At 37.8% G+C, this 57,470-nt stretch carries 66 protein-coding genes and 3 tRNA genes (1 of these 69 running past the window's edge); 15 read left to right on the top strand and 54 right to left on the bottom strand.

Going from position 1 to position 57,470, the window contains the following annotated elements; all coding sequences use genetic code 11:
• The 5 genes from K5Q14_RS07160 to K5Q14_RS07140 all read left to right on the top strand — a co-directional run.
• Positions 1–520: the 3' portion of a DUF2892 domain-containing protein gene (locus K5Q14_RS07160; protein ID WP_220735124.1), read on the top strand. It extends 5 nt beyond the left edge of the window; the window shows 520 of its 525 coding nt (coding positions 6–525); the start codon falls outside the window, past its left edge; its stop codon occupies positions 518–520.
• Positions 521–632: 112 nt separating this feature from the next.
• Positions 633–1,673 (top strand): DUF6287 domain-containing protein, encoded by a 1,041-nt coding sequence (locus tag K5Q14_RS07155; RefSeq protein WP_220735123.1) that lies wholly within the window; start codon positions 633–635, stop codon positions 1,671–1,673.
• 313 nt (positions 1,674–1,986) lie between these two features.
• Entirely contained in the window at positions 1,987–2,841 is an 855-nt protein-coding gene (locus K5Q14_RS07150) for a serine hydrolase (RefSeq protein WP_220735122.1), read from the top strand.
• Positions 2,842–3,013: 172 nt separating this feature from the next.
• Positions 3,014–3,250 carry a TspO/MBR family protein gene (locus tag K5Q14_RS07145; protein WP_246587603.1) on the top strand — a complete coding sequence of 79 codons (237 nt, stop codon included), beginning with the start codon at positions 3,014–3,016 and terminating at the stop codon, positions 3,248–3,250.
• Between the two features lie 125 nt (positions 3,251–3,375).
• A complete protein-coding gene (locus tag K5Q14_RS07140) occupies positions 3,376–3,786 on the top strand; it encodes a group-specific protein (protein ID WP_220735121.1) in 411 nt (136 codons plus the stop codon).
• 620 nt (positions 3,787–4,406) lie between these two features.
• Here K5Q14_RS07140 and K5Q14_RS07135 read toward each other — a convergent pair.
• Positions 4,407–4,491, bottom strand: a tRNA-Leu gene (locus tag K5Q14_RS07135).
• Positions 4,492–4,810: 319 nt separating this feature from the next.
• Here K5Q14_RS07135 and K5Q14_RS07130 point away from each other — a divergent pair.
• On the top strand, positions 4,811–5,011 hold the full coding sequence (locus K5Q14_RS07130; protein ID WP_013103483.1) for a cold-shock protein: 201 nt from the start codon (positions 4,811–4,813) through the stop codon (positions 5,009–5,011).
• 109 nt (positions 5,012–5,120) lie between these two features.
• Entirely contained in the window at positions 5,121–5,834 is a 714-nt protein-coding gene (gene gpmA, locus K5Q14_RS07125; RefSeq protein ID WP_220735120.1) for a 2,3-diphosphoglycerate-dependent phosphoglycerate mutase, read from the top strand.
• 110 nt (positions 5,835–5,944) lie between these two features.
• Here the strand turns inward: gpmA and K5Q14_RS07120 are convergent.
• Both K5Q14_RS07120 and K5Q14_RS07115 read right to left on the bottom strand, forming a co-directional pair.
• Positions 5,945–6,016 (bottom strand) — tRNA-Gln (locus tag K5Q14_RS07120).
• Positions 6,017–6,055: 39 nt separating this feature from the next.
• Positions 6,056–6,138, bottom strand: a tRNA-Tyr gene (locus K5Q14_RS07115).
• A 237-nt stretch (positions 6,139–6,375) separates the two neighbouring features.
• On the opposite strand from K5Q14_RS07115, the gene K5Q14_RS07110 reads away from it, so the two are divergent.
• Complete coding sequence (locus tag K5Q14_RS07110) at positions 6,376–7,044, top strand: phosphatase PAP2 family protein (protein WP_220735119.1); 669 nt, start codon at positions 6,376–6,378, stop codon at positions 7,042–7,044.
• A gap of 52 nt (positions 7,045–7,096) precedes the next feature.
• On the opposite strand, the gene nrdF is transcribed toward K5Q14_RS07110, so the two are convergent.
• From nrdF to nrdH, 4 genes are all read right to left on the bottom strand, one after another.
• Positions 7,097–8,074 (bottom strand): class 1b ribonucleoside-diphosphate reductase subunit beta, encoded by a 978-nt coding sequence (nrdF, locus tag K5Q14_RS07105; RefSeq protein ID WP_220735118.1) that lies wholly within the window; start codon positions 8,072–8,074, stop codon positions 7,097–7,099.
• A 5-nt stretch (positions 8,075–8,079) separates the two neighbouring features.
• Positions 8,080–8,520, bottom strand: coding sequence for a class Ib ribonucleoside-diphosphate reductase assembly flavoprotein NrdI (locus K5Q14_RS07100; protein ID WP_220735117.1), 441 nt, complete (start codon positions 8,518–8,520; stop codon positions 8,080–8,082).
• Positions 8,521–8,604: 84 nt separating this feature from the next.
• A complete protein-coding gene (gene nrdE / locus K5Q14_RS07095) occupies positions 8,605–10,776 on the bottom strand; it encodes a class 1b ribonucleoside-diphosphate reductase subunit alpha (RefSeq protein ID WP_220735116.1) in 2,172 nt (723 codons plus the stop codon).
• 92 nt (positions 10,777–10,868) lie between these two features.
• Positions 10,869–11,099 carry a glutaredoxin-like protein NrdH gene (nrdH, locus tag K5Q14_RS07090; RefSeq protein WP_220735115.1) on the bottom strand — a complete coding sequence of 77 codons (231 nt, stop codon included), beginning with the start codon at positions 11,097–11,099 and terminating at the stop codon, positions 10,869–10,871.
• A 482-nt stretch (positions 11,100–11,581) separates the two neighbouring features.
• Between nrdH and K5Q14_RS07085 the strand changes: the two genes are divergently transcribed.
• From K5Q14_RS07085 to hflX, 3 genes are all read left to right on the top strand, one after another.
• Entirely contained in the window at positions 11,582–12,985 is a 1,404-nt protein-coding gene (locus K5Q14_RS07085) for a hemolysin family protein (RefSeq protein ID WP_220735114.1), read from the top strand.
• A 176-nt stretch (positions 12,986–13,161) separates the two neighbouring features.
• On the top strand, positions 13,162–13,827 hold the full coding sequence (locus K5Q14_RS07080; protein ID WP_220735113.1) for a histidine phosphatase family protein: 666 nt from the start codon (positions 13,162–13,164) through the stop codon (positions 13,825–13,827).
• A 198-nt stretch (positions 13,828–14,025) separates the two neighbouring features.
• Entirely contained in the window at positions 14,026–15,324 is a 1,299-nt protein-coding gene (gene hflX / locus K5Q14_RS07075; protein WP_220735112.1) for a GTPase HflX, read from the top strand.
• Between the two features lie 101 nt (positions 15,325–15,425).
• Here hflX and K5Q14_RS07070 read toward each other — a convergent pair whose 3' ends face one another.
• Positions 15,426–16,382 carry a Dyp-type peroxidase gene (locus K5Q14_RS07070; RefSeq protein ID WP_220735111.1) on the bottom strand — a complete coding sequence of 319 codons (957 nt, stop codon included), beginning with the start codon at positions 16,380–16,382 and terminating at the stop codon, positions 15,426–15,428.
• 183 nt (positions 16,383–16,565) lie between these two features.
• Here K5Q14_RS07070 and K5Q14_RS07065 point away from each other — a divergent pair, with 183 nt between their 5' ends.
• The gene (locus K5Q14_RS07065) at positions 16,566–17,921 is read left to right on the top strand and encodes an MFS transporter (protein WP_220735110.1); all 1,356 of its coding nucleotides are present in this window, start codon (positions 16,566–16,568) and stop codon (positions 17,919–17,921) included.
• 464 nt (positions 17,922–18,385) lie between these two features.
• On the opposite strand, the gene rpsI is transcribed toward K5Q14_RS07065, so the two are convergent.
• From rpsI to K5Q14_RS07035, 6 genes are all read right to left on the bottom strand, one after another.
• A complete protein-coding gene (rpsI, locus tag K5Q14_RS07060) occupies positions 18,386–18,781 on the bottom strand; it encodes a 30S ribosomal protein S9 (RefSeq protein WP_010389963.1) in 396 nt (131 codons plus the stop codon).
• A gap of 18 nt (positions 18,782–18,799) precedes the next feature.
• Complete coding sequence (rplM, locus tag K5Q14_RS07055; protein WP_220735109.1) at positions 18,800–19,243, bottom strand: 50S ribosomal protein L13; 444 nt, start codon at positions 19,241–19,243, stop codon at positions 18,800–18,802.
• A gap of 235 nt (positions 19,244–19,478) precedes the next feature.
• On the bottom strand, positions 19,479–20,246 hold the full coding sequence (gene truA, locus K5Q14_RS07050; protein ID WP_220735108.1) for a tRNA pseudouridine(38-40) synthase TruA: 768 nt from the start codon (positions 20,244–20,246) through the stop codon (positions 19,479–19,481).
• A 73-nt stretch (positions 20,247–20,319) separates the two neighbouring features.
• Positions 20,320–21,126 (bottom strand): energy-coupling factor transporter transmembrane component T family protein, encoded by an 807-nt coding sequence (locus K5Q14_RS07045; protein ID WP_220735107.1) that lies wholly within the window; start codon positions 21,124–21,126, stop codon positions 20,320–20,322.
• Complete coding sequence (locus K5Q14_RS07040) at positions 21,119–21,976, bottom strand: energy-coupling factor transporter ATPase (RefSeq protein WP_220735106.1); 858 nt, start codon at positions 21,974–21,976, stop codon at positions 21,119–21,121. The genes K5Q14_RS07045 and K5Q14_RS07040 overlap by 8 nt, the downstream gene beginning before the upstream one ends.
• The gene (locus tag K5Q14_RS07035) at positions 21,952–22,773 is read right to left on the bottom strand and encodes an energy-coupling factor transporter ATPase (protein ID WP_220735105.1); all 822 of its coding nucleotides are present in this window, start codon (positions 22,771–22,773) and stop codon (positions 21,952–21,954) included. Before K5Q14_RS07035 ends, K5Q14_RS07040 begins: the two co-directional genes overlap by 25 nt.
• Before the next feature lie 187 nt (positions 22,774–22,960).
• Here K5Q14_RS07035 and K5Q14_RS07030 point away from each other — a divergent pair, with 187 nt between their 5' ends.
• Both K5Q14_RS07030 and K5Q14_RS07025 read left to right on the top strand, forming a co-directional pair.
• Positions 22,961–24,631: an FAD-dependent oxidoreductase gene (locus tag K5Q14_RS07030; RefSeq protein WP_220735104.1), complete on the top strand. Its 1,671-nt coding sequence runs from the start codon at positions 22,961–22,963 to the stop codon at positions 24,629–24,631.
• Positions 24,632–24,725: 94 nt separating this feature from the next.
• Positions 24,726–25,724, top strand: a complete 999-nt coding sequence (locus K5Q14_RS07025; protein WP_220735103.1) for a polyprenyl synthetase family protein — start codon at positions 24,726–24,728, stop codon at positions 25,722–25,724.
• A gap of 75 nt (positions 25,725–25,799) precedes the next feature.
• Here the strand turns inward: K5Q14_RS07025 and rplQ are convergent, their stop codons facing one another.
• The 36 genes from rplQ to rpsL form a co-directional block, all read right to left on the bottom strand.
• The gene (rplQ, locus tag K5Q14_RS07020; RefSeq protein WP_010391469.1) at positions 25,800–26,183 is read right to left on the bottom strand and encodes a 50S ribosomal protein L17; all 384 of its coding nucleotides are present in this window, start codon (positions 26,181–26,183) and stop codon (positions 25,800–25,802) included.
• A 38-nt stretch (positions 26,184–26,221) separates the two neighbouring features.
• Positions 26,222–27,166 carry a DNA-directed RNA polymerase subunit alpha gene (locus K5Q14_RS07015; protein WP_220735102.1) on the bottom strand — a complete coding sequence of 315 codons (945 nt, stop codon included), beginning with the start codon at positions 27,164–27,166 and terminating at the stop codon, positions 26,222–26,224.
• A gap of 46 nt (positions 27,167–27,212) precedes the next feature.
• Positions 27,213–27,599: a 30S ribosomal protein S11 gene (rpsK, locus tag K5Q14_RS07010; protein ID WP_010391465.1), complete on the bottom strand. Its 387-nt coding sequence runs from the start codon at positions 27,597–27,599 to the stop codon at positions 27,213–27,215.
• Between the two features lie 129 nt (positions 27,600–27,728).
• Positions 27,729–28,100 carry a 30S ribosomal protein S13 gene (rpsM, locus tag K5Q14_RS07005; protein ID WP_010687979.1) on the bottom strand — a complete coding sequence of 124 codons (372 nt, stop codon included), beginning with the start codon at positions 28,098–28,100 and terminating at the stop codon, positions 27,729–27,731.
• A 76-nt stretch (positions 28,101–28,176) separates the two neighbouring features.
• Positions 28,177–28,296, bottom strand: coding sequence for a 50S ribosomal protein L36 (gene rpmJ / locus K5Q14_RS07000; RefSeq protein WP_002816013.1), 120 nt, complete (start codon positions 28,294–28,296; stop codon positions 28,177–28,179).
• A 45-nt stretch (positions 28,297–28,341) separates the two neighbouring features.
• Positions 28,342–28,557: a translation initiation factor IF-1 gene (gene infA / locus K5Q14_RS06995; protein ID WP_002816015.1), complete on the bottom strand. Its 216-nt coding sequence runs from the start codon at positions 28,555–28,557 to the stop codon at positions 28,342–28,344.
• 105 nt (positions 28,558–28,662) lie between these two features.
• Positions 28,663–29,226, bottom strand: a complete 564-nt coding sequence (locus K5Q14_RS06990) for an adenylate kinase (RefSeq protein WP_220735101.1) — start codon at positions 29,224–29,226, stop codon at positions 28,663–28,665.
• Positions 29,219–30,553 carry a preprotein translocase subunit SecY gene (gene secY, locus K5Q14_RS06985; RefSeq protein WP_220735100.1) on the bottom strand — a complete coding sequence of 445 codons (1,335 nt, stop codon included), beginning with the start codon at positions 30,551–30,553 and terminating at the stop codon, positions 29,219–29,221. The genes K5Q14_RS06990 and secY overlap by 8 nt, the downstream gene beginning before the upstream one ends.
• Positions 30,553–30,987: a 50S ribosomal protein L15 gene (gene rplO, locus K5Q14_RS06980; RefSeq protein WP_010391457.1), complete on the bottom strand. Its 435-nt coding sequence runs from the start codon at positions 30,985–30,987 to the stop codon at positions 30,553–30,555. Before rplO ends, secY begins: the two co-directional genes overlap by 1 nt.
• A gap of 28 nt (positions 30,988–31,015) precedes the next feature.
• Positions 31,016–31,198, bottom strand: coding sequence for a 50S ribosomal protein L30 (gene rpmD, locus K5Q14_RS06975; protein WP_010391454.1), 183 nt, complete (start codon positions 31,196–31,198; stop codon positions 31,016–31,018).
• A gap of 11 nt (positions 31,199–31,209) precedes the next feature.
• The gene (gene rpsE, locus K5Q14_RS06970; protein ID WP_010391452.1) at positions 31,210–31,716 is read right to left on the bottom strand and encodes a 30S ribosomal protein S5; all 507 of its coding nucleotides are present in this window, start codon (positions 31,714–31,716) and stop codon (positions 31,210–31,212) included.
• 19 nt (positions 31,717–31,735) lie between these two features.
• Positions 31,736–32,089, bottom strand: a complete 354-nt coding sequence (gene rplR / locus K5Q14_RS06965) for a 50S ribosomal protein L18 (protein WP_220735099.1) — start codon at positions 32,087–32,089, stop codon at positions 31,736–31,738.
• Positions 32,090–32,182: 93 nt separating this feature from the next.
• On the bottom strand, positions 32,183–32,719 hold the full coding sequence (rplF, locus tag K5Q14_RS06960; protein ID WP_220735098.1) for a 50S ribosomal protein L6: 537 nt from the start codon (positions 32,717–32,719) through the stop codon (positions 32,183–32,185).
• A gap of 24 nt (positions 32,720–32,743) precedes the next feature.
• Positions 32,744–33,142, bottom strand: a complete 399-nt coding sequence (gene rpsH / locus K5Q14_RS06955) for a 30S ribosomal protein S8 (protein ID WP_220735097.1) — start codon at positions 33,140–33,142, stop codon at positions 32,744–32,746.
• A gap of 142 nt (positions 33,143–33,284) precedes the next feature.
• Positions 33,285–33,827 (bottom strand): 50S ribosomal protein L5, encoded by a 543-nt coding sequence (rplE, locus tag K5Q14_RS06950; RefSeq protein WP_010391489.1) that lies wholly within the window; start codon positions 33,825–33,827, stop codon positions 33,285–33,287.
• A gap of 23 nt (positions 33,828–33,850) precedes the next feature.
• Positions 33,851–34,159, bottom strand: coding sequence for a 50S ribosomal protein L24 (rplX, locus tag K5Q14_RS06945; protein ID WP_220735096.1), 309 nt, complete (start codon positions 34,157–34,159; stop codon positions 33,851–33,853).
• Positions 34,160–34,182: 23 nt separating this feature from the next.
• Positions 34,183–34,551, bottom strand: coding sequence for a 50S ribosomal protein L14 (gene rplN / locus K5Q14_RS06940; RefSeq protein ID WP_010391491.1), 369 nt, complete (start codon positions 34,549–34,551; stop codon positions 34,183–34,185).
• 52 nt (positions 34,552–34,603) lie between these two features.
• Positions 34,604–34,870 (bottom strand): 30S ribosomal protein S17, encoded by a 267-nt coding sequence (gene rpsQ / locus K5Q14_RS06935; protein ID WP_010391492.1) that lies wholly within the window; start codon positions 34,868–34,870, stop codon positions 34,604–34,606.
• Between the two features lie 22 nt (positions 34,871–34,892).
• The gene (gene rpmC, locus K5Q14_RS06930) at positions 34,893–35,099 is read right to left on the bottom strand and encodes a 50S ribosomal protein L29 (protein ID WP_010391493.1); all 207 of its coding nucleotides are present in this window, start codon (positions 35,097–35,099) and stop codon (positions 34,893–34,895) included.
• The gene (gene rplP, locus K5Q14_RS06925; protein ID WP_220735095.1) at positions 35,099–35,512 is read right to left on the bottom strand and encodes a 50S ribosomal protein L16; all 414 of its coding nucleotides are present in this window, start codon (positions 35,510–35,512) and stop codon (positions 35,099–35,101) included. Before rplP ends, rpmC begins: the two co-directional genes overlap by 1 nt.
• Positions 35,513–35,526: 14 nt before the next feature.
• Complete coding sequence (gene rpsC, locus K5Q14_RS06920) at positions 35,527–36,198, bottom strand: 30S ribosomal protein S3 (protein WP_010687971.1); 672 nt, start codon at positions 36,196–36,198, stop codon at positions 35,527–35,529.
• Complete coding sequence (rplV, locus tag K5Q14_RS06915) at positions 36,198–36,554, bottom strand: 50S ribosomal protein L22 (RefSeq protein ID WP_004899456.1); 357 nt, start codon at positions 36,552–36,554, stop codon at positions 36,198–36,200. Before rplV ends, rpsC begins: the two co-directional genes overlap by 1 nt.
• Positions 36,555–36,570: 16 nt before the next feature.
• On the bottom strand, positions 36,571–36,852 hold the full coding sequence (gene rpsS / locus K5Q14_RS06910; protein WP_010391499.1) for a 30S ribosomal protein S19: 282 nt from the start codon (positions 36,850–36,852) through the stop codon (positions 36,571–36,573).
• A gap of 17 nt (positions 36,853–36,869) precedes the next feature.
• Positions 36,870–37,703, bottom strand: a complete 834-nt coding sequence (gene rplB, locus K5Q14_RS06905) for a 50S ribosomal protein L2 (RefSeq protein ID WP_010391500.1) — start codon at positions 37,701–37,703, stop codon at positions 36,870–36,872.
• 23 nt (positions 37,704–37,726) lie between these two features.
• Positions 37,727–38,014 carry a 50S ribosomal protein L23 gene (gene rplW, locus K5Q14_RS06900; protein ID WP_220735094.1) on the bottom strand — a complete coding sequence of 96 codons (288 nt, stop codon included), beginning with the start codon at positions 38,012–38,014 and terminating at the stop codon, positions 37,727–37,729.
• A complete protein-coding gene (gene rplD / locus K5Q14_RS06895; RefSeq protein WP_220735093.1) occupies positions 38,014–38,637 on the bottom strand; it encodes a 50S ribosomal protein L4 in 624 nt (207 codons plus the stop codon). Before rplD ends, rplW begins: the two co-directional genes overlap by 1 nt.
• A 31-nt stretch (positions 38,638–38,668) precedes the next feature.
• A complete protein-coding gene (gene rplC, locus K5Q14_RS06890; RefSeq protein ID WP_220735092.1) occupies positions 38,669–39,352 on the bottom strand; it encodes a 50S ribosomal protein L3 in 684 nt (227 codons plus the stop codon).
• A gap of 78 nt (positions 39,353–39,430) precedes the next feature.
• Positions 39,431–39,739: a 30S ribosomal protein S10 gene (rpsJ, locus tag K5Q14_RS06885; protein ID WP_002816040.1), complete on the bottom strand. Its 309-nt coding sequence runs from the start codon at positions 39,737–39,739 to the stop codon at positions 39,431–39,433.
• A gap of 284 nt (positions 39,740–40,023) precedes the next feature.
• Positions 40,024–41,103: an ABC transporter substrate-binding protein gene (locus tag K5Q14_RS06880; RefSeq protein WP_220735091.1), complete on the bottom strand. Its 1,080-nt coding sequence runs from the start codon at positions 41,101–41,103 to the stop codon at positions 40,024–40,026.
• 1 nt (position 41,104) lies between these two features.
• Positions 41,105–41,932 (bottom strand): ABC transporter permease, encoded by an 828-nt coding sequence (locus tag K5Q14_RS06875; RefSeq protein WP_220735090.1) that lies wholly within the window; start codon positions 41,930–41,932, stop codon positions 41,105–41,107.
• Positions 41,933–41,935: 3 nt separating this feature from the next.
• Positions 41,936–42,757: an ABC transporter permease gene (locus K5Q14_RS06870; protein WP_220735089.1), complete on the bottom strand. Its 822-nt coding sequence runs from the start codon at positions 42,755–42,757 to the stop codon at positions 41,936–41,938.
• Entirely contained in the window at positions 42,744–43,856 is a 1,113-nt protein-coding gene (locus tag K5Q14_RS09925) for an ABC transporter ATP-binding protein (protein ID WP_220735143.1), read from the bottom strand. The genes K5Q14_RS06870 and K5Q14_RS09925 overlap by 14 nt, the downstream gene beginning before the upstream one ends.
• A gap of 79 nt (positions 43,857–43,935) precedes the next feature.
• Positions 43,936–45,126 (bottom strand): CynX/NimT family MFS transporter, encoded by a 1,191-nt coding sequence (locus K5Q14_RS06860; RefSeq protein ID WP_220735088.1) that lies wholly within the window; start codon positions 45,124–45,126, stop codon positions 43,936–43,938.
• Between the two features lie 113 nt (positions 45,127–45,239).
• Positions 45,240–47,351, bottom strand: a complete 2,112-nt coding sequence (fusA, locus tag K5Q14_RS06855) for an elongation factor G (RefSeq protein ID WP_220735087.1) — start codon at positions 47,349–47,351, stop codon at positions 45,240–45,242.
• A 204-nt stretch (positions 47,352–47,555) separates the two neighbouring features.
• Positions 47,556–48,026: a 30S ribosomal protein S7 gene (rpsG, locus tag K5Q14_RS06850; protein ID WP_220735086.1), complete on the bottom strand. Its 471-nt coding sequence runs from the start codon at positions 48,024–48,026 to the stop codon at positions 47,556–47,558.
• Positions 48,027–48,041: 15 nt separating this feature from the next.
• On the bottom strand, positions 48,042–48,455 hold the full coding sequence (gene rpsL, locus K5Q14_RS06845; RefSeq protein WP_010383887.1) for a 30S ribosomal protein S12: 414 nt from the start codon (positions 48,453–48,455) through the stop codon (positions 48,042–48,044).
• Positions 48,456–48,729: 274 nt separating this feature from the next.
• Here rpsL and K5Q14_RS06840 point away from each other — a divergent pair, with 274 nt between their 5' ends.
• Positions 48,730–49,401 (top strand): prepilin peptidase, encoded by a 672-nt coding sequence (locus K5Q14_RS06840; protein ID WP_220735085.1) that lies wholly within the window; start codon positions 48,730–48,732, stop codon positions 49,399–49,401.
• A 17-nt stretch (positions 49,402–49,418) separates the two neighbouring features.
• Here the strand turns inward: K5Q14_RS06840 and K5Q14_RS06835 are convergent, their stop codons facing one another.
• The 4 genes from K5Q14_RS06835 to serS form a co-directional block, all read right to left on the bottom strand.
• Entirely contained in the window at positions 49,419–51,893 is a 2,475-nt protein-coding gene (locus K5Q14_RS06835; protein ID WP_220735084.1) for an ATP-dependent Clp protease ATP-binding subunit, read from the bottom strand.
• A 132-nt stretch (positions 51,894–52,025) separates the two neighbouring features.
• Positions 52,026–53,144, bottom strand: coding sequence for a peptide chain release factor 2 (prfB, locus tag K5Q14_RS06830; protein ID WP_220735083.1), 1,119 nt, complete (start codon positions 53,142–53,144; stop codon positions 52,026–52,028).
• Positions 53,145–53,258: 114 nt separating this feature from the next.
• The gene (secA, locus tag K5Q14_RS06825; protein ID WP_220735082.1) at positions 53,259–55,673 is read right to left on the bottom strand and encodes a preprotein translocase subunit SecA; all 2,415 of its coding nucleotides are present in this window, start codon (positions 55,671–55,673) and stop codon (positions 53,259–53,261) included.
• A 127-nt stretch (positions 55,674–55,800) separates the two neighbouring features.
• The gene (gene serS / locus K5Q14_RS06820; protein ID WP_220735081.1) at positions 55,801–57,111 is read right to left on the bottom strand and encodes a serine--tRNA ligase; all 1,311 of its coding nucleotides are present in this window, start codon (positions 57,109–57,111) and stop codon (positions 55,801–55,803) included.
• Between the last annotated feature and the right edge of the window lie 359 nt (positions 57,112–57,470).

Below are 57,470 nucleotides of genomic sequence, written 5' to 3'. Positions count from 1 at the left end.
TGAATCAATTCAAACTTCTACTAACAAAGACTTTGCTGTAAGTCTTGTTACCCCTTGGATAAAAGGAAATATGTACGTATCACCAGATGGATTTTTAAAGATAAAGATGCAAAACACGATTTTATTCGGAATGATTCCAGCAGGAATGACAAAAGATTCATCACCTTTAGGAAATGTTTCAAACGTTTCTTCGAACAAAGAGTTTAAAATTGGCCGTATATTTTTAGGATTAATAATTGCAATTGGTGGTCTTATGGCACTATCAAGTTCTCCACTAGTAGGTATTGTTCTTGCACTTATTGGTGTAGGCATTTTCGGTAGTGGTATTATCACAGTTTTTGCTTACGAACGAAATGGTGTCGAAAAGCGAGTTTATTTACCATTTTTTGAAGCTAATCACGTTGCCGAGTTCGAAGAACAAGTGTTAGCAGAAATTGCAAAGTTTTACGATGATAGAAACGTTAGAAAACATTCTCAAGAGAATGCTCAAACAATCGTTGATGGCTTGCGTAACAATTAGTAAATTCTAACTTGCCAATAACAACACACTCATACTGCAAAAAAGGCCAAAGAAGACGATTATTAACGTGTCTCTGGCCTTTTTTTACGATTACGTCACAAAGGAAAAAATTATGAACAGAAAACTAACATGGTTAATCTCTGGTGCAGTTGTCTTAAGTTTGGGCGTTGTAGGAGTTTATGCAGCAGTAAATCAAATGCCGACACAGCACAGCAGTAAAAAGGCACAACAGGCAAAAAAGCCGGCAACCCGATCAAAAAGCACCAGCACGTCAAGTGAAACCATTAAATCATCATCCTCAACTGCAACAAAAAATAACATTGGTATGAATTTAACGCAAATCAAGGCGAACAATTTTTCAAGCGTTAGCGGCACATGGTCAAACCCAGCCGGCGATACTTTTGTTTTTAGCAGAACAGGTTTACTGTCTCGTTCAAGTTCTGGACAAACTGTACCAAAAGGAAAAGTGTATCTTGATAAAGCCAAAATCGAAGATAGCATGTTAAAAGCAGAGATAGGCGCTGATCCCTTACCAACAGAGGGTGCATCTATGTCAGTTCCACTTTACTTTATTCCAAAAAATGTGACTTTTAGTGGTTCATCTGACAGTTCGCAAGATAGAATTTATTCTGGTCAACAATTTGGTGAAGAAAATATATACACCCTTCAAAAGGAAGTATCAACAACTGATACAAGCGCAATTAATGCATTATCTAATATCGACAAACAAGCCCTGGCACTCTTAGGTCTACCTTCAGGATTTGTATCTGATTATGGTGACCTAACTGTCGACACAATTTTATCAGGCAAATCAAATGTCACAAGTAATGCATTTGATTCAACACACGTCGATGTAAACAATGGCAAAATTACGGATGTGACCTTTTCAGGCGTCGTCATTTCATTAGATGGTGTCAAAAACATCGTGAAGTTGAATAACGTCCCTAGCAATATTGATAATACAACTTATAAGCAAGGTTACTTCACAATTTCTGGTGATGCAATTACTTACAAAAATCAAGGCACACGCGTATCAGGTGTGGAACAAGACGCTGGTGCTGAAACCGTTGGCACCAAAAGTTTGAGCTCATTATATACACAATATAAGGGCGACCCTAAATTTAAACAAGTTAAAAAACTAATCACAGAATAAGGAAAACCTCGCCTATTTTCATAGACACTGAATGCTTTCTTTAAAAAAGTGACAGATTTATTGTGTTATTGTCATAAGTAGCCTAATCACAGAAATGTATTTAGGCTACTTTATTTTTGTGGCGTTTAATATCTTAAATAAAACTATAAGTTAAAAATAATGAACAAGAGAACAAAGTAACTTGTATGTGTTACAAAGTTATTTAGCTGACGTAAACATGGTGAATATGGTACATTAACGGTACCTGTATTAATCGATTTAGTGAAAACGATTAATACAGCAATCTCAAATCAAGAAACCATGGCCCGTCCTCATGAATATTAGAAAAATTAAAAAAGTACTGATGCTTGACAAACAAAAATTAGCCATCGCCGCTGTCATTATTGTTGTTGCACTTGTGCTAGGTGCCTCTACAAATTACGATCAGCAAACAACTCATAATAATAAAACAACAGCCACTAATTTAAATCGACAATTACAACGTACATGGTCCAAAGTCGATACAGATGATATAAAAAACGCTCAAATTGCAGTTTATGACAAAAAAACAGGTAAAGTATATAAATTTACCCATGGTTCTAAAAACAAGTATCCCACTGCTAGCATCATCAAAGTATTTATTCTCACGTATAAAATGTCTCTCGGTGAACTAACCGACGATGACAAAATATTAGCAACACAAATGATTGAAGACTCAGACAATGACGCCACTACTGAAATGACGGTGTCACTCGGTGGTATTTATCAGTTTCCTAAATTATTCCAAAAACTAGATATGAAAAATTCTAACATTAATCAAACTTGGGGATTGACTCAAACAACAGCAACAGATCAGTTGAAATTATTAAATGAACTGTTTTATCGCCATAAAATAATATCTCAATCAGACAGCAATTATATTATTAACTTAATGAATCATGTGAATGAAGATCAAGATTGGGGTATATCCACTGGCGTTAGCGATGACACCGTAGTAGAACTTAAAAACGGTTGGTTACCGCTTAATGATAACTACCAAAATGCAATTGTTAATAGCATCGGACATGTAAAAAATGATAACGTTAATTATACAATCGCCATACTGTCAAACGGCGGCCATACACAAGACGCTGGCATTGATTACGTGAATGCCTTATCCCGAGCGACATATAAAACACTTTCAAAATAAATAATTTCCATTTGATTTGGCATGTTTGTTACATTGCAATTTGTCATAAACTAAAAACAAACTTTGATATAGAAAACAAAGGCGGTTTAACACGAAAAAATATTCTGTCACAATCAAAGCCATATTATTTATTGCCGTTATTCTAGCTCTTGGCACATTATCATCGTTGCGTGTGTCGTGGATCCGTGGTGTGTCAATAGGCACCATATATGATGGGTTGAATTTACCACCACTAGCGCCACCAAAATGGCTTTTTGGACCTGCATGGGGATTACTTTATATTTTACTAGGTATTTATTGTGCTAATCTAAATTTTGTAACAAACAACCGTCAAGCCTTGTATATTTTCATGTATGCTCAATTAGTATTAAATATATTTTGGACAAGCGCCGCGTCAAATTATTATTAGTGCCCTACTTATTATGATTGCTGTTCGCCACATACTTATCAATTTCAGTGTTCTTTTTAAACTAAACTTTCAGCACAAGAATCAAGGTATTATCTATTGATATAATATTGTTCAAGGAAAATGATATGTCTCAAAATAACAAAACAAAATTTTCTATTGCTGGTTCTTTTAAATATTCAAGATTAATTAATAATTTGGCTGATAGGCTAGAAAACCAATCATGTATGCGCACCTACGATTGGACAGTCAATAAAAAAGCTGATTCTATTGACCGATTACATAGGATTGCTAACGAAGAGTTACAAGGAGTTCAGCAATCAGACTTTCTTGTCTTTATCTTTCCAAGTGGTAAAGGATCTAATATTGAATTTGGTATTGCCACTGCTCTAAAGAAAAGAATATATATTTTAGATGTCAATAATGAAATAGAAAATTTTGATCTGACATCTACTTTCTATTTTCTAGATAACGTCAAATCATTTAAAGGCAACCTAGATGATTTTGCAAAGTTCATTATTGATTGTGAAACAAAGTAATTCAGTCCTATAGAAAGCCACGCTCTATTTAAAGAACTTGGTTTAAATGTTAAGAAAAAGTTAAGACAGTTCCGTCCTATCGTTCCAACGTTGTATAATTTATGTACACCAACAAGGGGTGCAACCCTTGTTAGCTTATGCGCGTCATATTAGTTTAAAAATTCCTTTGATTATCATTCCGATATTCAGGGGATTTTTTATTATCAGATAAACAAACCTAATCAAAATTAGATTTGTACAAATAACTAAGTTATAAGCCGTGAGTTTTAATATCCACGGTGGCAACAACTCTAAAACCCATATAACAACGCTAGACACAAACTTCATTGTATTTCTCCCTAGCTTATGCACGTTTATTTGCCTAGGGGTATACAATTCCATCCGTGCTTTTTCAATGACTATCAGTTAATTACGCTCATAACCATAGCTACTATTATAAAATACTATTGTCTTTTCTCGGATAACTTTGATAAATCTTAACAACCACTCTCCTCCTAAGGGTCGTGGTTTTCTTGTGTCTATTTGTGTGAAATGCTATGAAACACAGGGCAACGTTTTCCATAAGAAAAGGCGCTACATAAGGTTTTTGAAACCCTATGCAACACCATGAAATGTGATTATGCAGCTGGCGGGAGTCGAACCCGCACGCCCTTAACGGGCACAGGATCCTTAATCCTGCGCGTCTGCCAATTCCGCCACGGCTGCATGTTTATCTATATTGACAACTATACAATTTTATCGTTAATAAAGCATCTTGTCAAGTTATACAGTTTAATCAAATACTTGATAACAAACTATCTTATTTGGCATTTTTAACACCAAATAAGTACCCTATTCCTTTATTATTGGTCCATATTTATTATTTTTGATTATTTCGCTTGCTTATTTTCACCAGTATGGTAAACTAGGTCTTGTAATAAAAGTTTTTGATTTTGATTTGTTTTTCTCGGAAGGCGCTCAAGTACCAATTATTTAAGTTACAAAATAAAATTATTGGTGGAGCACACCAAAGGAGAAACATATCATGGAAAAAGGCACAGTAAAGTGGTTTAACGGAGAAAAGGGTTACGGTTTCGTAACTCGTGAAAACGGAGAAGATGTATTTGCACACTTCTCAGCTATCCAAGGTGACGGCTTCAAGACTCTTGAAGAAGGTCAAGCTGTTGAATTCGAAGTTGAAACATCAGACCGCGGTTTGCAAGCTGCTAACATCACAAAGTTGTAAGATTAAGTTCTGATACTTTGAAAACTCGCTTAGGCGAGTTTTTTTGTGTCCTCTTTTCGTGGTATAATATAATTGTTAGATTAAACACAAACTAAGGAGTTTAGAATACATGGCTAAGTTAGTATTAATCCGTCACGGTCAAAGTGAATGGAACGCATTAAATTTGTTCAACGGTTGGGTTGACACAAAGTTATCAGATAAAGGTGTTGCCCAAGCTAAAGAAGCTGGTGAGCTATTAGCGTCTGAAGGCATCCAGTTCGATCAAGCATACACATCAGTTTTGACACGTGCAATTACAACATTGCACCTCGCATTAGAGGAGGCTGGACAATTGTTCATCCCTGAAGCTAAGTCATGGCGTTTGAATGAACGTCATTATGGTGCTTTACAAGGACAAAACAAAGCTGAAGCAGCCGAAAAATGGGGTGACGAACAAGTTCACATCTGGCGTCGTTCATACGACGTATTACCTCCATTGCTGGACAGTTATGACGAAACTGTTGAAGTACAAGGAAAAACTTACCCTGCTTTTGATCGTCGTTATGCCGATGTGCCTGAAGGCGAACTACCTTTAGGTGAAAATTTGAAAATTACTTTGGAACGTGTTTTGCCATTTTGGGAATCTGACATTTCAAAAGATTTAAAAGCTGGCAAAAACGTTGTTATTGCTGCTCATGGCAATTCATTGCGTGCCTTAGCAAAGCATCTTGAACATATTTCAGATGACGACATCTTAAATCTTGAAATTGCAAACGGACAACCTTTGGTGTACGATTTAGACAATAATTTAGAAGTTATTTCTAAGAAAACATTAAGTAAGTAACATAAAAACCCGTTAACTTGAACATTTGATTATGTCCAAGTTAACGGGTTTTTATGTTGTAGTTGACAAAACTAAAAAAGAGCCTTTCAGCTCTTTTCTAATTACCTATATTGCCCCTGCTGGATTCGAACCAGCGCATAGCGGTACCAAAAACCACTGCCTTACCACTTGGCGAAGGGGCAATAGTTAATCTTTTTAGCCGTTAACTATTAAATCGGCTATGGGAGCGGTAGGATTCGAACCTACGAACCCGAAGGAACGGAGTTACAGTCCGTCGCGTTTAGCCAGACTTCGCTACACTCCCATATCTCAAACAACTATATAATCATATCAAATTTCAGCACGGTTGACAACCCCTTTCTTCAAATTCTTATAATGACATCATTTTACTGCGTAATTAACAATCGTTAACAACAAATTTTGAATTTACAATCTAAATAAGTAGAATATTATTTATTTGCTACGCCAATAACCTTGTTTATATCAGTATCTTTCATTATACTAGAGTAAGGTAAAAATCCGCATTTGGAGTCGTACAATTATGATCGTATCTATTACAAACAAACAACGCCGGCAAGCAATTATTAGTTCTATCATTGCTGTTGTCTTAGCCATTTTGATTAAATTTAATGTCATTATACCAGTCATGCTTGATAATAGCATACACAGTTGGGTTGCCAATATACAAACCGGCTATGGTGACGTCGTGATGGCTATCGCCACTTTTCTGGGTAATCCTGTAGTTGATGTTGTTTACATACTTATTTTAGCCGGTGTTCTTATTATTGCTAAATTACACATCCCCGCTATTTGGACCATTGCCACTATTATATCAGGTGATGCCGTGATAGCCATAATAAGAGTTATTGTAGGCCGTACACGGCCAGTAGGCCACCTATTGGCTGACAGTTCGTCTTCGTTTCCAAGCACGCATGTCTTTGGATTGTTTATTGTTATATTCATTATGGCAATTCTAGTAACTCCTAACATAAATTCTACCTACACGCAGGTAATAATTAACTGGATTACCATCACAATAGGACTGATGACCATACTAAGTCGCATTTATTTCAACGCTCATTTTTTCAGCGACACCATTGCAGCAGTTTTGTTCGCCTATAGCTGGGTTGTTCTTTGTGCCTCTCTGTACCCAAAACTAGCGATATTTTTACAACATAACATTGCATTATTTAGACACGATGAAATATAAAAAAACCTCTTAATATCATTAAATAATGATATTAAGAGGTTTTATTTTGTATTCAGTTATTGCTAATATTATAATCGTCTTCTTCCATAGCTTCAACTGCACCAAGTAAATAACCATTACCCACACCAGAGAAAAAATCATGATTAGCCGTTGAGGTTGAAATGCCATTCATAACAACCGGGTTGACATCATCCGCACCATCTGGAAACATTGGCTCTTGCCCTAAGTTCATTAGCGCCTTATTAGCATTATAACGTAGGAATGTTAATACTTGCTCTGTCCATCCTAAATCATCATACAATTCATGTGTATATTTTTCTTCATTTTCGTATAATTCATAAAGTAAATCATACATCCAACTTTGTAATTCATTTTTTTCTTCTGCTGGCAGTTGGTTAAAACCAATTTGAAATTTATAACCAATATATGTCCCATGAACAGATTCGTCACGTATGATTAATTTAATGATTTCTGCAACATTTAACATCTTGTTGTGACCTAGAAAATATAACGGTGTATAAAAGCCAGAATAAAACAAAAATGTTTCCAAAAAGACTGATGCTATCTTCTTTTGCAATGGTGATCCAGTCCGATAAATGCCGTTAATACGATTAGCCTTGTATTGCAAGAATTCATTCGTATCAGCCCAATCAAAAATAGCTTCAATTTCTGTTTTTTCATTCAGCGTTTCAAAGATAGATGAATAGGATTTAGCATGAACAGATTCCATAAACTGAATATTATTCAGCACAGCCTCTTCTTTTTGATTGACAACATCTAATTTTAATTGTGCCATGCCATCTTGCGATTGCAATGTATCCAAAGTTGTTAGTCCACCAAACACCAAATTCATCGTTTTGCGTTCTTGATCTGACATATTACCACGCCATGTTTTCAAATCGTTGGAAATTGGAATACGTGTATCGAGCCAAAATTGTTGTGTCAATTTTTCCCAGGTTGCCTTGTCGAGTTCATCTTCAATTGTATTCCAGTTAATCGCTGTATATGAGTTATCTTTTAAATGTTCCATGGGTTTTATTCTCCAAATAAAGGTTTTATTAAGTGATAGGCTTTTTCTGCATCAAATATGCTACCACGTAGTTCATAAGCAAATATCATTGGTACATTAAACTTGTCGGCATAACGTAACGCTGTTAAATTGAATTGTACATTGAAATTACGATTTCCTGATCCAACAACACCTTTTAAATACTGGCTATTACGTCCAAATGATATGTAATCTCCTAAAGCGTTAGTGAAAATTTCCGTCACTTCAGGACCAGTTCCTGTTCCCCCATTCAAATACGTAGGAACAATAGCGACATAGGGTTCTGTCTCATTTGCATACTCTGTCTCATCACCAATCATACGTGCTTCAAGTATATCACTATTTTTTTCAGCCACTGCTTGTAATTTTTCCACAAAAGATTGTGTATTTCCCTCAGTTGAGGTATATAAAACATTGATTTTCATCATAAATAATTAACGCCCTTCAATCACTGCTATGCTGTATGTACAAATAAATCATCTTACCAATAACTAGACGATTTATTTTTAAAACTAAATTGAGCAGCTCTCACATTCATTCACACCTGATTCTTGGTTATCATCGGTAAATGTACGCACATAATATAATGATTTAATACCTTTGTTAAAGGCATAATGACGTAAAATAGTCAAATCACGCGTCGTCATTTTATCTGTTCGACCCTTTTTCCATTCATACAAATCATTTGACAACGTCGAACGCATAAACAAAGTTAATGCCATCCCTTGATCGATGTGTTCCTGAGCAGCAGCATAGATATCAATCACCTTACGCATATCTACATCATACGCTGAAACATAGTAGGGCATTGTTTCATTATTCAAACCAGGAGCTGGATAATAAACTTTCCCAATCATGCCCTCTTGACGTTCTTCTATTCTATTGACAATTGGCAACAATGTTGCTGTTGTATCATTAACATAAGAAATAGAACCTGTTGGCGCAATAGCATGACGATAGGCATTATACATACCATATTTAGCAACGTCAGCTTTTAATTCTGCCCAATCATGTTTTGTTGGGATATTATGTTTAGCAAACGCTGTAACGACTTTTTGTGTACGTGGCGCCCAATCCTTCTCTAGATACTTACCAAAATAAGAACCATCAGCGTAAGTAGATTTTTCAAATTCGAAAAAGGTTTCATGACGTTCTTTAGCAATTGCCATTGAGGCTTTAATTGAATAATAATTCAATGTCATAAAGAACGTTGTTGTAAAGTCCAACGACTCCTCATCACCATAATACATTTTATTTTGAGCAAAGTATGCAGCTAAGCCCATAGCGCCTAGACCAATGGCGTGTTTCTCAGTGTTTCCTTTGGCAATTGACGGCACAACATCTAAGTTTGATGTATCAGACACATATGTTAACGCACGTACCATTGTATCCACTGATTCACCAAAGTTATTTGTTGCCATCATATTAACAATGTTAATTGACCCCAAGTTGCAGCTCACATCTGAACCCAAACGCGTATATTGCTGGCCATTATCTAATTCCGATGGCGTTTGTACTTGTAAAATTTCCGAACATAAGTTGGATGAAATAATTTTGCCAGCAATCGGGTTTGCACGATTAGCAACATCAATATTAATAACATAGGGATAACCAGATTCTTGTTGTAACTTTGATATTTCTTCTTCCAAAAAACGTGCATCAACATGATATTTAGCAATCTTATCGTTAGCCACCATATTATCATATTCAGCTGTAATATCAATATAATTAAATGGCTTGCCATAGACTTTTTCGACATCTACTGGACTAAATAGGTACATCACGTCATTTTTACGTACTAAATCATAAAATTTATCAGGAATTGTTAATCCCAATGATAATGTTTTAACACGTATTTTTTCATCAGCATTTTCTTTTTTTGTTGACAGAAATGCCATAATATCAGGATGAAAAACTGATAGATAAACGACACCTGCACCTTGTCGTGCGCCAACTTGAGAAGAGAAAGTAAAGGAATCTTCCAATAACTTCATGATTGGCACAATACCACCAGCAGAATTAGCAATTCCCATGACTGGGGCACCAGCTTCTCGCACATTTGACACGTTGATACCGACACCGCCACCCATTTTTGATAATTGCAATGCTGAGTTGACTGTTCGACCAATTGAGTTCATGTCATCAGATGTTTGTATAATAAAGCATGACACTAATTCACCACGACGTGCACGGCCAGCATTCAAAAAGCTCGGTGTGGCAGGTTGATAACGTTGATGAATCATTTCATCAGCCAAACGTAATGCTAATTCCTCACGACCATCGGCATAATATAAAGCATTCATTGCGACACGATCGACATAGGTTTCAACGTAATGTTGCCCATCATTTGTTTTCAAAGCGTATTGATTATAAAATTTAAAAGCTGCCATAAATGACTTGAAGTTAAAATGTTGGCTCTCTAAATAAGCATACAATTTCTCAATAAACGTCAAACTATATTTCTCAATAAACGCACGTTCCAAAAAATCATTTTCAAACAACCACTCAAAACGGTCTGCTAATGATTCAAAATGAATAACATTTGGCCAGACATTTTCTTTTAAAAAAGCATCAAGTGCTTCTTGATCCTTTTCGAGCTGAATTTGATTATTTTTAGGAATATTGACTTGATTATTTAAATCAAAATAAGTCACTTGATCTAAGTTAAGTTCTTTTAATGGCATGAATTTTGTCCCCTATACGTCTCACAATTTATGTTTTTAACTGTAATAAAAAAACATCGGTTGATTACCTCACGATGTTAATGTCATTGAGTTTAAGCTGAAATCTGCTTTAATACATCTGGGCGGAAACCAGAGAATTTTGGCATGCCTTCAATTGACACAACTGGTGTTTGACGGAAGCCATCAGCCTTTAGTGTGTCAACATACTCTGTATTTTCTTCAATGTTGATTTCCTTAAACGGAATACCCTGTGTTTCCAAAAACTTTTTTGTCATTTTGCATTGCACGCAATCGTACTTAGTATATACTGTTACTTTCTCCATAAGCGCCTCTTTAGTAATATTTATTATTTTTCATCATGAAATCAAATATCTGCTACTCCTTAGTTTACCTACTTTTTAAAAAATAACAAGGACAATATGCGTCTTCACAAACAATTGTTCGATGTGTACCAATGAATTCAGTCTGTACAAAAGAAATACTACAATTTTTTTCACAAACTAAACATACGAACGTTAAAAACGTTGTCATACCAAAGCAAAACATCTATAGGCACAAATTAAATTTAACATCAAAAAATTATAAAAGTTGCTCAACACCCGTTCTATCAAACTTTAAATATGCTACTCATTAATTTAATTGAGAACCTAAGCGAAATTTTGTTCGATTTTATCTATTATTCGTAAATCGATATCAAAAATTGTTCGTTTTTTTAAAACTTATGATTTTGATAAATGACTTAGCTTTTTCATTATTTTCTGGTATAATAGCGGTTAGTTATACATTAGAAAAGAGGTTTACGAATTTGGATTCTGGTCCGTCTATGCTCCTCAACTTTGTCATTATCGTTGTGGTGTTACTACTCGCTATTTTGTTTACATTAACAGAATATTCTTTGGTTAAAGTACGTCTTAGTGCTTTACGGGATTTGCAGGAAAATCGTGAAAAGCCTTCACGAAATGTCGCAAATGCCATTCACATGGTGACCCATCTAACTGAATATTTATCGACTGCGCAAGTCGGTATTACATTAACAAGTTTAATATTAGGTTGGGTCGGTGAAGAAACTGTCGCTAATATTATCCTAAATTCAGGTGTTTTGCCACCTGAATATGCTCGCGCGGTTGCTTCGGTTTCTGCCATGATTATTTTTACAATAGTTCATGCTGTATTTACCGATTTAGTTCCCAAAAATATCGCTATTGAGTCCCCCGTCAAAGTTTTACTCTTTATTGTCCGTCCTGTGCGTTTTTTCCACATTACTCTTTTCCCAATGATTTGGGCATTAGATCATTTATCAAATGTCATTACACATTTGTTAGGATTTCGTACTGATGGTGAAGAAGACATTTATTCACAAACTGAAATTCTATCTCTATCTAAGAATGCTGCTGCTGCAGGAGAATTAGATGAGGAAGACTTAACGTTTATGCAACGTGCTTTTGAAATGAATGATAAAGTTGCCGTTGATATTATGATTGATCGTACCTCTATGACAGCAATTGATGTCAAAACACCTATTTCTGAGGCACTTAATTTGTATTTGGAAAAACGCTATTCTCGTTTTCCTGTCATTGCAGATAACGACAAAGACAAAGTTTTAGGTTATGTCTTCAACTATGATTTAGTTAGGCAGTCACGCATTAAGGATACTGATCCAGTCTCTAAAATTATGCGTAACATTCCGGCCGTTCCCGAAAATATGGATTTGCATGATGTCATGGATGAAATGATTATTAAGCGCTCACCGATTGCCATTGTTGTAGATGAGTATGGTGGCACAAGTGGTTTAATTACTGATAAAGACATTTATGAAGAGCTTTTTGGTACAGTCCGAGATGAAATCGATGATGTCTCAGATGATTACATCGAAAAACTTGGCGATCATCATTATAAAGTTTCTGGTAAAATGACACTTTATGACTTTGAAAGATATTTCAATCAAAATGTTAAAGAATTAGAAGATAATGATGCGGTCACTTTGACCGGCTATGTATTGAATAAAGATCCTGAATTCCGAACTGGTGATACAATGAAGGTTGCTAATTTTCGCTTAACTGCTTTAGATTATGACAATGCTTATATTTCTCAGTTTACTGTGAAAGTTCTACCTACTCCTAGACAAGATCAAAATGATAATGGTATCTTTGATGAGGACGAGAAGAAACTCAATGAAGAATCCTCGGAAACCACAAATCAACTTAATTAATTCTAAAACCGCTTAAGCGGTTTTTTTGTTCAAGAATTTATGTCAATTAAATGTTAAAATAGAGATAATAAACTTTAGGAGGATCATGTACTTAACTATTCATGATAGATTAAAGCAATACTAACAGATTTAATCTATCATAGTGTTTTACACATGTTATGTACACACCCACAATTATGGCTATTAATCTTTATATTGTTCGACATGGCAAAACTTACTTTAATTTTTTACATCGTTTTCAGGGCTGGTCCGATGCCCCGTTAACCCCAAAAGGCATTCAAAATGGACTTGATGCAGGATCAAGATTAGCTAATATACATTTTGATGGTGTTTACTCTTCTGATTTAACCCGTGCTATCAACACTGCACGCTATATTTTAAAAAATAATACCGCCAATTCTCCCTTTGAACCAAACCAACTATCTGATTTTCGAGAACAATTTTTTGGATCATTTGAAGGCATTGATAGTGAAGCTGTCACAACAACGCTTAGCGCGTATACAACACAAACTTTTGCCACCTACTCAGACCTTATTACAGGTTATGGCATGGCAGAAACGATGAACACAATTCGATTAGCTGACCCCTTCACTTTTGCAGAAAATGATGAACAATGGTGGGCACGGGTATCTCACGGCTTTGATGATATTCGTAACCGACACCAGGATGGCGACAATGTGCTCATCGTATCTCATGGTACAACGATTCGCGGCATTGCAGAAAAATTAAACCGACGTGATCTTTCAAGTAACGCTGTTAAAAATGGTGCCCTAATGCAAATCGAATTACTGCCAAATTCAGCAACCATCTCTCGCTTTAATGATGATACAACTGTCTTTTAATGGACAATATCTTCAAAAACTGTTACACTAACATTAACTTAGATAAAGGAAGTGCAGTGCATTGTTGACTAAATTTTAAGATTTCGCATACGAAGATAACTTGATTATTTTTGTGTGTCCGTCTTGGGATTGGTTTGCAATTTTGCCTTCAACACGTCAAAATGCCCCCAGTCTCACATACACTGGAGGTATTTTTTTATGACACAGCAACACTCAAATATTGACACACCCCGCCAGGTTTTTCTAGTCGGATTAACCACTAACAATACTAACTTAACTTATGAATTAGAAGAATTGGCAAATCTGACTACCGCCAATAACTTAGAACCAGTTGAAACATTTACACAAAAGCTGGAAAGACCTAATCCTGCGACCTATTTTGGTAAAGGAAAAGTCGAAGAATTAGCTGAAGCTGTTAAAAGTTATGATGTTGATATGATCGTTGCAAATGACGAGTTATCCCCTTCACAGATTCGCAACTTAGAAAAGGCAACAAACGCAACTGTACTTGACCGTACAGGATTGATTTTAGATATTTTCGCACAACGTGCGCAAACAAAAGAAGCCAAATTACAAGTTCAGTTAGCCAGACTACAGTACCAACTTCCTCGCTTACGCACAAGTATGTCTGTGAGTTTAGATCAACAAACTGGTGCTGGTGGTGGCGGCTTTACTTCTCGTGGCTCAGGTGAAACCAAATTAGAAGAATCACGTCGGCGTATTACAGCACAAATGGTTCATATTCGTCAAGATCTGTCTGATTTAACAACGGGAGATAGTACACGATCTGCCCGTCGTCATGAAAATGACCTACCAAATGTTGCCCTCGTTGGCTATACGAACGCGGGAAAATCAACTTTAATGAATCGTCTACTTGACCAATTTGGTGTCGGATCTGAACTATCAGAATCTAAACAGGTTTTCGAAAAAGATATGTTATTCGCCACTTTGAATACGACAGTTCGACAATTAACTTTACCAGATAAAAAGCAATTTTTATTGAGCGACACTGTTGGTTTTGTTTCAAAATTGCCACACAATTTAGTGGCAGCTTTTAAGTCAACTTTGCAAGAAGCTGCAAATGCTGATCTTTTGTTACATGTTGTCGATGTATCTGATGAACATTACAAAGACATGATGGCAACCACTGAAAAAACACTATCGGAAGTCGGCGTAACTGATGTCCCTATGATTACAATTTACAACAAAGCTGATCGTACTGAACTAGTCTATCCTGAATTATCAGGAGAAAACGCCATTACGATTTCAGCGCTAGATTCAGACTCTCAAATAGCATTAATTGATTTAATTAAACAACACATATTTAACGATGTTGAAACAGTTACTTTAAAAATCCCTTTTGATCAAGGTGCTATACAAGCTCAATTAGCATCTAAACATACTTTTTTAAGTGAAACTTATGATGAAACAGGGGCACTTTTAACTGTTGAACTTTCAAAACTTGAACGTGAATTATTTACCAAATATACTGTTTAGCTTGTTTGTTTTAAAAAAGCGAAGCGCTGATATAAAATCATCGCTCCGCTTTTTAATTTGTCATATTAATCAACTGAAACAAAAGGTATCCCTAGTACTCATTAATCATTAAAATGACCATCAGCAATTTCAGCTAAAGTATCACGAGAAGGAATAAAAAATAACTGACCTGATAAAATATCAGAAAAACTCAATAAATAATCGGATTTTTCCAGCATATTTTCCAACATCCCCTTCGTAATTGTCCAATGACGTGAATAACCCATAAAATAAGTACCTGTTTTACCAGAGGCTGGTTCTGAAAATGGGACATTCATTCGAATAATTTTTTGCTCTACCCCATCTTTTTCTAATTTAGAAGTGACATTGTGGGCATTTTTAAACTTATCTTCATCTTCTAACTCAATATCTGTAAATTTTTCACGACCAATAGCTTTTTCCTGCTCTTCAGTCTTAAGATGATGCCATGTAGCCATATTATGAAGCCATTTTTGTGCGAATGCATATGATCCATTGATAAATTCTTTATCTTCGTCACCAACTAGCGCATATGGCGCTGCATCTTCAACAGCTGGTGCTTCTGTTCCATCTATAAATCCAATAATTGCGCGTCCTTCAAAGTAACGAAAACCTTTTGTCTCATCGACAACTGTTGTCACTTTTCTTAGGAAACGCATAAATTGTGTCTGTGCTTCATACACAACAGCTTCATTACTGGCACGAATATGGAAAAATAAATCACCTTCAGTCGCTGGCATACTGTACTGTGGTCCTGATAATGATTCATAAGTTTCTAATTCAGCCGGTTTTGACTGATTAGGAAATAAATAATCCCATGCAGAACTACTGAATCCGAAAGACACCTTTAACTCTGATCCAGTTGCTTTTGAATCACGAATGCGTAAAGATCTAATAATAGCCTGAGAACGATCAGCAAATTCTTGAATTACTTCTTGTACGTCCGCTTGATTCGTTCGTTTTAACTTTAAAACAGTAAATTGAACATGCTCACCAATATCTTTCCAAACATCTTGTGCTTTTGATGGTTCAATTGTCATTTTTAATTCCCCCAAGTATTTATTCTTACTTCATAATACATCATATTTCAGCTTTTATCAAGAATGATTCTAAATTAAAGATAAATACTATTGTTCGTTTTTTTTATTTAATAGCCAGCATGTTGAAATATCCAACGAACTAGTTTAGAATTATTATAAATAAGACAAAAAGGGAAGTTCATTATGTTTAAGAATATACGTCAATTAACGCCATTTTCATTGATGTTACTAGCAATTTCATTTATTATGTCAATTAGTCAATCCACAATGACCACAGCCTATCCAATCCTAATGAAAAATTTCAACGTTGGTACTACGACAGTACAGTGGTTAACAACAGGTTTTATGGTGGCAATGACATTGGTTATGCCGCTCAGCCCTTGGTTACTAGATAATGTGCATTTAAAGCCTTTATTAAATAGTATTGTCGCCATATTTTTAGTCGGTACAGCCATAGCTATGCTGTCAACAAATTTTTTAGGCATTATTATTGGGCGATTATTTGAAGGCATGGCTGTGGGTGCTCTGTTCCCCACATTTCAAAGTGTCATCATGGAAAACACGACAAAAGGGCAACGTGGCCTCACAATGGGCGTTGTTGGACTGGTAATGGGATCAGCATTGGCAGTGGGTCCTATTATTTCTGGTGTCATTTTACAATGGGTATCTTGGCGTGCTTTGTTTGCCTTATTTTTCTTCGTATTATTGATTTTAATTGTTGCATTTCAGCACTTAATCAAAAATACACATCCCATTAACAAATCCAAATTTGATTGGTTATCTGCCATCACACTCATTGGTTTTGGTGGTATTTTATACGCTATTGCTAGCCTTCCTAGTACCGGATTTAATTTAAACTGGTGGCTAATTTTGATAGTAAGTATCCTCCTGCTGATTGTTTTTGTTGTACGTCAGCAAAAACAATCTCAACCTTTTTTAAATTTAACCGTGTTTAGCTATCAAGGCTTTTTACCAGGATTAATCTTAACAGGCCTATCCTACTCTGGTTTAATTATCGCAACTGTATTGATGCCACTTTTTTATCAACGTGTCTTTTCTTTGTCGCCATTGTTGTCCGGGCTATTAATGGTGCCCGCGGCAATTTTTCTCAGCCAACTCAACCCACGTGCAGGCCGTTTATTAAACCAAATTGGTTTGAAGCAGTTAGTTTATATTGGTATGTCTATGATGATCATCGGTTACGCTTTACTTTACGTTGCCGGAACGACTTCTTGGTTCTATGGGCTAGTTGCTGCCATGCTACTAGAAGGTGGTAATGCGTTTGTTATGATGCCATCTGTCACGGCTGCTAACAATGCTTTACCAAAAAATCTAGTCAGTCATGGCACGGCACTGATTACGACCATGCGCCAAGTTATTGGTGCTAGTAGTGTTGTCGTAGCAACTATTTTAATAACTTATTTCAACGAACACGCTTCAATTGGCCAGTCATTAATACAAACAAGCGGTTGGTTTATCATTGTCCCAGTGGTTGGTTTGTTATTAGCCACTAGACTTAAAAGCCAGTCACAAGAATAGTTAAAACTGTTAATTCGGTTTCATTTTTTAACAAAAAAGTTGTTACGCATTATTTCATGCGTAACAACTTTTTATATTGAGTTTGTTCTAGTAAAACAAAAGATATCGCAACCTTAATATGCTTATTTAACATTGATAATTCACTAACTAGTTCATAATTTTATAATTCTAGATAGTTTTACTGTACGCTACTGTACGGAAGCTAACTGCTAGTTTCTTCAGAGTTTAACCTTAAAGTTAAACTTCTTACTGTACGCTACTTTGTCAAAACATAATATTGCCTATGTTTTACATCTAGATACTATTATAACAAATTAACCTATGTAACATTAACTTAGTATAAGTTTTAACACCACAAAAAAACACCAACTGCATAAGCAACTAGTGTTCTTAAAATTTGAAGTGTTATACGCTTCAGGAATCCGCTAAAACATTGATAAAATGAGGCCTGAGCCAAATATATATTAACGCTTCGAGAATTGAGAAGCCTTACGAGCCTTCTTCAAACCTGGCTTCTTACGTTCCTTCATACGTGAGTCACGAGTCAACAAACCTGCTGCCTTCAATGCCGCACGGAAATCAGGATCTACTGTCAACAACGCACGAGCGATACCGTGACGTGTTGCACCAGCTTGACCAGAATAACCACCACCAATAACGTTAACTAATACATCGTAGTTACCTAATGTTTCAGTCGTGTTAAATGGTTGCAAAACAACTTCACGCAAGTTAGCGAAAGGAATATATTCTTCGATTGACTTGCCGTTCATTGTGATTTGGCCATTACCTGGAACCAAACGCACACGAGCAACTGAGTTTTTACGACGGCCTGTGCCGGCATATTGTACTGCTGTAGCCATAATTTAGATTCTCCTTTCTTAAATCAACGTGTTGATGTCAAGTGCTTCAGGTTGTTGTGCTGCATGACCATGTTCTGATCCTGCAAACACGTGCAAGTTCAAGCCTTGCTTACGACCCAAAGTGTTCTTTGGTAACATACCGTGTATTGATAATTCAAGCAACTTTTCAGGGTTGAATTCACGATAGTTTCCAGCAGTGCGAGCCTTCAAACCACCTGGGTGGTTTGAATGATGGTAATAAACCTTATCAGTGGCCTTTTTACCAGTCAGCTTAACTTCGCCTGCATTAATAATAATAACATGGTCACCCATGTCAACGTTTGGTGTAAACGTTGGCTTGTTCTTTCCACGTAAAATTGAAGCTACTACTGTTGACAAACGTCCCAAAACGACGTCTTTGGCATCAATAATATACCACTTCTTTTCTATTTCACCTGGTTTTGCTAAAAATGTTGTACGCATGTTTGCGCTCCTTTGATTAGTTGTTTACAGGCGTGACCGTTCCTTGTCACGCAATGACAATAAGTTTCCGGGGCTTATCGTGAGGTAAACAATACCATTTACAATCTTACCGAAAATAGAATGATTTGTCAATAATTTAAACTAAAATTATTGCGTTTAAATTAAACACAGTATGTATTGATTGCTTTTCAATAAAAACGATTTTTAAACCGATCACTTCGCTTATTTTGGTAACTTAATCATAATAAATTTCATCCAAATACAAACCACTCGCAGGTGCAGTAAATCGCGCTTGTTCTCGATCTTTCACTGCGATTAATCTAACAATATCATGCACATCACGTCGGCCGTTACCAATCTCTAACAAGACACCCACCATGATTCGAATCTGATTATACAAGAAGGCATTTCCTTCAAAAGTAAAAACCAACTCTTGTTCGTCTTGATTTACCTTAACGTCAGCACGCGTAATGGTACGTATTGTCGTAGCCGTTTGATTACCAGATGCTGCAAAACTAGCAAAATCATGTTCTCCTAGCAAATCAGGTAATGCTATTTTGATACGTTCAGCATCTAATTGCCACTGAAAATGGCCAGTATAATAACGTTTAAATGGGTCTGTAAAATCTTGTGTTGATACCCGATAAACATAGCGTTTGGCATGTGTATTAAAACGTGCGTGAAAATCATCTTTTACTTTAGCGACCGATTGAATGATAATATCTCTTGGTAATAGTGTATTAAGTCCTTTACGTACACCAATAACATTAATATCAAACGGCAAATCGAAGTGTACCACTTGCCCAAAAGCATGCACGCCCGTGTCTGTTCGTGATGCCCCAACCACTTTAATAGGCTGCGTTGGATTTTTAGCCATTTGATTGACTGCCTTGTTCAGCTCACCTTGTACCGTTCGTTGTTGTTCAACACCATTCTTAGTTTGGACTTGAAATCCAAAAAATCCTGATCCGTCATAGGATACTATCGCTTTGTATCTTGGCATATGATTTAACAGCATGCCAAACTTTTTAGCACACTTTTCCTCCACTAATTTATCACACAGATCATTTTCAAAATTATCCGTGCAACCATGTTTTAATTACAAAAAAAGAAATTACAAATCCAATAAGCGCGACAAATGCCACGCTATCTATTTTTTGATAACTTAAAATGCGATATTTAGTCCGTTGTACCGCATCTTTAAAACCACGCACTTCCATTGCATTAGCTAAATCTAAGGCCCGTTGTAGTGCACCTACAAAGAGTGGAATCAAAAGTGGAATAATAGCCTTGGCACGTTTGATTGGTCCACCGGTTGAAAAACTCATACCACGCGATTTTTGTGCATTCATAATTTTTTGCATTTCATCCATTAATAATGGCACGAAGCGAAGCGCAATAGCTAGCATTAAAGCTAATTCTGCAACAGGAATGCCAATTTTTTTAAATGGACTAAGAAGTGATTCTAGTGCATTGGCAATACTCGTTGGTGGTGTTGTTAGTGTCAAAATTGTAGACATTAAAATAATCAGCACAAACCGGACCATCACGTAAATAGCATTTAAAATACCTGGTACTGTAACCTGCAACGGACCTGCACTAAATAATACAGGCGTTCCTGGTGTAAAAAGTAACTGTAATATGACAGTAAATAATATCAACCAAAAAATGGGTTTTAAGCCGTCCCAGTAGAGTTTAAATGGTTGATCTGTTAATTTAACTAATGCCACAACAAATAATGCTGTCCAGGCATAGGTTTGCCAATTATTAGCCCAAAGCATCACAATAATATACACAAATGTCATAATCATTTTAGTGCGTGGGTCAAGACGATGTACCCATGAATTACCCGGCACAAACCGACCAATCATAATATTATTCATGACTAACCTCCGTATTTATCAGATCAGCTAACTCGTTTAAAGTTAAAGGACGTCTAGACAAAACAATCCCTTCATCTCGCAATTTTTCTGCTAATTGACCCGCTTTGGGGAGATCTAGCTTCATTGTCTTGAACCATGTGGTATCCCGATTAAACAATATTTGTGGTGATTCCTGTGCTACCATACGTCCCTCATGCATCACAACAACTTGATCTGCTACCGCAACAACATGATCCATTTGGTGCGAAATGATAATAACAGTCTTACCTAATTTTTTTAAGTCTAAAATTAATTGCAATAATTCGCCTTGCCCTTTAGGATCCAAGCCAGCAGCTGGTTCGTCCATTACCACAACGCTTGGGTCACTAGCCAACGTACCAGCCATCGCAACGCGGCGCATTTGGCCACCTGACAACTCAAATGGTGATTTACCCCACAAGTCTTTGACAACTCCTGCACGCGTTAAAGCGTGTTCTGCAGCCAATTTAGCCTCTGATTTTGTTGCCCCAAAGTTTATAGGCGCATACATGACATCCTCTAAAACAGTATTAGCAAATAATTGGTTTTCAGGAAATTGAAAAGCAATGCCAACACTTTTACGTAACTTTACTAATTCTTTTTCCTTAGTATGATTCGTTAATTCAAAATTATCTATGATAACATGCCCACTAGTTGGTTTTAACAGGCCATTAATATGCTGAATCAGCGTTGATTTACCAGATCCTGTTTGTCCAACAATAGCAGTTACTTTACCTGTTGGCATATCTAGTGTAACGTCGTGTAAAATACTTTGAGCCAATGTTGTTCCTGCACCATAACTGAAATTTACTTTTTCAAATGTGATAGCCATTTTATTAATTCTCTCTCATCTAGATAACCATCAGGTTTCGAATTTAATCGCACTGCTAATTCACCAACAAAGGGTAATTCTAAACCATTGTTATGCATCACCTCATATTGACTAAACACATCTGATGGCGCACCATCTAAAATAAGTTGTCCGTCATTAATGACTACGACTCTATTTGCCAACATTGCTTCATCCATGTCATGCGTAATTGTGATAAGCGTTAATTCTGATCCAAAACGTTGTTTTAAATTCTGCAGTGTTGCCATTACTGTTGCACGTCCATCTGGATCAAGCATCGCAGTTGCTTCATCTAAAATAATGATTTTTGGTTGTAGAGCTAAAACGCTCGCCAATGCTACGCGTTGTTTTTGCCCACCAGATAGCATATGTGGCTCTCGATCTTTGAAATCTTGCATGCCTACTATTTTTAATGCCTCGTCAATCACAGCAGGCATCTCACTACTTGGCATTTCCTTATTTTCCAAACCAAATGCAACGTCATCAGCGACAGTTGCGCCAACGAATTGATTATCTGGATTCTGAAATACCATACCTATTTGTTCACGAACATGGTGAACTGTGTCAATGCGCAATTGCTCACCAAAAACTGTAATGATGCCATCATTTGCTTCAATTAATCCTAAAATTAATTTAGCCAAAGTTGATTTTCCTGAACCATTATGACCTACTAACGCCAACCACTGGCCAGCTTCGATTGATAGATTAAAGCCATCAAACACAGTATCATTATCATCATAATTATATTTTAAATTGTTTATTTTAATCGCTTGAGTCATTAGTCCTTATTTTATCATAGGTTGCACCATTTATACTATATTTAATTTATTGCGTGCTCAATGTCCACAATAGTTATTTCACAAAGAAACTTTATCGTAAACCCTTTTAAAATAACGTTAATTGGTCTATAATTAAATAGATATTTCACAATAACACTAGATAATTCACAAAAGGAAGAAAATAGTCATGGCAGAAAAAAATATTGTCATCGTTGGCGCTGGCTTTGGTGGCGTATTTGCAGCAAAAACTTTATCAAAAAAGTTGAAATCACACAAAGAATACAACATCATTTTAATTGATAAGCATTCTTACTTCACATACATGACCGAATTACACGAAGTTGCCTCTCAACGTGTTGCTCCAAAACACGTACAAGAAGATTTAGAGCATCTTTTTTATCAAGATAAAAACGTCAAATTATTGACTGCTGAAGTTAATGGTATTAATAAAGAAGAGAAATTTATCAAGACAACACATGGCAAAATTAACTATGAAAAGCTAATTTTGGCAGTTGGCGGACAATCTAATGATTTTGGTACGCCAGGTGTTAAGGAACACGGCTTCGAATTGTGGTCAATGGAAGAATCTTTACAAATCCGTAACCATATTGAAAACATTATTGGTCAAGGTGCTGCTGAACTTGACCAAAATAAACGCGAACAATTATTAACAATTGCCGTTGTTGGCTCTGGGTTCACCGGTTCTGAATTAATGGGAGAATTTATTGAGCAACGTAAGGTACTCGCACAAAACTATAAATTAGATGAAAAAGAAATTAAACTAGTCTTACTAGAGGCTGCGCCTAAAATTTTGAACATGTTAAAAGATCGTAATTTAGCTGACAAAGCGTTCAAATATATGACAGATAATGGTGTTGAAATTCGATTGAGCGCCATGGTAACAGGTGTTGATGCAAACGGTGTTGTCTTCAAAGATGGCTCAACCTTACCAACCAAATCATTAATTTGGACTGCTGGTGTTAAAGCTAAATCATTTATCTCCGATTGGGGATTCAAATATGGCCGAGGAGGCCGTATTGAAGCAGATGATTACATGCGTGCCACGCTTGAAAATGATGAACCAGCACAAGACATTTATGTTGCCGGAGACACGCTATCATATGTTGACGAAAAAACAGGTCCTGTTCCTCAAACTGTTGAAGGTGCCGAAAGCGCAGCGCGTGCAGTAGCACATAACATTTTAGCTGATCTTGGTTTTGGTAAAACAAAAACATTTTCTGAAGCTGTTAAATATCATGGCTTTGCCGTCTCTATCGGATCTCATTTCACGGTTGCTAGTCTAATGGGCTTGAATTTTTCAGGATTTTTTGCAAGTATTGCTAAACACGGTATCAATTTATTCTTTTACTCACAAATCCGTTCCCTGTATTCAATTTTTCATTATATATTGGATGAATTCTTCCGTACTGAAAACGGTCGTAATCCATTTAAAGGCACCATCTCTCGTCTTGGCAATGTTTTATGGTCAACGCCCCTGCGTGTATTCCTTGGTCTCTTCTGGATTTTAGCAGCATTAGGCAATCTCGGTAGTCTAAATAGTTTATTTTGGCAACACGACTTAGTCAGCTTTATTGAAATCGTTACAGGTGCCGGTATTTTAATTGGTTTATTAACTTGGCCTTTGGCGTTTGTTTCAATTATTTTAGCTATTACCGCTTGGGCGACAAACGGATTTGATATCATTCACTTGTTCTTAATTCTTTCGAGTATTGCTGTTATGAATGGCTCTGGTCGTGGTTTTGGTTTAGACTTTTACGTGGTTCCATTACTACAAAAGCTGTTTGGTGGTCTTTGGTATGGTAAAGCAAAATCATTGTACGATGAATTAGATAAATAAGTTATAATAATAATATGCGAGAATTAATTTTCTCGCATTTTGTACATAAATATACGTATACCTATGTATACATGAGAGAAGTAGAGAAATTGACATGGCAACACCTACCTTACCTAAAATTTGGGAAACCTTCCCCGAACTATCCGAACCCCTACAAGCTATTTTAGCTGAGATGTCGGCAAGCTGGCATATTGGATTTGATGAAATTGATCGTGCAATTCGATCACAATTAAATGCTGGCAAACTTGTTCGCCCAGCGCTCACACTCATTTTTTCACAATTATCAGATCAAGATTATAATAAAAGCGCAATATCTCTTGGTGCAAGTGTAGAATTATTACATCTTGCAACTTTAATTCATGATGATATTATTGACGAATCAAAACTGAGACGCGGACACGAGAGCATTCAAAGCCAATTTGGTAAAGATACTGCTGTATACGCTGGTGACTACTTGCTAACTGGCATGTTTTCTCTGTTAGATAGTGCCGATAGGCCTGTTGCGAACAAATTAGCTTTAACAGCTTTACAAGAAATTTTATTTGGAGAATTAATTCAAAAACAAAATCGTTATAATCTTGATACATCTTTTGCAACCTACTTTTCTCAAATAAAAGGCAAAACAGCAGCACTTTTTAAGCTTAGTGCAACTTTTGGATTGGTTAGTGGTAAAACTTACAATACCGAGTTATTAGAAACCGTTAGTAAACTAGGTGAAAACATTGGTATTACCTTTCAGTTATTAGATGATTACTTAGATTTTGAATCAATTATGGATAATTTGTCATTAGGCAAACCAATTGGGCAAGACATTAGAAATGGTATTTATACTGCTCCAATATTATTTGCCTTAGCTGATAATGAAGTAAATGAACCCATTAAATCTTTACTACTTAAACGTGATGAAATTTCCGATTCAGAAATGGTTGTGCTACATGACTTGATTATTAGTAGTAACGCCATGATTAAGTTAGAGTCCTTACTTACGGAATATAGTGACTCACTAATTACACTAATTACATCACTACCCAATGTGGATATGCAAAATCAGCTCAACCAACTTAGTCAATTATTATTAAATCGACATAATTAATAATTAAAAAGTCCTTGCAAGTTATAACTTGCAAGGACTTTTTTAAATGTTAATTCTTTTAATAGTATTTAGTAATTAATCAACAAGTTCCAAGATGACCAATTGAGCGGCGTCGCCACGTCGTTGGACAGTCTTGAGAATTCGTGTATAACCACCATTACGTTCAGCAAAACGTGGTGAAACGTCATCAAAAAGCTTTTGTAAAGCTGATTGCACTTTAACATTATCGCCTTCTTCAATCACATCCGCAACTTCGTTACGAACAAAGGCAGCGGCTTGACGACGAGCGGCCAAGTCACCACGCTTACCTAATGTAATCATTTTATCAGTAGTCTTACGAACTTCTTTAGCGCGAGCTTCAGTAGTTGTGATACGACCGTTAATCAAGAGATCAGTGGTCAAGTCACGCAACATAGCTTTACGTTGTGAAGATGTACGACCCAATTTACGATATGGCATTGGTGAATCCTCCTTTATTAATAATTTAAAGACATGTGTTAATCTTCCTTGCGGAATCCCAAACTCATTTCAGTAAGTTTTTCTTGGATTTCGTCAAGTGATTTCCGACCGAGATTACGCACCTTCATCATGTCTGCTTCAGTGCGATCCGTTAACTCAACAATTGTGTTGATACCGGCCCGTTTGAGACAATTATAAGAACGCACTGACAAATCCAAATCTTCAATTGGCGCAGAATCTGACGCACTAACTGCTACAGGTTCTACTTCAACCATAACATTAGCTTCAGCTGCAACTGGAGAAATATCCATGAACAAGTTTAAGTGTTCTGCCAAGATTTTTGAACCAAGGCTCAATGCATCACTTGGTTTAATTGAACCATTAGTCCAAATATCAAAAGTGAGCTTATCATAATCATCACGTGAACCGACACGTGTATTTTCTACATGGTAGTTCACACGCTCAATCGGTGTATAAATAGAGTCAACTGCTAAAACACCAATAGGCATTTCATCACGCAGTTGTTTATTTTCGTCAGCTGATGAGTAACCACGACCTTTAACTGCCGTGATTGTCATATGAAGTGACTTACCTGCGGCTACAGTGGCAATATGAAGATCAGGATTCAAAACTTCAACATCAGCCCCTGCTTGCAAATCTGCAGCAGTGACATCAGCAGGACCTTGAATATCAACTTCAAGGCTGCGTTCTTCATCTGAATCAATTGCCAACACAACTTTCTTCAAATTCAAGATAATTTGTGTTACATCTTCAACGACGCCATCCACTGTTGAAAACTCGTGGACAACCCCATCGATTTGAACTGTATTAACAGCTGCGCCTGGAAGTGAAGACAATAAAATACGACGTAATGAGTTACCTAACGTTGTACCGTATCCACGTTCAAGAGGCTCTATGACAAACTTGCCATAGCGGGCGCCCTCTTCGATGTTATGAATATTTGGCTTTTCAAATTCAATCATCTGTAATTCTTACCCCTTCTTTCAAAGCAAGAGCAATGAAAATCAATTAAACACGACGACGCTTTGGTGGGCGTGATCCGTTGTGGGGAACTGGAGTAACATCTTTAATTGATGTTACTTCCAAGCCAGCTGCGGCCAAAGCACGGATAGCTGATTCACGGCCAGAACCTGGTCCCTTAACAGTAACCGCAACAGTGCTCATGTTCATTTCCATGGCACTCTTTGCTGCTGCTTCCGCTGCCATTTGAGCAGCGAATGGTGTTGACTTACGGCTTCCTTTGAAGCCAAGTGCACCAGCTGATGACCAGGCAACTGCGTTACCCTGGACATCAGTAATCATGACGATTGTGTTGTTGAATGTTGAGTGAATGTGAGCCACACCCGCTTCAATATTCTTTTTCACACGACGCTTACGCGTTGTACGACCTGCCATAATGTTGCCTCCTTTTCAATACTTTTGTATAATTTCTCGGGTTAATTTCTTAACCAACATTACGCAACTGTGGTTGCGATAATCATGTGTCATATCGATGAGGATACAACAGAAAAAAACAATTCTAAATTATTTTTTTCTACCAGCAATTGATTTAGCTGGGCCTTTACGTGTACGGGCGTTGTTCTTGGTGTTTTGTCCATGAACTGGTAACCCTTTACGATGACGAATGCCACGGTATGAAGCGATTTCTTGCAATCCTTTAATATCCAATGATACTTTACGACGCAAGTCACCTTCAAGTTGTAAGTCCAACTTGTCAACTGTTGCACGGATGGCATCTTCTTGATCTGCTGAAAGATCACGAACACGGACGTCTTCTGAAACGCCTGCTTCAACCAACACTTTTTGTGCAGTATTATTACCGATTCCGTAGATGTAAGTTAAGCCAATGACAATTCGCTTGTCACGTGGCAAATCAATACCTGCTATACGAGCCATAACAATTTACCTCCTAATTAGTATTTTGAAAATGACAATTATGTCTATTTACAATAATTTTTAATATGCTGAAAAATTACTTTCCAGCGCGTTGCTTGTGCTTAGGGTTAGCTGAGCATATGATCATTGTGCGACCATTACGCTTGATAACGCGGCAAGCATCACACATCTTTTTAACTGATGGGCGTACTTTCATAATCGATTCCTCCTATTCGGTTAACTGATTATTCCAAATCGCTTCTTAACGGAAACGATAAGTAATACGACCTTTTGTTAAGTCGTACGGTGACATTTCGACTGTGACACGATCACCTGGCAAAATTCGAATAAAATTCTTACGAATCTTACCTGAAACATGCGCTAAAATAACCGCCCCATTTTCTAATTCTACTTGGAACATCGCATTTGGTAAAGTTTCTTTTACTTTACCTTCAATTTCGATGACATCGTTGGCCATGCACTTAACCTCCTGTGCTAATAATGTTCAACATTGTTGATAAGTGCTTAACCTATCAAATTATACCAGATATACTAGTACTTCTCAATGTAATTTTAGAAACTTTCATAAGCTATCTAAAATGTTTCTCACATCATGATACACCTCAGTCAGTTCACGACCGCCATCGATTGTGTGCAAAATACCTGCTTTTTGGTAATAATTTACTAAAGGCAAATTAGCTGCTTTATTGACTTCTAAACGGTTGTCAATAACTTCGGGTGTATCATCTGCGCGTCCACGTCCTAAGAGACGTTCGCGCAACAATGAATCAGAAACTTTAAAGTAAAGCGTAGCCGAAATTGATTTCCCAGTTTCGGCTAAATAGTCATCCAAAAATTCGGCTTGAGCTTCATTACGTGGATATCCATCTAACATGAAACCATCTGTTTCAACATCCGCTTGACTTAAACGATCAGCAACCATTGCGTTTGTAATTTCATCAGGAACTAAGTTTCCTGCATCCATATACTCGCGTGCTTTTTCACCCAACTCTGTATTATTAGTTAAGTTTGCTCGGAAAATATCTCCTGTTGAGATATGTACCATCGCATAATCCTTAACAATAAAGTCTGCTTGTGTGCCTTTACCGGCACCGGGCAAACCCAACAAAATTAAATTTTTAACCATTAGTTGCCTCCCGATTTGCTAACTGATTTTTTGTAATAAACCCAATATAATTTCTTTTTTGCATCAAACCATCAATTTGTCTAATTAAATCTAAAGCAACACCAATAGCAATAAGCAAACTCGTACCACCTAAACCAATTTTCTCATTCAAGCCCCAAATATTTGAGGCAATAAGTGGTACCAGTGCAACAAATCCTAAGAAAATTGATCCAACAAAACTTAAATTCAATAGCAATTGTGAAACAAACGATTTTGTTTCGTCACCAGGACGAATGCCTACAATGTAAGCGCCTTGCTTTTGCAAATTTTCAGATAGTTTTTCTGGATTAACTTGCACAAACGCATAGAAATAAGTGAATACAATAATCAATACAGTATACAAAATTGCACCTGGCAATGTCGTCATACTAAATATTTGTTGCAACACTTGATACCATTGCGCTGATGCATATTTCTCTTGAAATGCCATCATAATTGTTTGCGGTGTGCTAATGAACGATGAAGCAAAGATTACTGGAATAACACCTGAAACGTTAACTTTCAGGGGCAAATATGCTTCGCTACCATATGAAGTTGCAGAACGTGTGTACTGCATCTGTAACCGACGGGTTGCCTCATAAAACCATGTTGTAACTGCTATAACTAACAGCATTGCTATAACTAACACAATCATGAACACAACGCCATTAGTTAAATCTTCAGATCCAGCTTGTAATATATTTTCTCGGAAAATTTCATACAAACCTTCTGGTGCTTGCGCAATAATTCCAGCAAAAATAATCATAGAAACACCGTTTCCAAGACCTTTTTCCGTAATCATTTCACCCAGCCACATAGCAAAAAAAGTTCCAATAGTCATAACCGATCCGATTATAACAAAAGACATCGCATTATTTGTTTGGCTAACTAAGCCATAAGCAGAAAGTGAATTGAATCCTGCTGTAATACCAACAGATTGAACAAAAGCAAGTACAAGTGTTAACCAACGTGTGGCGTTGTTCAACTTTCGTCGTCCAACTTCCCCCTGCTTACTCCATTCAACAAAGCGAGGCACGATATCTAATTGCAAAAGTTGCACAACAATTTGTGCCGTCACGTATGGTGAAACACCCATTGCAAACAATGAATAATTCATCAAGCCACCACCAGAAAAGATATTTAAAATATTCATCAATCCTGAGTTAGCCATATTCGCCATAGCTGACGGGTTTACACCTGGCACAGTAATATGCGTTCCAATTCTGTAAATAAACAAAATTAGAAGTGTCCATCCCATCTTTCTACGAATATCTTTTTCACGTACTGCATTAAATAACGTGCGTAGCATTAAATCACCTCAGTCGATCCACCGGCTTGTTCAATAGCAGCCTTAGCAGCGCTTGAAAACTTATGAGCCTTAACAATTAGCTTTTTGTCAAGTTGACCAACAGCTAAAATTTTGATGCCTGACTTTTGATTTTTAACAATACCATTTTCAATCAAAAGTGTTGGTGTGATTTCTGTGCCATCTGTAAATGTATTTAACTTTTCCAAGTTAACCACAGCAAATTCCTTACGTGAGATGTTAGTAAATCCACGCTTTGGAATACGACGGTACAAAGGCATTTGACCACCTTCAAAACCCAAACGCACTTTGCCACGGGCTTTTTGACCCTTTTGACCACGTCCAGATGTTTTACCGTTTCCTGATGACGTACCGCGACCGACACGGTTACGTAACTTGCGTGAACCTTCAGCAGGTTGTAATTCGTTCAAGTTCATCTTTCGGTACCTCCTATTTTAATTGTTATTACTTTACTTCTTCAACACTTACCAAATGTGCAATATGAAAAATTGCGCCACGGGTAGCTTCGTTATTAGGCTTCACCACTGAGCTAGATACACGGCCAAGTCCAAGAGACTTAACAATCGTGCGTTGCTTAGGTAAACGATGAGCCACACTCTTAATCAAAGTGATTTTCAAATCAGCCATTTTATCGCTCCTTATTCAGCCAAGTGTTCTAAAGAAACACCACGCAAAGCTGCTACTTGTTCTGCATCTTTTAAACTTGTTAAAGCATCAAAAGTTGCACGAACAACGTTAACTGGTGTTGATGAGCCAAGTGACTTTGCAGTCACATCTGTGATACCTGCTAATTCCATAACAGAACGTGCAGCACCACCAGCAGCAACACCAGAACCTTCTTCAGCTGGTTTGACCAAAATCTTACCGCCGCCCCATACGCCAAGAACGTCGTGAGGAATAGTTGTAGATACTGTAGGAACAGTGATCAACTTACGCTTAGCATCTTCAATAGCTTTACGGATAGCTTCAGGAACTTCCTGTGCTTTACCAGTACCAAAACCAACGTGCCCTTGTTTATCACCTACGACAACCAACGCTGCAAAACGCAAACGACGGCCACCTTTGACAACTTTCGTAACACGGTTAATAGCAACCACGTTTTCTTCTAATTCACCAAGTGACTTAGGGTTAACGAATTCAACCATTTTTATATTCCTCCTTTCCTTAGAACTTCAAGCCGTTTTCACGGGCTGCTTCTGCCAATGCTTGAACACGACCATGGTACAAGTAACCACCACGATCAAAGATAATATCTTCTAATCCTGCAGTCTTACCACGTGTAGCGATCAACTCACCAACTTTAATTGCTTGTTCTGTTTTTGTACCTGATACTTCTGTATCATGGCTTGAGGCACTTGCTAGCGTTACACCCGCTACGTCATCAATTAATTGCGCGTAGATGTTTGCATTAGAACGGAATACGTTCAAACGTGGGCGAGCAGCAGTACCAGAAATCTTACCGCGGACGCGCTTATGACGCTTTACGCGAAGCTTATTTTTATCTGGTTTTGAAATCATAGCTGTGCTTTCCTTTTCTTATGGCTTATGCCATTATAAATTATTATTTATGATGAAAATAATACTGATGAATTAAAAGAATATAGAATCCTTTTACTTACCAGTCTTACCTTCCTTACGACGAACGATTTCGCCTTCGTAACGAATACCCTTACCTTTATATGGTTCAGGTGAACGTACGGCACGAATTTCAGCGGCTAAATCGCCAACACGTTGCTTTGAGATACCTGAAATTTTAATAGTCAATGCGTCAGGCACTTCAACTGTTAAATCTTCACGTTCTTCAAAATCAACGGGGTGTGAATAACCAACTGCCAAAGTCAATTTTGAACCTGACTTTGCTGCACGATAACCAACACCGACAAGCTTCAAAGTTTTAGTGAATCCATTAGAAACACCTTCAACCATGTTAGCAACGTTTGCACGAGTGGTACCATGCAAAGCTTTTGTCTTGTTGTCGTCACTTTGACGTGAAAATGCTACTGTAGTACCTTCAACAGACATTGAAATTTGTGAAGCAATATCACGCGACAATGTTCCCTTAGGTCCCTTAACAGTAACAACAGTACCCTCTTGAGATACTTCAACATCTGTTGGCAATGTAATTACTTTATTTCCAATACGGCTCATGGTAAGTCTCCTTTCTTAGATATATTACCAAACGTAGGCGAGAATCTCGCCGCCAATTTGCTTTGAACGAGCTTCTTTGTCAGTAATAACACCAACTGAAGTCGAAATAATAGCAATACCTAATCCGTTCAAAACCTTTGGTAATGAATCAGATTTAGCATACTTACGCAAACCTGGCTTTGAGATACGCTTAATTCCTGTAATCACACGATTACGGTCTTCACCGTACTTCAGAAATACACGGATAACACCTTGCTTGTTATCTTCAATGTACTCTACGTCGCGGATAAAACCTTCTGATTTCAAGATTTCAGCGATGCTCTTTTTAATTTTTGATGCTGGAATTTCAACAATTTCGCGGTGAGCCAAATTGGCGTTACGAATACGTGTCAACAAGTCAGCAATTGGATCAGTCATAGACATCTATCGATATCCTCCTTTAATTTTTGAACGAGACATAATTAAATGACACGCTCTTAACCATTATAGACCATTTCAGTCAATTACAGTTAAAAACGTGTCACTCTATTTAATTTTAAGAGCGACAGTCGTTTTTAGAATACAATTACTTAGTAAATGGCATTCCTAAGAGTGTCAACAATTCACGACCTTCTTCATCATTTTGTGCTGTTGTAACAACAACAATGTCTAATCCGCGAACGCGGTTAACTTTATCAAAATCGATTTCAGGGAAGATTAATTGTTCACGAATACCTAAAGTGTAGTTACCACGACCATCAAAAGCCTTTGATGATACACCACGGAAATCGCGAACACGAGGCAATGAAATGTTAATCAACTTGTCTAAGAATTCATACATGCGCTGACCGCGCAATGTAACCTTAGTTCCGATTGACATACCTTCACGCAAACGGAAACCAGCGATTGATTTCTTTGCCTTTGTGATAACTGGCTGTTGACCAGCAATCAACTTCAATTCTTCAACCGCTTCATCCAAGTTCTTAGAGTTTGAAACTGCATCACCAACACCCATATTAAGAACAATTTTATCGATCTTAGGTGCTTGCATTGGTGATTTAAAGCCAAACTTTTCGATTAAAGCAGGTTGAACTTCATTAACATATTTTTCTTTTAATGCGTTAGCCATGAAAATGATTTCACCTTTCAAAATTAGCCTAGTACGTTACCAGACTTTTTAGATACGCGAACTTTCTTACCGTCTTCAATTTTAAACGCAACTTTAGTTGGTTCATTAGTTGAAGGGTCAAGCAGTTGCACGTTTGATACGTGGATAGGTGCTTCAATATCGATAACACCACCCTGTGGGTATTCGTTAGAAGGTTTTTGATGCTTCTTAACGATGTTCACGCCTTCGACAACTACGCGATCTTTTCCAGCAACAATTTTAGTAATTGCGCCTTCTTTTCCCTTATCTTTGCCGGCAATGACGCGAACCTTATCACCTGTTTTTACAAACATGTTTTGGCTCCTCCTTGTCAGTATTAGAGCACTTCTGGTGCCAATGAAACGATACGCATGAAATCACTGTCACGCAATTCACGTGCAACAGGACCAAAAATACGTGTACCAACTGGTGACTTATCTTCCTTCACGATAACAGCGGCATTTTCATCAAAATTGATGTATGAGCCATCTGTACGACGAACGTCAGAAACAGTACGAACGATGACAGCCTTAACGACGTCACCCTTCTTTACGTTACCACCAGGGATAGCTTGCTTAACTGTAGCAACAATCATGTCACCCACACCCGCAAACTTACGGCCTGAACCACCGAGCACTTTAATCGTTAAGATTTCACGTGCGCCAGAGTTGTCAGCCACTTTTAAACGACTCTCTTGTTGAATCATGGTTCTTCCTCCTTAGTTAGCAATTAATTACGACGATTTAGTACCGAACGAATTAGAGAATTACTGCCTCTTCAACGATCTTAACCAAACGGAAGTGCTTAGTTGCAGACAAAGGACGTGTTTCCATAATTTGAACAATATCATTCATCTTAGCGCTATTGTTTTCATCATGGGTTTTAAACTTCTTCGTGTACTTAACTCGCTTACCATAAACTGCATGTGTTACATAAGTATCAACAGCGACAGTAATTGTCTTGTCCATCTTATCTGAAACGACACGGCCTTGGTAAACTTTTCGAGCATTACGTTCTTCACTCATTTTTCAGCTTCTTCCTTTCGTCTTATTTACTGGCGTTTGCCAATTCTTGTGCACGAATAACTGTTTTAACTCGTGCGATGTCCTTACGAACTTGTGCGATACGCGCCGTGTTTTCAAGTTGACCAGTGGCCAATTGAAAACGTAGGTTGAATAATTCTTCCTTGAATTCGGCTTCGCGCTTTTGCAAATCCGCAAGTGACAATTCTTTCAATTCACTTGCTTTAGCCATTATTCAGCCTCCCGAGCAATAATCTTTGTACGTACAGGCAACTTGTGTTGTGCCAAACGTAATGCTTCACGTGCAGTTGCTTCAGAAACTCCTGCCACTTCAAACATTACTTTGCCACGTTTAACTGGTTCAACCCAACCTTCAGGTGCACCTTTACCGTTACCCATTCGAACACCAACACCTTTAGATGTATATGACTTGTGGGGGAAGATTTTAATCCAAACCTTACCTCCACGCTTCATATAACGTGTTATTGCAATACGGGCAGCTTCAATTTGACGACTTGTAATCCAGCTTGATGTTGTTGCTTGTAAGCCAAAATCACCGAACGTTACCGTCTTTCCACCTTTTGCTTCGCCACGCATGTGACCACGGTGTACACGACGGAATTTAACACGCTTTGGTACTAACATGTTCGCTTCCCTCCTTACTTACTGTTCTTTTTTTGTGGTAAAATATCACCACGATAAATCCAAGTTTTAATACCCAAGTTACCATAAGCAGTCATTGCTTCGTCCCATGAGTAATCAATATCAGCACGTAAAGTATGCAAAGGTACAGTGCCTTCAGTATACTGTTCAATACGGGCAATATCTGCACCATTCAAACGGCCTGAAACCATAACTTTTATACCCTTAGCACCTGAACGTGTTGCACGTTGGATTGCGCCACGCATTGCACGACGGAAAGCAACACGACGTTCTAAGTCACCAGCAATTTGTTGCCCAACTAAGTGTGCAGACAAATCAGGCTTTTTGATTTCAACAATGTTGATGAATACACGCTTTGAGCGTCCCTTTTCATCAACATCAGTCAACTTAGCCAACTGTGTACGAAGCTTTTCAACTTCAGAACCACCTTTACCAATAACCATTCCTGGCTTGGCAGTATGGACAGAAACGTCAACACGTGATTTTGTGCTGCGTTCAATTTCGATGCGATCAACTGCGGCGTCAGCTAAGTTCTTTTCGATATACTTACGAATACGTAAGTCTTCGTGAAGTTGGTTAGCATAATCAGCCTTGTCAGCAAACCACTTTGCATCCCAGTCGCGAATAACGCCGACACGGAATCCAGTAGGGTTAATCTTTTGACCCATTACTTTGCCTCCTTCTCAGCAACCACAATAGTGATGTGACTTGTACGCTTGTTGATAGGTGAAGCAGAACCTTTGGCACGAGGACGGAAACGCTTAAGCGTTGGTCCTTCGTTAGCAAAGGCTTCCTTCACGATAAGATCTTCTCGGTCTAATGAGAAGTTGTTTTCAGCATTAGCAACTGCTGAGTTCAAAACCTTGTAAATATCTTCAGTAGAAGTGTTAGGTAGGAACTTCAAAATTGCATATGCTTCGTTAACGCTCTTACGACGAATCGTGTCAAGAACTAGGCGTGCCTTACGTGGGGCAACGCGAACGATCTTAGCTGTCGCGCGAGCTGAAGTAATTTGTTCAGCCATTTTTCAATTTCCTCCTTTATTTTTTAACAGTCTTCTTATCATCAGCTGTGTGGCCTTTGAATGTACGAGTTGGGACAAATTCGCCCAACTTGTGGCCAACCATGTCTTCTTGTACAAAAACTGGAACGTGCTTGCGTCCATCATAAACGGCAATTGTAAAGCCGACAAAGCTTGGGAAGATTGTTGAACGACGTGACCAAGTCTTGATCACTGACTTCTTCTCAGAATCCGCTTGCGCTTCAATCTTCTTAAGCAAGTGTGGGTCCGCAAATGGTCCCTTTTTTAAACTACGAGCCATTAGTTATCTCCTTTCCCTTACTTACTCTTACGACTGCGAACAATAAGCTTCGTTGAAGCCTTCTTCTTATCGCGAGTCTTCTTACCAGCAGTCTTCTTACCCCATGGTGACATAGGACTTGGACGACCAACTGGTGCTTTACCTTCACCACCACCGTGTGGGTGATCGTTAGGGTTCATTACTGATCCACGAACGTGTGGACGCTTTCCACGCCAACGGTTACGACCAGCTTTACCCCAGTTAATTAATGAGTGTTCTGCATTACCAACTTCACCAATTGTTGCACGGTTAGTTGCCAAAACCAAACGAACTTCACCTGAAGTTAGACGAACAATGATATATTTACCATCTTTACCCAAAATTTGTGCCGAAGTACCAGCTGAACGTGCTAACTGTCCACCCTTACCAGGCTTTAATTCGATGTTATGAATTAAAGTACCTTCAGGAATGTTACTTAATGGCAAGGCATTGCCGGGCTTAATGTCGGCATCAGGACCAGATTGAACTTTATCGCCAACCTTCAATCCTTTTGGCGCCAAGATATATGATTTAATACCATCTTCATAGACCAGCAAAGCGATGTTTGCAGTACGATTTGGATCGTATTCGATAGCTTTAACAGTAGCTGTCTTATCATCTTTGATACGTTTGAAGTCTACCAAACGGTAGGCTTGCTTGTGTCCACCAGCATGGTGGCGAACTGTCATACGACCAGAATTGTTACGAGCTCCAGTTTTTGACTTTTTGGCCAACAAACTCTTTTCGGGCGTTGACTTCGTGATTTCAGCGAAATCTGAAGTCGTCATGTTACGACGTCCGTTAGAGGTTGGCTTATACTTCTTGATAGCCAATGTCTTATCCTCCTACTTTAGATTTAACCTTCGTTAAAGATTTGAATATCTTCTGAATCTTTTGACAACGTTACCGTTGCCTTTTTCAACTTACGTGTGTAACCAACATAACGGCCTTGACGCTTTTGCTTACCGCGGACGTTAGCTGTGTTCAAGCCTGAAACTTGAACGTCAAATATTTCTTCAATCGCTTTTTTAATTTGAGGCTTTGTTGCGCGAACATCAACTTCAAAGACATAGCGTTTGCGTTCTGTTTGCGCCATAGAAGCTTCAGTGATAATAGGGCGACGGATAATATCGCGTGCATCCATTAGGCAAGACCTCCTTGGATTTCTTCGATTGATGATTGAACAACCACCAGCTTATCTGCATTAACAACGTCGAGTACGTTGATACCCTTTGTTGTCATAACTTGAACGTTAACCAAGTTACGGGCTGACAAAATAGCATTTTCGTTATCTTCATCAACAACTACTAATGTCTTAGTGTCAACTGATAGGTTAGCTAAAACCTTTTTGAAGTCTTGTGTTTTTGGTGCTTCGAATGACAAAGCATCAATAACTACCAACTTACCATCAGCAACTTTTTGTGACAAAACTGACTTCAAAGCCAGTTGATAGGCTTTACGGTTGATACGGTATGCATATGAACGAGGTGAAGGTCCGAAGACGATTCCACCACCACGGAATTGTGGTTCACGGATTGATCCGGCACGTGCACGACCAGTACCCTTTTGCTTCCAAGGCTTACGTCCACCACCAGAAACCGCTGAACGGTTCTTAACAGCATGTGTACCTTGACGCATTGATGCACGTTGCATCAACACAGCATCTGTGATAACGGCGTTGTTAGGTTCAACGGCAAAGACTGCATCATCTAATTCGATTTCAGCAGTCTGGCTACCGTCTTGCTTTAATACAGCAACTTTAGTCATGATTGATTGTTCTCCTTTCTAATATTTTATATTAAGCTTCTTCAGTTACAGCAGATGCAGATGCACCAGCCATTTTAACTTCAGGATGCTTTGCGTTAACTTTAACAGTTGATTTAACTGTTAATAATGACTTATTGGCACCAGGAACGTTACCCTTAAGTAACAACAGGTTGTTTTCTACATCCACGTGAACAATAGCAACGTTTTGCATTGTACGCTTGTGATTACCCATGCGTCCTGGTAAAAGCTTACCCTTGAAAACACGGTTGATAACAGCACCCATTGAACCAGGACGACGGTGGAAACGTGATCCGTGAGACATAGGCCCACGAGATTGACCATCCTTTTTAATGTTACCTTGGAAGCCATGCCCCTTCGTAATACCGGTTACATCGACGTATTCGCCAGCTTCGAATGTATCAACTTTGATTTCATCCCCTGCGTTAAATCCGCCTTCCGCATTGCGGATTTCACGAATGTAGCGCTTAGGGGTCGTGTTCGCTTTAGAAGCGTGACCTTGTTCAGGTTTATTTGACAAAACTGTGCGCTTGTCTTGGTAACCAAGTTGTAGTGCACTATATCCATCTGTTTCTGCATTTTTAACTTGCAAAACAACGTTTGGTGTAGCTTCAACAACAGTTACGGCGATCAATTCACCAATTTCAGTGAAAACCTGAGTCATACCGACTTTACGGCCTAAGATACCTTTAGTCATGACTAATCTCCTTAATTATTTTTGTTTGACTATATTTTCGTCTCATTGATTTGAGACGCGAAGTGTTATTCCGGAGAATTACAACTTAATTTCAATTGCAACGCCTGATGGCAATTCAAGTTTACGCAATGCGTCAACTGTCTTGTCAGTAGGGTTCACAATGTCAATCAAACGCTTGTGCGTACGCATTTCAAATTGTTCGCGACTATCCTTATGCTTATGTGGTGAACGTAGTATTGTATACAATGTACGTTCAGTTGGTAGCGGAATAGGACCAGCAATTTCTGCGCCCGTGCGCTTAGCCGTTTCAACAATTTTTTCCGCTGATTGGTCTAAGATACGGTGTTCGTATGCCTTTAAACGGATACGGATTTTCTTTTGTGCCATTCTTTCGTGCCTCCTCGTTGATTTTGTAAATCAGCTAACTTCGATTAAAAACCGACAACACTGCTTGTGTTCTGCGCACCCATGGCAACGCGGCCGCGCGTGTCGCAACCTTAATCATCATCGCTAAACATTGATACACCAGGCTTTCGGTAGGTTTATGTGACTACTGTTCCAAAAGCGTACTTATTTATATTAACAGAAACCCCACTGCAATGCAACTGTTTTCAAAAAATTATCTATTTAATTTTTATTTTTCTTCTTTCAAAATTTGCGCATTCATTTTTTCATCTTTGCGTCATTTTGAATTCTAAAAAAGCATCATTGTACCTTTCAGTCCATGTTTGCCCCAAATCATCATATACTTGCAAATGACTGACAGTTTGGTTATTCGGATAAAATTGTTTGTCATCACGAATTGATTTCGGCAGCAACGCGAGCGCTTTTTTATTAGGTGTTGCATAGCCAATGTACTCTGCGTTTTGTGCAGCATTTTTAGGGTCACTAATAAAATTAAGAAATGCATAGGCAGCTGCTTTATGTTTAGCAGTTTTTGGCATAACAATATTATCAAACCAAAGATTAGAACCCTCACTAGGGACAATATAGTGCAGATGTTTATTGTTGCTCAATGCTTCAGACGCTTCACCTGAATAAGTAACTGCAATCGAAGCCTCATTTTGAGCCATATACATTTTAATCTCATCCGCCACAATGGCTTTAATATTTGGCATCAGGGTACGTAGTTTTGCCTGTGCTGCTGCAAGATCAGCACGTGATTTGTCATTAACCGACTTATTTTGTGTGATTAATGCAATGGCAAGTCCATCACGTGCCGAATCAACTAGCATAATTTGATTTTTAAATTGCGGCGACCATAAATCATCCCAATGTTGTATATCTTTAGCATTGACATATTGATCATTATAAATGATTCCTAATGTTCCCCAAAAATACGGCAGCGAATAGTGATTATTTTTATCAAACGATTGATTTAAAAAGCGACTATCATAATTACCAATACCAGTGAGCTTTTTATGATCTAGTGGTAAAAGTAGTTTTTCACGTTTCATTTTTTGAATCATATAATCAGAAGGCACCGCTAAATCATAAGATGTACCGCCTTGTTTAATTTTTGTATACATTGCCTCATTTGAATCAAACGTTTCGTAGCTCACTCTATAGCCTGTTTCTTGCGTAAATTTTTTAAGTAATGCAGGATCAATATAGTCACCCCAATTATACAAATTTAAAACCTTATCAGACGAGACATTTGTGCCAGTCTTTGATGATAAATAATGCTGTGTGCCAAATAAAATGAGAATAATCACAATAATAGTCATCATACTAGTTATTATTTTCCGCATACTATAATCCCTCAGATGCAGGCAAGACAAGTCTTGTGCTGCGCTTTTTATTCTTTACAGCACGCGTTGAGATCACGTAGTAAAACAATACCAGCAACAACGACACTGCAAACATCATTGTTGACAACGCGTTAATTTCCAAACTCACACCTTGGCGCGCACGAGAATATATTTCTACAGATAAGGTTGTGAAACCATTTCCTGTTACAAAAAAAGTGACTGCAAAATCGTCAAGCGAATACGTAAATGCCATAAAAAACCCGGCCAGTATGCCTGGTGAGATAACAGGTAAAATCACGCGAGACAGCATTTGCCAATTGTTAGCCCCCAGATCTTTTGCCGCTGCGACTAATGACTGATTCATTTCTTGTAAACGAGGCAGTACCATAAGCACAACAATCGGAATACTAAACGCAATGTGTGATAACAAAACTGATGTGAAACCGAGCGCAAACCCCATGACAGTAAATAAAATCAAAAATGATGCACCAATAATAACATCAGGCGAAACGAGCAAAATATTATTCAATGACAGGAAAACATTTTTGATCACTGTGTGCTTTAAATTATAAATATATAATGCTCCGGCTGTACCAATAATACTAGCAAGCAACGATGATAATAACGCAATCAAAAAGGTACTCACAACAATTTCTAGTATACGTGTATCTGAAAATAGTTCATTGTAGTGTTTTAATGAAAATCCTGCCCAACCTTGCATCACATCCCCAGCATTGAAAGAATATACAATTAGAAAAAGAATGGGTAAGTACAGTAATACAAAAACAATCCCTAAATAAATATTGCCCCACTGAAATTTTCGACTCATGAGTTAACCCCGTTTCCTAGAATTCTTACGATCACGCGTAAAGATCATAGTAATCACCATCGCTACAATCAAAATAACCCCAATAGTCGATCCTAAATGCCAATTTTGCGTGACTAAAAAATGTTCTTCAATTGCAGTTCCTAAGGTAATTACCCGGTTACCACCTATCAATCGTGTAATCATAAACAGAGATAGACTGGGAATAAAGACCGCTTGAATACCAGCCTTGATACCAGGCATTGACAAAGGCATAATCACACGGCGCAAAGTTTGCCACCTATTCGCGCCTAAATCACGACTCGCTTGCTCTAACCTAGGATTAATCTCAGCTAATGAATTGAAAATCGGTAATATCATAAAAGGAATTTCAATGTAAGAGGCAACTAATAGAAAACTCCAATTTGAAAAGAGTAGCTGTTGTGGCACAATACCAAATAAACTCATAAAATTATTAACAGTGCCAGTTTTTGAAAGTAAGCCTATAAAAGCATAGGTTTTCAGTAATAAATTAATCCAAGTCGGTAAAATAACCAGTAGTAGCCAAAACTGTTTTTGCTTCAATTGATTCAGTAAATACGCGGTAGGGTAACTAATTAGTAGAGTAATTATAGTAATTAAAAAAGCATACCATACTGAATTGAAAGTCATCAATAGATATGTGCCACTAGAAAAATAAAGTGCATAATTGTGTAACGTGAAATGACCATCTTGTGTTGTTAAGGACTGAAAAAGTAGTAATACCAAAGGTGCTACAACGAATAATATTAGCCATAAACCATATGGCATTAAATAAAATAATTGTCTTTGTTGCTTACTTTTCGGCATCTTCCTCCCCCTCATAACTTTCTAAGCGGGCATCAAAATCATTTTCAGATTCGTTAAAACGCATAATATGAATGTCTTCGGGATCAAAAGTCAATCCAACACGTGCATCTATTTGTGATTTATTTGTTGCTTGTACTTGCCATTCGTTACCATCATCATCAATTGCCGTAATTTCATAATAATCACCGCGAAATGATTGATCAGCAATAGTGACAATTAATTTACCATTTTCAATTGTTGTCAAATCTAAATCTTCTGGTCTTAAAACAATCTCGACACGCTCATTTGGGCGCATACCAGCATCAACATTTTCAAAGTCTTTTCCTGTAAAGTGTACGAGATAATCCGTTTTCATAATACCATCTAAAATATTTGATTCTCCAATAAAATCAGCAACAAAATGATTAATTGGTTCATCGTATATATCTTCCGGTGAGCCATTTTGTTGAATAACCCCGTCATTCATCACGAAAATCCAATCAGACATTGCTAACGCTTCCTCTTGATCATGCGTCACAAATACAAACGTAATTCCCAGACGTTGTTGAATTTCTCTTAATTCATATTGCATTTCTTTGCGTAATTTATAATCCAACGCAGATAATGGTTCATCCAACAGTAAAACTTCAGGATCATTTGCCAGTGCACGCGCAATAGCCACACGCTGACGTTGGCCACCAGACAATTCCGTAATTTCTCTATCAGCATACTGATTCAATTTAACTAACGTTAACATTTCTGTTACTTTAGTCTTAATATTTTTTTTGCTCATACCCTTAATACTTGGGCCAAAAGCGACGTTTTCAAAAACAGTCATATTTGGAAATAAACCATAATCTTGAAAAACAGTATTCATATGTCTTTTTTCAACAGGCACATCGTTAATGATATTTCCCTCGAAAAAAATATCGCCGTGCGTAACCCGCAACTGACCTGAAATAAGATTTAAAATTGTTGTTTTTCCAGACCCCGAAGGTCCCAGCAATGTATAAAATTTCCCTGCCTCTAACTCAAGATCAATATTTTTTAAAACCTCGTCATCACCGTACGATAGTCCAACGTTTTTAAACTCAATAATTGGTGTTGATATATTAGTCAATTCCCAACCCTCACTTTTAATCAATAAATCTATTGTAACAAGAAAAGCACACAACTTCACTGGTTGCATGCTTTTCTTGTTACAATATTTTATCTTTTTTCTCAACTATAATCATAGCAATAATCATTAGTACAAATAACACCAAAATAACAACAATTTGTGGTGTCCAACTATGAAACCAGGAAAACGCATAACCAAATAACGCAGGACCCAATGCTGCAATTAAATAACCGCCACTTTGAACCATACCAGATATTTGTGCCGTTTGACTTGGCGTACTGGTTTTCAAACTAAACGTGGTCAATAAGTACGGAAATAACCCAGCTGTACTCATGCCAATTAATAAATTTACGATTAACCAATAACTGAAAGTGCCTAAGGGATGCAATAATAACAAATAACCAAGCACACCACTCAAAGAGATAATGCTCATTAAAATTTGCCGTCGTTTGCGTGTTAACCGTGTAATAACTGTTGGTATTATCAAAGCAAATGGTAACCCAATTAAAGAATTCAAACCAGAAAAAATACCCGCAACAGCTGGTGACAATCCTGTCTGTACAGCAATAGTAGGCCCCCATGCCATCAAAACATAAAACATCGCTGATTGCATGCCACAAAAAAATAACAACAGCCACGCATATTTATTTTTCCAAACATTTATTTTTTCGTGCGTTCTAATAACATGATTTTCTGATACTTTGTTTTGCTGATGTTTTGCTGCAAATCTTTCATTGGGCAACCAAATCATTAACGCGATAAGCAAAGTTATACTCAGCATAATGATAAACATATGCCAATTGGTAATCGCAGTAATTGGTGCCGCCATGCTAGCGCCCAGGGCTGTTGCTAGCATCATGCTGAATGTAAATAATGATGTCATTGGCCCAATTTTCATCGGGAAATAGGTTCGAATGACACTCGGTAATAAAACATTCAAATGTGCAATACCAATGCCAATCAACAACGTCCCAAAATACAAAAATGGTGTATTAATCACTCTAATAATTGAACCAATAATCATCAATCCCAGCATCAATGCAAAGGCACGTTCTAATCCAAATTTTTGAGCAGTTTTTGGGGCAAGAGACGAAAATAAAGCAAATGCTATCAACGGAATAGTTGTTAACATACCTAATTGACCTACCGACACATGCTGAGATTTAGCAATACTACCAAGAATTGGTGGAATTGATGTAAAGGGCAAACGTAAAACCATCCCAACTACAATAATACCAAAAATCAAAAATTTACTATGTTCTTTATTCATACTGTTCTCTATATTCTTTAAAATAAAACGGTATCACTCTAAAGAGTGATACCGTTTTTACCGAATAATCGACTATCATATTGAAACAATGATAGTTCGACATTATTTAAAAATTAATCTTCTTTACCACTGTTTTTAATAATTTCTTCTTGAATATTCTTAGGAACAGCTTCATAGTGATCAAATACCATTTGGAATGTACCACGACCTTGTGTAGCTGAACGCAAAGTTGTAGCATATCCAAACATTTCTGACAAAGGCACCTTGGCCTTAACAGCCAAAACAGGTCCACGTGATTCTTGACCTTCAATCATACCACGACGTGCAGAGACATGTCCCATAACATCGCCAAGATTGTCTTCAGGTGCAACAATGTCAACCGCCATAATTGGTTCCAAAATAACGGCACCAGCAGTCTTAGCAGCTTCTCTCAAAGCCAATGAAGCCGCAATTTTAAAGGCTGCTTCAGAAGAATCGACATCGTGGTATGAACCATCATACAACTTCGCCTTCAAATCAACCAATGGGAATCCAGCCAAAGGACCCGCATTCAATGAGTCCTTCAACCCAGCTTCAACTGAAGGAATATACTCACGAGGCACAACACCACCAACAATGGCGTCATCGAACTCAAAGCCTGCGCCTTCTTCGTTTGGTGAGAATTCAATATAAACATCACCATATTGACCCTTACCACCAGATTGGCGCTTGAAGTAACCACGCGCTTGCACTGTTTTTGTGAATGCTTCACGGTAGGCAACTTGAGGTGCACCAACAGTTGCTTCAACGTTGAATTCACGGCGCATACGATCAACCATGATATCCAACTGCAACTCACCCATACCAGCAATTAAAGTATCGCCAGTTTCAGGATTTGTTGTTGCACGGAATGATGGATCTTCTTCTGCTAACTTTTGAATAGCATTAGACAACTTGTCTTGATCAGCTTTTGTTTTTGGTTCAATCGCTAATTCAATAACTGGTTCTGGGAACTCCATTGATTCAAGAATCAATTGATGATCAACAGATGTCAATGAATCACCAGTTGTCGTGTTTTTCAAGCCAATCGCTGCAGCGATATCACCAGAGAACACTTCTTCAATTTCAGTACGTGATGTTGCATGCATTTGTAACAAACGACCAACACGTTCACGTGTATCTGATGACGTATTTTGTACATATGAGCCAGACTGCAATGTTCCTGTATAAACACGCATAAATGTTAGACGGCCAACGAAAGGATCCGTCATAATTTTAAATGCTAAGGCAGCAAATGACTTACTATCATCAGCAATCAAGTCAATTTCTTCACCTGTTTTAGGATCATTAGCAATATATGCCTTAACATCCAAAGGTCCTGGTAAATAATCAACAACGGCATCCAACATCATTTGGACACCCTTATCTTTATAGGCTGAGCCTGCAAGCACAGGATAGAATTGCAATGCCAAAGTAGCACGACGAATAGCCGCTTTTAATTCTTCAACTGAAATATCTTCGCCTTCAAGATACTTTTCCATCAAATCATCATCAACATCAGCAACAGCTTCAATCAATGTATTACGCTTTTCTTCCGCCAAATCTTTCAATTCAGCTGGAATATCACGTGGTTCCCACTTTTCACCCAGTTCATCAACTGGATAATAAGCTTCTTGTGTAATTAAATCAATCACGGCTTCAAAGTCATCTTCAGCACCAATTGGCCATTGGATAGCTTCAGCGTTAACTTGCAAACGTTCGTGAATTGAATCCACAGACATTTGGAAATCAGCGCCCATTTTATCCATCTTATTGACGAATACAATACGTGGTACATCATATGTTGTTGCTTGACGCCAAACAGTTTCTGTTTGAGGTTCAACACCAGCAGCACCATCCAAAACCGCTACGGCACCATCCAAAACACGGAGCGCACGTTCAACTTCAATTGTGAAGTCCACGTGACCTGGTGTATCAATGATGTTAACACGGTAGGGTGTCTTTTCGAATTGGTCAAAGAAACCATGCCAAACAGCTGTTGTAGCAGCTGATTGAATCGTGATTCCACGTTCCTTTTCTTGTTCCATGAAATCCATTTGTGAAGCACCATCATGTGTTTCACCAATTTTGTGAATTTTACCTGTGTAGTACAAGATACGTTCCGTAGTTGTTGTCTTACCCGCATCAATGTGGGCCATGATACCAATGTTACGTGTACGTTCTAGTGGGTATTCACGTTTTGCCATTGTGAGTTATCTCCTGGTTTTTTTGTTCTGTATGCAACAAAAAGCGACACAGAATTGTGTTCGCTTTTTGACGGTAAACACTGATAGCATATTACCGTCTACTCTCATTTTACGCTATTTATTGTATTTGAGAACAATTAAATTCTCAATAATCATAAATAGTGTTAATGATACACAACGCAACATTAAATTGCGTTGTACGTTTTACCAACGATAGTGAGCAAATGCGCGGTTAGCTTCAGCCATTTTATGCGTATCTTCACGCTTTTTAACAGATGCACCAGTGTCATTAGCTGCATCCATAATTTCTTTAGCCAAACGCTCATCCATAGTATGTTCATTACGTAAACGTGAATAGTTTACTAACCAACGTAGTCCCAATGTTGAACGACGGTCTGGACGAACTTCAATAGGCACCTGATAGTTAGATCCACCAACACGGCGAGCCTTAACTTCTAATACTGGCATGATATTTTCCATGGCTTGTTCAAAAACTTCCAATGGTTCGTTACCAGTAGCTTCCTTAATACGATCAAAAGCATCGTACAAAATAGTTGAAGCAGTACCACGTTTACCATCAAGCATCAACTTGTTGATCAAACGTGAAACGAGTTTTGAATTGTAAATTGGGTCAGGCAAAACTTCCTGACGCTTAGTATAACCTTTGCGTGGCATTAGTCAGTCTCCTTCTTACTTCTTTGGCGCCTTTGTGCCATATTTTGAACGTGAAGTCATACGACCATCAACGCCCGCAGTATCCAATGCACCACGAATAACGTGATAACGTACACCAGGCAAATCCTTAACACGTCCACCACGGATCAAAACAACCGAGTGTTCTTGTAAATTATGTCCAATACCTGGAATATAAGCAGTAACTTCATACAAATTTGAAAGACGAACACGAGCATACTTACGCAAAGCTGAGTTAGGCTTCTTAGGTGTCATTGTACCAACACGCGTAGCAACACCACGCTTTTGTGGTGCAACATTATTTGTTGCTTTCTTTTTCATTGAATTGTAGCCAAAGTTCAAAGCCGGTGACTTTGACTTAGTCACTTGTGACTTACGAGGCTTGCGAACTAATTGATTAATTGTAGGCATTCTACGATCTCCTTAAGATTTTTATTAATAGCACAGTTCCAGGTGTATCATAATTGTACTTAAACAAAAATGCCCACTGGAAATCTGCTGACAATTGCCTTTACAGCGCTATTCAGCACGTTGTGATGATATCACAGAACAGATTACTTAAAAGCACGCTCAATATAATACCAGATTGAGCATAATTGTCAATAGCTAACAATTCACTTTATTTATTTTGTATCTAAATTAACATTTTTTGTGCATTTCTTCAGTATATCACGTATCATTTAGCATGGAAAAATTACTCATTATTATTTTAAATGCCATTCTCGTTTCAACTATTATGTGCCTTGCTGATCGGCTCAATAATCGTATTCATATTTTTATCAAGCGATCATTTTGCATGCATTGTGGTCATGTTTTGCACTGGTACGACTTAATACCTATCTTATCAGCGTTACTAACACGCGCGCGTTGCCGCTATTGTCACCACACTTACGGTATGCATTATGCATACCTAGAATTAGTAGGTGTGATTGTAGGCAGCTATTTATTTTCAGACATGATAGCTTGGATAACAGCTTACTTACTATTCTTCCTCGCCTTAGAAGATTGGCACACTGAGCGCATTCATGCCAATATTTTAATCCCTTATATTGTCTACTTAATTATTCACTTTTGGCATGATTCCAAACTACTGACAGCTTGCGCTGTCATGATTATCAGCTTATTTCTAGTGTATCATCGAAAAGCTATGGGCAGCGGTGATATTCCGGTACTCCTAATACTAACATTAACGACTACAACACAAAGTTTCTCATTAGCATTGCTTTTAGCTTCTGTGTCTGCGTTGCTTTATCTTGTCAAACACCATGTTCACCGTCTGCCGTTTGTACCATTTCTTTATTTCGGCTGGTTAAGTATTATTTTAATTGAAAAAATAGCCATATCTATTGCACCATAAAAGCAATTTCAGCATTTTTAAGCATTGGTTGGTAACTTTTCAAGTGGTTTAATATTAATTTTAATCACACCATTTTTTGCACCAATTGTTACAGCACTTTCAGTTGTGATGTTACCACGTAGTAATTCTTCGCTCAATGCATCTTCAACCTTGGTCTGTAAAGCACGCCTTATTGGACGTGCCCCATACTCAGGATCGAATCCAGCGCTAGCGACAACATCAATTGCTGCGGGTGTTATTTTAACAGAAATGCCTTGTTCTGCCACACGTTGCAGAACGGATTGACTCATCAATTTAACAATTTGATGTAACTCATCTTTTGTTAATGAATCAAATACAACAGCTTCGTCCAAACGATTGATAAATTCTGGGCGGAAAGTTTCTTTTAAAGTTTCACGAATTTTTGCAGCAACAGCCTCATTGTTATTTTTTAAATCGATTGCTCCAAATCCCATTGATTTTTCATCGCGCACGCGTGTAGCACCAAGGTTAGACGTCATAATGATGATTGTATTTCTAAAATCAATTTTACGACCCTTCGAGTCCGTCAGATAACCATCATCAAACACCTGTAGCATCAGATTAAATATATCTTGATGTGCCTTCTCTGCCTCATCTAGCAAGACAACAGAGTAGGGGTGATTTCTCACTTGCTCTGTTAGTTGACCACCTTCATCGTAGCCAACGTATCCTGGTGCCGAACCAACTAAACGTGAGGAAGACCATCTTTCTTGATACTCTGACATATCAATTCGAATCATGTTATCTTCACTACCAAACATGGCTTCAGCTAACGCCTTAGCTAGCTCTGTCTTTCCAACACCCGTTGGTCCTAAGAACATGAATGCCCCAATTGGGCGACTGGGATCCTTTAATCCAGATCGTGCACGACGAATTGCACGTGCAACCGCTGAAATAGCAGTTTTTTGCCCAATAACACGCTTACCCAAAACAGTTTCTAGATTGACCAAACGTTGTTGTTCATTTTTTTCAAGTTGTGTTAATGGGATACCTGTTTGTTGTGAAATCACTTCACCAATATCTTCTGCTGTTACATGTAGGCTATAGTGTGGCCTGTCATTATTTTCATCAATCGCTTGTTTTGCGGCCATTTTATCGATTTTTGTTTTTAATTTCATTTCTTCTGCACGTTGCTTTGCAGCTTCGTCGAAATCTAACGCTGCAATCGCCATATCTTTAGCACTTGTTACTGCTGATAAACGTGCTTTGTTTCGACTCATTGGTGTTGGTTTGTCCACAGCATCAATACGTACTTTTGCGCCTGCTTCATCCATCAGATCAATTGCCTTATCTGGTAAAAAGCGATCTGTAATATATCGAGAAGATAATTTAACGGCTGCTTCAATAGCAGCATCATCGATTTGTACTTGATGATGTGCCTCAAACTTTGGGCGAATACCTGTCAATATTTCGATTGCATCTGCTTGTGTCGGTTCATTCACCGTTACTGGTGCAAAACGTCGTTCCAATGCAGCATCAGATTCAACATATTTTTGATATTCATCAAAAGTTGTCGCACCTAATGTTTGCAATTCGCCACGTGCCAAAGCCGGTTTCAAAATGTTAGAAGCATCAATGGCACCCTCTGCACCACCGGCACCAATAAGTGTATGTAACTCGTCAATAAATAGAATAACATTCCCATCTTGATAAATTTCGTCAATAATTTTTTTTAGTCGATCCTCAAACTCACCACGATACTTTGTTCCTGCGACTAGTGACCCCATATCTAAAGCCATTAATCGTTTATTTTTCAAAGTAACCGGTACGTCATTATTAACAATTTGTTGTGCTAATCCCTCAGCAATAGCTGTTTTACCAACACCTGGTTCACCAATGAGAACTGGATTATTTTTCGTACGTCGCGATAAGATTTGTACAACCCGACGAACTTCTTTTGAGCGGCCAATAATTGGATCTAACTTTTCCTCCTTAGCCATTTGTGTCAAATCACGCGCTAATCCGTCTAATGTTGGTGTTCCTTGGGGTTGCTGTTTATCCCTTTGTTTCATCTGCTTACGTACATCAGTGACCCCTAGTTTACGTAAAATGGCACGTCTCATTTCTTGTAAATTAGCATCCAAAGCCAGTAAAATACGTGATGATAAAATACTTTCATCTTGAAGAAGTGCTAACAAGATATGTTCTGTTCCAACTTTTGGTTGTCCTAACGCACGTGATTCCTCACCTGACTGACGTAGAATATCAGACGCTTTTGGTGAGTATGGCAAATAACTATTTTTGTCATATCTTGAGGTCATGCCATATCCTGTAAAATGTTCGATTTCTTCACGAATATCATCGTCTGATACATTAAATTGTCCCAGTATTTTACTAGCGATACCTTCTTTTTCAATAGCTAACGCAAGCAATAAATGTTCTGTTCCTACTGCTTGATGTTTAAAATATTTAGATTGTTCTTGTGCTAAAACTAATACGTTTTGTGCACTTGGTGTATAATTGGTATCCATATTTTGCCCTCCGTTTTTTAGGCAGTTAATGTCTAATGTTGACTTATATTATAGCGCATTACAAGCGTATTAGGAACTAATTTGTTTGAAAATTCAAAAAGCCGAAACTAATTGTTTCGACCTTTCTTCACGTTAACTTGGGTTCTTCAAACTTAATTGCCATTGTAAATAGGCATTTATGAAGGGATCTAAATCACCATCCAGCACTTGTTGTGGTTGGTTAGTTTCATAGTCCGTTCGATGGTCTTTAACCATTTGATACGGATGCAAGACATATGAGCGTATTTGAGATCCCCAGCCATTATCTAATTTATCCCCTGTCAAAGCAGCTCGCTCTGCTTCTTGTTTTTCCAACTCAAGTTGATATAACTTTCCCTTTAACAGACGCATAGCATAATCTCGGTTACCATACTGCGTACGTTCCACTGTCGAGGACACGACAATGCCTGTTGGTTCATGTGTCAAGCGCACACCGGTTGACACCTTGTTAACGTTTTGTCCACCGGCACCACCAGAACGGAAAACGTCCATTTTAACATCGTCATCACGTACTTCGATATCAATCGTATCATCCAATTCTGGCATAACATCAACACTTACAAAACTCGTGTGACGTCGCCCAGCCGAATCAAACGGTGAAATACGTACAAAACGATGAACACCTTTTTCGCTACGTAAAAATCCAAAGGCGTTATGTCCCGTGATTTTAATCGTCGCACTATCAATGCCTGCTTCATCACCAGCATGATAATCTAATACATCAACTTGGAAGTCATGTTGTTGTGCCCAACGCGTGTACATACGATACAAATTGGCACCCCAATCAGTTGATTCTGTCCCACCTGATCCCGGATGAACTTCCAAAATAGCGTTATTAGCGTCATATGGCTCAGTTAACAATTGTTCTAAATTGTATGCCTCAATATCCTTCTGAGCTTTGGCAACACTTTCCTCAAGCTCTGACATCATTTCAGAATCAGTCACATCTTCAGAAAGCATTTCAATTAACAAATCAATTTCTTCAGCTTGATTTGTTAAGTTCAAAAAAGAATCACGACGATTTTTTAAGACATTATTTTCTTCAATTATTTTTTGTGCTTTAACGTTATCATCCCAAAATCCGGATTCTGTCATGCGATTTTCAAAATCAGCAATTTCTTCTGTCAATGCCTCTAAATCTAATGTTCCGCGAAAACGTGCGATATTTTCTTGAATATCTGCCTCAGCATGTTTAGCGTCGATAATTTCCATAATTACTGTATCCCTTCAAAAAACACAAACGTTTACGCCAGTTGCTATTATCTAATATTAAATTTACTAACAGCAGTTCTAGGCATTTTGCCAATTACTGACACCAAATATTACTTACGCTTTCAAATTTTGACGGATTTCAGCCTTCATAAACGTACGAGTTGCATCATACTCAACATCAACAATCATTTTATTAAAGTTTGTAAATGCTTCATTTTGATATTCTATCAGAGGGTTTAACTGGCCATAACCACGCAATCCAACACCTTGTCTCAACCGATCTAATGAATCAATATGATCCGTCCAATGTTGATCAACTGCACGTAAAACAACAACTTTTTCAAACTCTAACATTTGATCTGGATCGTATAACTGTCCTTGTTTAGCTTTATAGTTTAGTTTAGTTAAGTTCAATAACTTCAATTTAATCTCGTCGCGTGACAAGTCTTGTAATTGTTCAACCGTCACATTACCTTCAGAGGTTAATGCATTATTTGCAAAAGTAATAATTTGATCCAAATGCCACTCTGCCATGTTTTTGCCTTTTGTCTGCGCATCCACAACACGATTAATTGTCCGCTCAACCATAGGCATCAAAACCCATTCCAGAGATTTTTTTTCATCAATAACAACATCACGTTGATGATAAATAAGTTCGCGCTGTTCACGTACAACATCATCATATTGTAAAACATTTTTACGTGTATCGTAATTATTACCCTCAACACGCTTTTGAGCTGACTCTACCGAACGCGTAATCAAACGGTTTTTGATTACTGTTTCTTCTTCATCAAGATTCATGCGTTCCCAAAGTACACGAATACGGTCGGCCCCAAAACGAATCATTAAATCATCTTCAAGAGATAAGAAAAACTGTGAAAAGCCTGCATCACCTTGACGTCCTGCACGACCGCGCAGTTGATTATCAATCCGACGTGACTCATGTCGCTCAGTCGCAATAACTACCAAGCCACCTAAATCAGCAACGCCGGGGCCAAGTTTAATATCTGTTCCTCTACCAGCCATATTTGTTGCAACAGTAACAGCTCCGGACTGTCCCGCATTTGCAATAATTTCAGCTTCTTTAGCATTATTTTTAGCATTCAAAACATTGTGTGGTACATTTTGCGCCATCAAAATTTTAGATAATAATTCCGACGACTCCACAGACCCTGTACCAATTAAAATCGGTTGTCCTTTAGTATGCAGTTCCTGTATCATTTTCACAACAGCATTATATTTTGCACGAATTGATGGATATAACAAGTCCGCATAGTCCACACGCTTAATCGGACGATTTGTCGGAATAGTAACTACTTCCATATTGTAAATTTCACGTAGCTCTTCTTCTTCTGTTTTAGCCGTTCCTGTCATGCCTGAAAGCTTTTTATACATGCGGAACAAATTTTGATAAGTAATTTGCGCCATAGACTTGTTTTCTTCTTGAATATCCACACCTTCTTTGGCTTCAATTGCCTGGTGTAAACCGTCTGATAAACGTGTTCCTTCTGAAATTCGACCCGTTGATTGGTCAATTAATTTGACTTCACCATTTTGAACAACATAATCTTTATCATTAATGTAATTTAAATTAGCTCGTAATGCCTGATCAATATGGTGCGTTAACGCTGTATCACCTGCATCATATAAATTATCTAAATTAAAGAAAATTTCACCTTTATGAATGCCTTCGTTTGTTAGCATCGTTGTTTTAGCTTCTTCATCGATTTTATAATCTTCTTCAAGTTGAAGTGTCTTTACAAAACGATCAGCCCTCGCATAAAGCTGAGAAACACCTGACCCAGGTCCTGAAATAATCAATGGTGTACGTGCCGTATCAATTAAAATTGAATCGGCCTCATCAATCAAAGCAAAGTTCAAACCTCGTTGCATAACACGTTCATCTGCTCGACGTACCATGTTATCACGTAAATAATCAAAACCAATATTAAAATTAGTTGAATAAGTAATATCAGCATCATATGCTGCACGTTTTTCATCCGCAGGTGAATCCCCTACGTTAACGCCTACCGACAAACCAAGCCAATTATACAATTGGCCCATCTGTTCGGCATCACGTGCTGATAAATAGTCGTTGACAGTGACAACATGCACACCGCGGCCTGACAAAGCGTTTAAATAAACAGTCATCGTAGCTGTTAAGGTTTTTCCTTCACCCGTACGCATTTCAGCTAAGTTGCCATCATGCAAGGCAGCCGACCCCATGATTTGTACATGAAATGGGTACAAACCAAGAACTCTTTTTGCACCTTCGCGAGCAACAGCAAAGGCTTCTGGCAACAACTCGTCTAAAGTTTTCGCTAATACTTTATTTTGCTTGTCTTGACCTTTAACATCGACCAACGCATCCGCAATAATTTGCTTAAATTGTGGCGTCTTTGCTTGCAATTCACCATCGGACATTGCTGCCATTTGGTCAGCATAATTTTCTACTTGGTCAGCAATATGATTTAATTTTTTTAATTGTTTTTTTGAATTATCAACTAATTTACGTATTGGGTTTGCCATTGTTTTTAGCACACAACATTAATTTATCGTGTGTTTCTCCTCTGAAATCTAAATTTGTGTGTGTTTTCGCACAATAGTCTACTTTCAATTATATCAAAAAAAGCCTGACAAATACAGGCTTTCATTATTAATGATGAGGGGTAGCAATTAATTTTTCTTGACCACCCATGTATGGACGTAAAATTTCAGGAATCGTTACCGAACCATCTTCATTTTGATAATTTTCTAGAATCGCTGCAACAGTGCGACCAACAGCTAAACCAGAGCCATTTAAGGTGTGCACAAGTTGTAATTTATTTTCTTCATCACGATAGGTAATATGCATTCTTCGCGCTTGAAAAGCCTCTGTATTTGATACAGAAGAAATTTCACGATATAAACTTTGTTGTGGCATCCACACTTCTATATCGTAAGTTTTAGCCGCAGAAAAACCCATGTCCCCCGTCGAGAGCATAATAACATGATAAGGTAATTCTAATTTTTGCAAAATACTTTCGGCATTTGCTGTCATACTTTCCAATTCAGCATAAGATTGCTCTGGTTTAGTGAATTTAACCATTTCAACTTTATTAAATTGGTGCAAACGAATCAAGCCACGTGTATCTTTACCAGCAGCACCAGCTTCCTTACGAAATGAGGGTGACAATGCCGTAAATTTTATAGGTAACTCGTCAGCAGGTAAAGTTTCACCTGAATAATAATTTGTTAATGGCACTTCCGCTGTTGGAATATATGTTTGTGCCAAACCAGCCACACGATAAGCATCGTCTTGAAATTTTGGATATTGTCCTGTACCAAACATGGCAGTATCATTAACTACAATAGGTGTAATCATTTCGGTATAGCCCTCTTTACGATGTTCATCCAGCATAAAATTATAAACTGCTCGCTCTAATCTTGCACCATCACCAACATAGTATAAGAACCGTGCGCCAGATACTTTTGCCCCACGTTCGAAGTCTAAAATACCTAATTTCTCACCAACATCATAATGGGCTTCTAGCCACTTAGGCGTTTCGAGTAAAGCATGCGGCCTTTTTTGATAGTCAGTTGGCTCCCAAGTGCGTTGCTCGATATTAGCTGATTCATCTACGCCAACAGGTACATCTACCGCTGCCAAATTAGGTAAATGTGCTGCTAAATTTTGCACTTGATCATTTAATTCTAATTGCTGTGCATCTAATTTTTTGATTTCTTGACTAACTCTTTGCATCGCCATAATAGCTTGACTTGCATCCTCTTGATTGCGTTTAGCATATGCAATTTTGTCTGATGCAGTATTTCTATCTGCTTTGAGATTTTCAACTTTTTGAATTATATCACGTCGTTCTTGGTCCAAATTCAATAATTCTGTCAATTTTTCTGATGAAACACCTCGATCTTGTAATTTTTGTGTCACCTCTGTCACATTTTTTCGCAAATACTTCATATCTAACATAGTTTTCTCCTCTACTTGTATGTTTAAATAATCAAAATAAAAAGCGCGTTTCTCATCCCATCCAAAAAGGAAAAGGGACGAAAAACGCGCTTCCGTGGTACCACCCAGATTTTATGTAAATCAATACATAACACTCATTATCTGATAACGGCGAACAACCGAGCAGCATTACCCACTATCGTGACTTACTGGAATTTCAGCTTGTTGTTTTGCATTACCCAACAACTTTCTGAGATAGCCTACTTATGGTAAGTTAATAAGTTTATTGTATCTAAAAGAACTATAAAAAGCAAGCGAAAAAAGAAGTAAGTGACAACACGTCACTTACTTCTCCTTATGGGCCATCCAGGACTCGAACC

The organism is Leuconostoc inhae (assembly GCF_019656015.1).
Classification (GTDB): Bacteria; Bacillota; Bacilli; order Lactobacillales; family Lactobacillaceae; genus Leuconostoc; species Leuconostoc inhae_A.
The sequence above is the reverse complement of the archived record's forward strand: the minus strand, read 5'-3'. Positions and strand labels throughout refer to the sequence as shown.

Bases quoted from the DNA above. Each gene is read 5' to 3' on its own strand.
- rplN (WP_010391491.1), bottom strand. From the start codon at position 34,551: ATGATTCAACAAGAGAGTCGTTTAAAAGTGGCTGACAACTCTGGCGCA.
- rpsK (WP_010391465.1), bottom strand. From the start codon at position 27,599: ATGGCAGGTCGTACAACGCGTAAGCGTCGTGTGAAAAAGAATATTGAA.
- rplV (WP_004899456.1), bottom strand. From the start codon at position 36,554: ATGGCTGAACAAATTACTTCAGCTCGCGCGACAGCTAAGATCGTTCGC.
- rplQ (WP_010391469.1), bottom strand. From the start codon at position 26,183: ATGCCATATCGTAAATTGGGTCGTACATCTTCACAACGTAAAGCTATG.
- rplR (WP_220735099.1), bottom strand. From the start codon at position 32,089: ATGATTTCAAAACCAGATAAAAATAAGCTTCGCGTAAAGCGTCATAAG.
- rplO (WP_010391457.1), bottom strand. From the start codon at position 30,987: ATGAACTTGAACGAATTACAACCTGCTGAAGGTTCACGCAAGTTACGT.
- rplW (WP_220735094.1), bottom strand. From the start codon at position 38,014: ATGGATGCACGCGATATTATCCGTCGCCCTATTATCACTGAAGCTTCT.
- rpmC (WP_010391493.1), bottom strand. From the start codon at position 35,099: ATGGCTAAAGCAAGTGAATTGAAAGAATTGTCACTTGCGGATTTGCAA.
- rpsJ (WP_002816040.1), bottom strand. From the start codon at position 39,739: ATGGCACAAAAGAAAATCCGTATCCGTTTAAAGGCATACGAACACCGT.
- K5Q14_RS07030 (WP_220735104.1), top strand. From the start codon at position 22,961: ATGGCAGAAAAAAATATTGTCATCGTTGGCGCTGGCTTTGGTGGCGTA.
- fusA (WP_220735087.1), bottom strand. From the start codon at position 47,351: ATGGCAAAACGTGAATACCCACTAGAACGTACACGTAACATTGGTATC.
- secY (WP_220735100.1), bottom strand. From the start codon at position 30,553: ATGCTACGCACGTTATTTAATGCAGTACGTGAAAAAGATATTCGTAGA.
- rplP (WP_220735095.1), bottom strand. From the start codon at position 35,512: ATGTTAGTACCAAAGCGTGTTAAATTCCGTCGTGTACACCGTGGTCAC.
- rpsC (WP_010687971.1), bottom strand. From the start codon at position 36,198: ATGGGTCAAAAGATTAACCCTACTGGATTCCGTGTCGGCGTTATTCGC.
- nrdE (WP_220735116.1), bottom strand. From the start codon at position 10,776: ATGCCATTAAAAGAACTTAACTTAGATCAAGTGACTTATTTTGATTTA.
- rpsI (WP_010389963.1), bottom strand. From the start codon at position 18,781: ATGGCTACAGCAGTACAATATGCCGGCACAGGCCGTCGTAAAAACTCA.
- rplD (WP_220735093.1), bottom strand. From the start codon at position 38,637: ATGACTAAAGTTGCTGTATTAAAGCAAGACGGTAGCCAGACTGCTGAA.
- nrdH (WP_220735115.1), bottom strand. From the start codon at position 11,099: ATGGAGAAAGTAACAGTATATACTAAGTACGATTGCGTGCAATGCAAA.
- K5Q14_RS07100 (WP_220735117.1), bottom strand. From the start codon at position 8,520: ATGATGAAAATCAATGTTTTATATACCTCAACTGAGGGAAATACACAA.
- rpsL (WP_010383887.1), bottom strand. From the start codon at position 48,455: ATGCCTACAATTAATCAATTAGTTCGCAAGCCTCGTAAGTCACAAGTG.
- K5Q14_RS07080 (WP_220735113.1), top strand. From the start codon at position 13,162: ATGGCTATTAATCTTTATATTGTTCGACATGGCAAAACTTACTTTAAT.
- K5Q14_RS06870 (WP_220735089.1), bottom strand. From the start codon at position 42,757: ATGCCGAAAAGTAAGCAACAAAGACAATTATTTTATTTAATGCCATAT.
- rplM (WP_220735109.1), bottom strand. From the start codon at position 19,243: ATGCGTACAACATTTTTAGCAAAACCAGGTGAAATAGAAAAGAAGTGG.
- K5Q14_RS07155 (WP_220735123.1), top strand. From the start codon at position 633: ATGAACAGAAAACTAACATGGTTAATCTCTGGTGCAGTTGTCTTAAGT.
- K5Q14_RS07040 (WP_220735106.1), bottom strand. From the start codon at position 21,976: ATGGCTATCACATTTGAAAAAGTAAATTTCAGTTATGGTGCAGGAACA.
- hflX (WP_220735112.1), top strand. From the start codon at position 14,026: ATGACACAGCAACACTCAAATATTGACACACCCCGCCAGGTTTTTCTA.
- K5Q14_RS07045 (WP_220735107.1), bottom strand. From the start codon at position 21,126: ATGAATAATATTATGATTGGTCGGTTTGTGCCGGGTAATTCATGGGTA.
- K5Q14_RS06860 (WP_220735088.1), bottom strand. From the start codon at position 45,126: ATGAATAAAGAACATAGTAAATTTTTGATTTTTGGTATTATTGTAGTT.
- rplC (WP_220735092.1), bottom strand. From the start codon at position 39,352: ATGACTAAAGGTATCTTAGGCCGTAAAGTCGGTATGACTCAGGTTTTC.
- K5Q14_RS07015 (WP_220735102.1), bottom strand. From the start codon at position 27,166: ATGATTGAATTTGAAAAGCCAAATATTCATAACATCGAAGAGGGCGCC.
- K5Q14_RS07110 (WP_220735119.1), top strand. From the start codon at position 6,376: ATGATCGTATCTATTACAAACAAACAACGCCGGCAAGCAATTATTAGT.
- prfB (WP_220735083.1), bottom strand. From the start codon at position 53,144: ATGGAAATTATCGACGCTAAACATGCTGAGGCAGATATTCAAGAAAAT.
- K5Q14_RS06840 (WP_220735085.1), top strand. From the start codon at position 48,730: ATGGAAAAATTACTCATTATTATTTTAAATGCCATTCTCGTTTCAACT.
- secA (WP_220735082.1), bottom strand. From the start codon at position 55,673: ATGGCAAACCCAATACGTAAATTAGTTGATAATTCAAAAAAACAATTA.
- rpsE (WP_010391452.1), bottom strand. From the start codon at position 31,716: ATGGTTGAATTCGTTAACCCTAAGTCACTTGGTGAATTAGAAGAAAAC.
- serS (WP_220735081.1), bottom strand. From the start codon at position 57,111: ATGTTAGATATGAAGTATTTGCGAAAAAATGTGACAGAGGTGACACAA.
- K5Q14_RS06880 (WP_220735091.1), bottom strand. From the start codon at position 41,103: ATGCGGAAAATAATAACTAGTATGATGACTATTATTGTGATTATTCTC.
- rplF (WP_220735098.1), bottom strand. From the start codon at position 32,719: ATGAGCCGTATTGGAAATAAAGTAATTACATTGCCAACAGATGTTGAA.
- rpsM (WP_010687979.1), bottom strand. From the start codon at position 28,100: ATGGCTCGTATAGCAGGTATTGATTTGCCACGTGACAAGCGAATTGTC.
- K5Q14_RS06835 (WP_220735084.1), bottom strand. From the start codon at position 51,893: ATGGATACCAATTATACACCAAGTGCACAAAACGTATTAGTTTTAGCA.
- gpmA (WP_220735120.1), top strand. From the start codon at position 5,121: ATGGCTAAGTTAGTATTAATCCGTCACGGTCAAAGTGAATGGAACGCA.
- rpsH (WP_220735097.1), bottom strand. From the start codon at position 33,142: ATGTCTATGACTGATCCAATTGCTGACTTGTTGACACGTATTCGTAAC.
- rpmJ (WP_002816013.1), bottom strand. From the start codon at position 28,296: ATGAAAGTACGCCCATCAGTTAAAAAGATGTGTGATGCTTGCCGCGTT.
- rpsQ (WP_010391492.1), bottom strand. From the start codon at position 34,870: ATGAGTGAAGAACGTAATGCTCGAAAAGTTTACCAAGGCCGTGTCGTT.
- infA (WP_002816015.1), bottom strand. From the start codon at position 28,557: ATGGCCAACGATGTCATCGAAATTGAAGGTAAAGTAAAAGAAACTTTA.
- K5Q14_RS07025 (WP_220735103.1), top strand. From the start codon at position 24,726: ATGGCAACACCTACCTTACCTAAAATTTGGGAAACCTTCCCCGAACTA.
- truA (WP_220735108.1), bottom strand. From the start codon at position 20,246: ATGCCAAGATACAAAGCGATAGTATCCTATGACGGATCAGGATTTTTT.
- K5Q14_RS06875 (WP_220735090.1), bottom strand. From the start codon at position 41,932: ATGAGTCGAAAATTTCAGTGGGGCAATATTTATTTAGGGATTGTTTTT.
- K5Q14_RS07070 (WP_220735111.1), bottom strand. From the start codon at position 16,382: ATGACAATTGAACCATCAAAAGCACAAGATGTTTGGAAAGATATTGGT.
- nrdF (WP_220735118.1), bottom strand. From the start codon at position 8,074: ATGGAACATTTAAAAGATAACTCATATACAGCGATTAACTGGAATACA.
- rpmD (WP_010391454.1), bottom strand. From the start codon at position 31,198: ATGGCTGATTTGAAAATCACTTTGATTAAGAGTGTGGCTCATCGTTTA.
- rplX (WP_220735096.1), bottom strand. From the start codon at position 34,159: ATGTTTGTAAAAACAGGTGATAAGGTTCGCGTCATTGCCGGCAAAGAT.
- rpsS (WP_010391499.1), bottom strand. From the start codon at position 36,852: ATGGCTCGTAGTTTAAAAAAGGGACCATTTGCGGACCCACACTTGCTT.
- K5Q14_RS07140 (WP_220735121.1), top strand. From the start codon at position 3,376: ATGTCTCAAAATAACAAAACAAAATTTTCTATTGCTGGTTCTTTTAAA.
- K5Q14_RS06990 (WP_220735101.1), bottom strand. From the start codon at position 29,226: ATGGTTAAAAATTTAATTTTGTTGGGTTTGCCCGGTGCCGGTAAAGGC.
- rpsG (WP_220735086.1), bottom strand. From the start codon at position 48,026: ATGCCACGCAAAGGTTATACTAAGCGTCAGGAAGTTTTGCCTGACCCA.
- K5Q14_RS07065 (WP_220735110.1), top strand. From the start codon at position 16,566: ATGTTTAAGAATATACGTCAATTAACGCCATTTTCATTGATGTTACTA.
- K5Q14_RS07150 (WP_220735122.1), top strand. From the start codon at position 1,987: ATGAATATTAGAAAAATTAAAAAAGTACTGATGCTTGACAAACAAAAA.
- K5Q14_RS07035 (WP_220735105.1), bottom strand. From the start codon at position 22,773: ATGACTCAAGCGATTAAAATAAACAATTTAAAATATAATTATGATGAT.
- rplE (WP_010391489.1), bottom strand. From the start codon at position 33,827: ATGGCTAACGCATTAAAAGAAAAATATGTTAATGAAGTTCAACCTGCT.
- K5Q14_RS07130 (WP_013103483.1), top strand. From the start codon at position 4,811: ATGGAAAAAGGCACAGTAAAGTGGTTTAACGGAGAAAAGGGTTACGGT.